55 protein-coding genes (2 of these 55 running past the window's edge) are annotated in these 57,098 nt (G+C 59.1%); 29 read left to right on the forward strand and 26 right to left on the reverse strand.

Going from position 1 to position 57,098, the window contains the following annotated elements; translation table 11 throughout:
• The 13 genes from rfbF to N1030_RS14210 all read right to left on the reverse strand — a co-directional run.
• Positions 1–47 carry the start of a glucose-1-phosphate cytidylyltransferase gene (rfbF, locus tag N1030_RS14150; protein WP_265826130.1) on the reverse strand. 721 nt of this gene lie to the left of the window's left edge, so only the first 47 of its 768 coding nucleotides appear in the window; its start codon is at positions 45–47; its stop codon lies off the left edge, out of view.
• A 29-nt stretch (positions 48–76) separates the two neighbouring features.
• Positions 77–2,026: a hypothetical protein gene (locus tag N1030_RS14155; RefSeq protein WP_265826132.1), complete on the reverse strand. Its 1,950-nt coding sequence runs from the start codon at positions 2,024–2,026 to the stop codon at positions 77–79.
• 2 nt (positions 2,027–2,028) lie between these two features.
• Positions 2,029–2,766: a 3-deoxy-manno-octulosonate cytidylyltransferase gene (gene kdsB / locus N1030_RS14160; protein WP_265826133.1), complete on the reverse strand. Its 738-nt coding sequence runs from the start codon at positions 2,764–2,766 to the stop codon at positions 2,029–2,031.
• A gap of 22 nt (positions 2,767–2,788) precedes the next feature.
• On the reverse strand, positions 2,789–3,568 hold the full coding sequence (locus N1030_RS14165; protein ID WP_265826134.1) for an HpcH/HpaI aldolase family protein: 780 nt from the start codon (positions 3,566–3,568) through the stop codon (positions 2,789–2,791).
• 5 nt (positions 3,569–3,573) lie between these two features.
• Positions 3,574–4,332 carry an HAD family hydrolase gene (locus N1030_RS14170; RefSeq protein WP_265826135.1) on the reverse strand — a complete coding sequence of 253 codons (759 nt, stop codon included), beginning with the start codon at positions 4,330–4,332 and terminating at the stop codon, positions 3,574–3,576.
• A gap of 2 nt (positions 4,333–4,334) precedes the next feature.
• The gene (locus tag N1030_RS14175; protein WP_265826136.1) at positions 4,335–5,345 is read right to left on the reverse strand and encodes a 4Fe-4S binding protein; all 1,011 of its coding nucleotides are present in this window, start codon (positions 5,343–5,345) and stop codon (positions 4,335–4,337) included.
• A gap of 4 nt (positions 5,346–5,349) precedes the next feature.
• Positions 5,350–7,059: an aldolase catalytic domain-containing protein gene (locus tag N1030_RS14180; RefSeq protein WP_265826137.1), complete on the reverse strand. Its 1,710-nt coding sequence runs from the start codon at positions 7,057–7,059 to the stop codon at positions 5,350–5,352.
• Between the two features lie 75 nt (positions 7,060–7,134).
• Positions 7,135–7,656, reverse strand: coding sequence for a winged helix-turn-helix domain-containing protein (locus N1030_RS14185; protein ID WP_265826138.1), 522 nt, complete (start codon positions 7,654–7,656; stop codon positions 7,135–7,137).
• A gap of 126 nt (positions 7,657–7,782) precedes the next feature.
• Complete coding sequence (locus N1030_RS14190) at positions 7,783–8,496, reverse strand: acylneuraminate cytidylyltransferase family protein (RefSeq protein ID WP_265826139.1); 714 nt, start codon at positions 8,494–8,496, stop codon at positions 7,783–7,785.
• A 142-nt stretch (positions 8,497–8,638) separates the two neighbouring features.
• Complete coding sequence (locus tag N1030_RS14195) at positions 8,639–9,811, reverse strand: hypothetical protein (protein ID WP_265826140.1); 1,173 nt, start codon at positions 9,809–9,811, stop codon at positions 8,639–8,641.
• Positions 9,812–9,853: 42 nt separating this feature from the next.
• Positions 9,854–10,927 carry an N-acetylneuraminate synthase gene (gene neuB / locus N1030_RS14200; protein ID WP_265826141.1) on the reverse strand — a complete coding sequence of 358 codons (1,074 nt, stop codon included), beginning with the start codon at positions 10,925–10,927 and terminating at the stop codon, positions 9,854–9,856.
• Positions 10,928–10,929: 2 nt separating this feature from the next.
• The gene (gene neuC / locus N1030_RS14205) at positions 10,930–12,093 is read right to left on the reverse strand and encodes a UDP-N-acetylglucosamine 2-epimerase (RefSeq protein ID WP_265826142.1); all 1,164 of its coding nucleotides are present in this window, start codon (positions 12,091–12,093) and stop codon (positions 10,930–10,932) included.
• A 69-nt stretch (positions 12,094–12,162) separates the two neighbouring features.
• Complete coding sequence (locus tag N1030_RS14210) at positions 12,163–13,974, reverse strand: ABC transporter ATP-binding protein (RefSeq protein WP_265826144.1); 1,812 nt, start codon at positions 13,972–13,974, stop codon at positions 12,163–12,165.
• A gap of 234 nt (positions 13,975–14,208) precedes the next feature.
• On the opposite strand from N1030_RS14210, the gene N1030_RS14215 reads away from it, so the two are divergent.
• Positions 14,209–14,598, forward strand: a complete 390-nt coding sequence (locus N1030_RS14215; protein WP_265826145.1) for a Fur family transcriptional regulator — start codon at positions 14,209–14,211, stop codon at positions 14,596–14,598.
• Between the two features lie 141 nt (positions 14,599–14,739).
• On the opposite strand, the gene N1030_RS14220 is transcribed toward N1030_RS14215, so the two are convergent.
• The gene (locus N1030_RS14220) at positions 14,740–14,934 is read right to left on the reverse strand and encodes a hypothetical protein (RefSeq protein WP_265826147.1); all 195 of its coding nucleotides are present in this window, start codon (positions 14,932–14,934) and stop codon (positions 14,740–14,742) included.
• A 299-nt stretch (positions 14,935–15,233) separates the two neighbouring features.
• Between N1030_RS14220 and N1030_RS14225 the strand changes: the two genes are divergently transcribed.
• Positions 15,234–18,452, forward strand: coding sequence for an AfsR/SARP family transcriptional regulator (locus N1030_RS14225; RefSeq protein WP_265826149.1), 3,219 nt, complete (start codon positions 15,234–15,236; stop codon positions 18,450–18,452).
• A 161-nt stretch (positions 18,453–18,613) separates the two neighbouring features.
• On the opposite strand, the gene N1030_RS14230 is transcribed toward N1030_RS14225, so the two are convergent.
• Both N1030_RS14230 and N1030_RS14235 read right to left on the reverse strand, forming a co-directional pair.
• A complete protein-coding gene (locus tag N1030_RS14230) occupies positions 18,614–20,401 on the reverse strand; it encodes an asparagine synthetase B family protein (RefSeq protein WP_265826150.1) in 1,788 nt (595 codons plus the stop codon).
• A gap of 50 nt (positions 20,402–20,451) precedes the next feature.
• Positions 20,452–21,549 (reverse strand): acetyltransferase domain-containing protein, encoded by a 1,098-nt coding sequence (locus N1030_RS14235; RefSeq protein WP_265826151.1) that lies wholly within the window; start codon positions 21,547–21,549, stop codon positions 20,452–20,454.
• Between the two features lie 504 nt (positions 21,550–22,053).
• Here N1030_RS14235 and N1030_RS14240 point away from each other — a divergent pair.
• The 3 genes from N1030_RS14240 (at position 22,054) to N1030_RS14250 (ending at position 24,159) form a co-directional block, all read left to right on the forward strand.
• Positions 22,054–22,401, forward strand: a complete 348-nt coding sequence (locus N1030_RS14240) for a PilZ domain-containing protein (protein WP_265826152.1) — start codon at positions 22,054–22,056, stop codon at positions 22,399–22,401.
• A gap of 182 nt (positions 22,402–22,583) precedes the next feature.
• Complete coding sequence (locus tag N1030_RS14245) at positions 22,584–23,396, forward strand: DODA-type extradiol aromatic ring-opening family dioxygenase (protein WP_265826153.1); 813 nt, start codon at positions 22,584–22,586, stop codon at positions 23,394–23,396.
• Between the two features lie 4 nt (positions 23,397–23,400).
• Positions 23,401–24,159, forward strand: a complete 759-nt coding sequence (locus N1030_RS14250; RefSeq protein WP_265826154.1) for a GNAT family N-acetyltransferase — start codon at positions 23,401–23,403, stop codon at positions 24,157–24,159.
• A 93-nt stretch (positions 24,160–24,252) separates the two neighbouring features.
• Here N1030_RS14250 and N1030_RS14255 read toward each other — a convergent pair whose 3' ends face one another.
• The 4 genes from N1030_RS14255 to N1030_RS14270 all read right to left on the reverse strand — a co-directional run bounded on the left by N1030_RS14255 (position 24,253) and on the right by N1030_RS14270 (position 28,317).
• Positions 24,253–25,401 (reverse strand): M20 metallopeptidase family protein, encoded by a 1,149-nt coding sequence (locus N1030_RS14255; protein WP_265826156.1) that lies wholly within the window; start codon positions 25,399–25,401, stop codon positions 24,253–24,255.
• Entirely contained in the window at positions 25,402–25,848 is a 447-nt protein-coding gene (locus tag N1030_RS14260) for a hypothetical protein (RefSeq protein WP_265826158.1), read from the reverse strand. It lies immediately after the preceding gene.
• Between the two features lie 3 nt (positions 25,849–25,851).
• Complete coding sequence (locus tag N1030_RS14265) at positions 25,852–26,649, reverse strand: DUF3100 domain-containing protein (RefSeq protein ID WP_265826160.1); 798 nt, start codon at positions 26,647–26,649, stop codon at positions 25,852–25,854.
• Positions 26,650–26,883: 234 nt separating this feature from the next.
• On the reverse strand, positions 26,884–28,317 hold the full coding sequence (locus N1030_RS14270) for a COG3415 family protein (protein ID WP_265826161.1): 1,434 nt from the start codon (positions 28,315–28,317) through the stop codon (positions 26,884–26,886).
• Between the two features lie 77 nt (positions 28,318–28,394).
• Between N1030_RS14270 and N1030_RS14275 the strand changes: the two genes are divergently transcribed.
• Together N1030_RS14275 and N1030_RS14280 are read left to right on the forward strand one after the other, a co-directional pair.
• Positions 28,395–28,877, forward strand: coding sequence for a MarR family winged helix-turn-helix transcriptional regulator (locus N1030_RS14275; RefSeq protein ID WP_265826162.1), 483 nt, complete (start codon positions 28,395–28,397; stop codon positions 28,875–28,877).
• Positions 28,878–28,902: 25 nt separating this feature from the next.
• Complete coding sequence (locus tag N1030_RS14280) at positions 28,903–29,451, forward strand: LOG family protein (RefSeq protein ID WP_265826163.1); 549 nt, start codon at positions 28,903–28,905, stop codon at positions 29,449–29,451.
• A gap of 87 nt (positions 29,452–29,538) precedes the next feature.
• Here the strand turns inward: N1030_RS14280 and N1030_RS14285 are convergent, their stop codons facing one another.
• From N1030_RS14285 to N1030_RS14295, 3 genes are all read right to left on the reverse strand, one after another.
• Entirely contained in the window at positions 29,539–30,390 is an 852-nt protein-coding gene (locus tag N1030_RS14285) for a choline utilization transcriptional activator (RefSeq protein ID WP_265826164.1), read from the reverse strand.
• 271 nt (positions 30,391–30,661) lie between these two features.
• Entirely contained in the window at positions 30,662–30,928 is a 267-nt protein-coding gene (locus N1030_RS14290) for a hypothetical protein (RefSeq protein ID WP_265826166.1), read from the reverse strand.
• 8 nt (positions 30,929–30,936) lie between these two features.
• Positions 30,937–32,010 carry a DMT family transporter gene (locus tag N1030_RS14295; RefSeq protein WP_265826167.1) on the reverse strand — a complete coding sequence of 358 codons (1,074 nt, stop codon included), beginning with the start codon at positions 32,008–32,010 and terminating at the stop codon, positions 30,937–30,939.
• A gap of 584 nt (positions 32,011–32,594) precedes the next feature.
• Between N1030_RS14295 and N1030_RS17745 the strand changes: the two genes are divergently transcribed.
• The 22 genes from N1030_RS17745 (at position 32,595) to N1030_RS14410 (ending at position 53,169) form a co-directional block, all read left to right on the forward strand.
• A complete protein-coding gene (locus N1030_RS17745; RefSeq protein WP_338033310.1) occupies positions 32,595–33,221 on the forward strand; it encodes a BMC domain-containing protein in 627 nt (208 codons plus the stop codon).
• Positions 33,222–33,325: 104 nt separating this feature from the next.
• On the forward strand, positions 33,326–34,828 hold the full coding sequence (locus N1030_RS14310) for an aldehyde dehydrogenase family protein (RefSeq protein ID WP_265826168.1): 1,503 nt from the start codon (positions 33,326–33,328) through the stop codon (positions 34,826–34,828).
• A 14-nt stretch (positions 34,829–34,842) separates the two neighbouring features.
• Positions 34,843–37,383, forward strand: coding sequence for a choline trimethylamine-lyase (gene cutC / locus N1030_RS14315; protein WP_265826169.1), 2,541 nt, complete (start codon positions 34,843–34,845; stop codon positions 37,381–37,383).
• Positions 37,384–37,460: 77 nt separating this feature from the next.
• On the forward strand, positions 37,461–38,390 hold the full coding sequence (gene cutD, locus N1030_RS14320) for a choline TMA-lyase-activating enzyme (protein WP_265826170.1): 930 nt from the start codon (positions 37,461–37,463) through the stop codon (positions 38,388–38,390).
• 35 nt (positions 38,391–38,425) lie between these two features.
• On the forward strand, positions 38,426–39,196 hold the full coding sequence (locus tag N1030_RS14325; RefSeq protein WP_265826171.1) for a BMC domain-containing protein: 771 nt from the start codon (positions 38,426–38,428) through the stop codon (positions 39,194–39,196).
• Between the two features lie 4 nt (positions 39,197–39,200).
• Positions 39,201–40,643 carry an acetaldehyde dehydrogenase (acetylating) gene (locus N1030_RS14330; RefSeq protein WP_265826172.1) on the forward strand — a complete coding sequence of 481 codons (1,443 nt, stop codon included), beginning with the start codon at positions 39,201–39,203 and terminating at the stop codon, positions 40,641–40,643.
• 59 nt (positions 40,644–40,702) lie between these two features.
• Positions 40,703–40,984, forward strand: coding sequence for an ethanolamine utilization microcompartment protein EutM (eutM, locus tag N1030_RS14335; RefSeq protein ID WP_265826173.1), 282 nt, complete (start codon positions 40,703–40,705; stop codon positions 40,982–40,984).
• Positions 40,985–41,183: 199 nt separating this feature from the next.
• Positions 41,184–42,029 (forward strand): phosphate propanoyltransferase, encoded by an 846-nt coding sequence (locus tag N1030_RS14340; RefSeq protein WP_265826175.1) that lies wholly within the window; start codon positions 41,184–41,186, stop codon positions 42,027–42,029.
• Positions 42,010–42,843 carry an ethanolamine utilization protein EutJ gene (gene eutJ, locus N1030_RS14345; RefSeq protein ID WP_265826177.1) on the forward strand — a complete coding sequence of 278 codons (834 nt, stop codon included), beginning with the start codon at positions 42,010–42,012 and terminating at the stop codon, positions 42,841–42,843. Before N1030_RS14340 ends, eutJ begins: the two co-directional genes overlap by 20 nt.
• A gap of 21 nt (positions 42,844–42,864) precedes the next feature.
• The gene (locus N1030_RS14350; RefSeq protein ID WP_265826178.1) at positions 42,865–43,455 is read left to right on the forward strand and encodes a hypothetical protein; all 591 of its coding nucleotides are present in this window, start codon (positions 42,865–42,867) and stop codon (positions 43,453–43,455) included.
• 14 nt (positions 43,456–43,469) lie between these two features.
• Entirely contained in the window at positions 43,470–43,733 is a 264-nt protein-coding gene (locus N1030_RS14355; protein WP_265826179.1) for a EutN/CcmL family microcompartment protein, read from the forward strand.
• A 9-nt stretch (positions 43,734–43,742) separates the two neighbouring features.
• Positions 43,743–44,300, forward strand: coding sequence for a BMC domain-containing protein (locus N1030_RS14360; protein WP_265826180.1), 558 nt, complete (start codon positions 43,743–43,745; stop codon positions 44,298–44,300).
• A 2-nt stretch (positions 44,301–44,302) separates the two neighbouring features.
• Complete coding sequence (locus N1030_RS14365; protein ID WP_265826181.1) at positions 44,303–44,686, forward strand: hypothetical protein; 384 nt, start codon at positions 44,303–44,305, stop codon at positions 44,684–44,686.
• Positions 44,687–44,728: 42 nt separating this feature from the next.
• Positions 44,729–45,007 carry an ethanolamine utilization microcompartment protein EutM gene (gene eutM, locus N1030_RS14370; RefSeq protein ID WP_265826182.1) on the forward strand — a complete coding sequence of 93 codons (279 nt, stop codon included), beginning with the start codon at positions 44,729–44,731 and terminating at the stop codon, positions 45,005–45,007.
• A 113-nt stretch (positions 45,008–45,120) separates the two neighbouring features.
• A complete protein-coding gene (locus N1030_RS14375) occupies positions 45,121–46,230 on the forward strand; it encodes a 1-propanol dehydrogenase PduQ (RefSeq protein WP_265826183.1) in 1,110 nt (369 codons plus the stop codon).
• 52 nt (positions 46,231–46,282) lie between these two features.
• Positions 46,283–47,671 carry an SLBB domain-containing protein gene (locus N1030_RS14380; protein WP_265826184.1) on the forward strand — a complete coding sequence of 463 codons (1,389 nt, stop codon included), beginning with the start codon at positions 46,283–46,285 and terminating at the stop codon, positions 47,669–47,671.
• A gap of 16 nt (positions 47,672–47,687) precedes the next feature.
• On the forward strand, positions 47,688–48,239 hold the full coding sequence (locus tag N1030_RS14385) for a BMC domain-containing protein (protein ID WP_265826185.1): 552 nt from the start codon (positions 47,688–47,690) through the stop codon (positions 48,237–48,239).
• A gap of 273 nt (positions 48,240–48,512) precedes the next feature.
• Entirely contained in the window at positions 48,513–48,872 is a 360-nt protein-coding gene (locus N1030_RS14390; protein ID WP_276038035.1) for a BMC domain-containing protein, read from the forward strand.
• 39 nt (positions 48,873–48,911) lie between these two features.
• Positions 48,912–49,334, forward strand: a complete 423-nt coding sequence (locus tag N1030_RS14395; RefSeq protein WP_265826186.1) for a EutP/PduV family microcompartment system protein — start codon at positions 48,912–48,914, stop codon at positions 49,332–49,334.
• A gap of 183 nt (positions 49,335–49,517) precedes the next feature.
• Positions 49,518–50,168: a Crp/Fnr family transcriptional regulator gene (locus tag N1030_RS14400; protein WP_265826187.1), complete on the forward strand. Its 651-nt coding sequence runs from the start codon at positions 49,518–49,520 to the stop codon at positions 50,166–50,168.
• A gap of 204 nt (positions 50,169–50,372) precedes the next feature.
• Positions 50,373–52,250: an anaerobic carbon-monoxide dehydrogenase catalytic subunit gene (cooS, locus tag N1030_RS14405; RefSeq protein ID WP_265826188.1), complete on the forward strand. Its 1,878-nt coding sequence runs from the start codon at positions 50,373–50,375 to the stop codon at positions 52,248–52,250.
• A gap of 142 nt (positions 52,251–52,392) precedes the next feature.
• Positions 52,393–53,169: an ATP-binding protein gene (locus N1030_RS14410; protein ID WP_265826189.1), complete on the forward strand. Its 777-nt coding sequence runs from the start codon at positions 52,393–52,395 to the stop codon at positions 53,167–53,169.
• Between the two features lie 230 nt (positions 53,170–53,399).
• Here N1030_RS14410 and hypD read toward each other — a convergent pair whose 3' ends face one another.
• The 3 genes from hypD to N1030_RS14425 form a co-directional block, all read right to left on the reverse strand.
• Positions 53,400–55,760, reverse strand: a complete 2,361-nt coding sequence (gene hypD / locus N1030_RS14415; protein ID WP_265826191.1) for a trans-4-hydroxy-L-proline dehydratase — start codon at positions 55,758–55,760, stop codon at positions 53,400–53,402.
• A gap of 1 nt (position 55,761) precedes the next feature.
• The gene (locus N1030_RS14420) at positions 55,762–56,688 is read right to left on the reverse strand and encodes a glycyl-radical enzyme activating protein (protein WP_265826192.1); all 927 of its coding nucleotides are present in this window, start codon (positions 56,686–56,688) and stop codon (positions 55,762–55,764) included.
• Positions 56,689–56,774: 86 nt separating this feature from the next.
• On the reverse strand, positions 56,775–57,098 hold the 3' portion of the coding sequence (locus tag N1030_RS14425) for a DMT family protein (RefSeq protein WP_265826193.1). It continues 21 nt past the right edge of the window; only the last 324 of its 345 coding nucleotides appear in the window; its start codon lies off the right edge, out of view — the gene reads right to left on this strand; it ends in the stop codon at positions 56,775–56,777.

Below are 57,098 nucleotides of genomic sequence, written 5' to 3' on the forward strand. Positions count from 1 at the left end.
TCGCGCATGCGGGTGCCTTTGCCCCCGCACAGAATGATGGTTTTCATATTGTGCACTCTCTGCGCAGTATATGATTCTACACGTTCAATAAGGCTCCCCACTTGGGGAGGGTGCTTTCCAGATTCCAGTAAGCGCGGATGAACGCCTCGCTTGCGCGGGCGGCATCCTGCCGCTGTTCGGGCGTCATGCGCGTTTGCATGCCTGCGAGCAGTTCCTGCCCGCTTGACGCCGTTGTGTATTTTTCAGGGAAATCTATCACCGGATTCATGAGAATGCCATCCGGTACGAGCGGCAGCACGACCTTGCAGCCGAAGGCGAGAGCCTCGATGGATGCCGTGCTGGTGGGAACGAACACGAAAACAGCCCGTTGCAGCGCATCCGGCAGCGTGCCGGTGCACTCTTCCGTTTCCGGCATGGGGGCGCCGCCGGTGAAGCGGCTCAGGATATCCTTGAACGGACAGAGTGGATGCCCCTTGAGCAGAAGCTTCATGGTGCCGTAAGCCCGGGCCGCCTCAAGGGCGATGCCGAGCATGGTGGTGTTTTCCTTCCTGTCTATGGAGCCTGCCAGCAGAATGGCATTTGCCTCGCCTGCGCCAAGCCCTTCGGTCTTGGAGAACAGCCCGTTCACATAGAGGGTGCGGATGGATTCCACTTCTTCCACCCGCGGATATCCGCAGCTTCGGAATTCGGTGGCGCTGTGGCTGCCCGATGCGGCAATGATGTCCGGCAGGGGAAGTTGCAGCGGCAGACGGGCCGCATGGACGGATTCCTCGGCATGGTAGAAGTGGAAGTAGTTGTGCGAGAACGCGGCGTGCTGGAAGCCGATGACGCCGGAAACACCGTTGTCTTGCGCGGCACTGCACAGGGCCTTTTCCCATGCATGCATCTCAAGGCAATAGATGGTGTGCTCCGGTGCCGGAATGCTGCCGAACAGCGCGTTGTAAGCCGCATGGAAGAGAATGCCTTCTGCGCCGGTCTTGCCTGCGGTGGAGGCAATCCAGTCGCGTCGCAGATAGGCGCGGCATGCGGGGCTGAAGGGAGCCGTGGCTGCGGCATCGCAGACCTGTCCCGACAGCCTGATGCCCTTGCAGGCCAACAGGAACCAGCGGCCCAGCACGGAAAGCAGCGTCAGCGGCGACAGATGCTCCTGCAGCAGAGTGATGCGCGTGCCGTTGGCAAGCTGACTGGCCGCTTCGTCCATAGACTGGCTGAAGCGCTTGCCGCCCAGATTCACGTGCATGCAGAGCCACGCGAGGGATCTGCCCTTTTCGGTGAGCAGTCCCTGCAGGGGGCCGTAGAAGCGGTTCTTGTAGGTATTCGCGTCACCGGCGTTGGCGGGCGAATAGCTCACCATGAGGGTGTCGCCCGTGCGGGGCAGACGTTCCGCCATGGCGGGAAGCTTGCGGCGGGCAATGCAGCCCTGTACGAAAAAGCGCAGAATCACGGCCAGCGCCATGAGCATCTGCCCTGCGACGCTGTTCATGATGAAGGTGGGCAGGGCCCGTGCCCTATCAAGGAGATTGCGTTTCCGCACATGGGCGAACACACCGCATTCCGCCGCCACCTGCCGGATGGCGATATTCAGTTCGTGGTCCGCACAGCAGGCATGGCAGGCACCGTATTCGCCGGATGCGAGCAGACTGCGTATGACAGCAAGCTGGGCCGCGCGCAGTATCAGGTCGCTCTTGAAGGGGTTGCGTTCCGCCAGCAGGGAGAACCACCATGCGCTGGCATCGGTATCGCCGATGCGCAGCCATGCCCGGACGGAGCGCGAACCGATGCGTGCCTCGCCGAGGTTGTGGCACCAGTCCGCCAGCGCAGGACGCAAGGCGTCCACCTGCTCGTTCACCAGCCGGGCGGAAGCGAGCAGGGTGGCCTCGTCGCACTTGTGCGTGAAGACCTCGGCACAGTCCGCTGCGACGACGGGATCGCCCGAAAGGCAGAACCCGTGAGCGGTGCCACTGAGTGCGGGCAGCAGGGCCAGAGGCTGCCTGCTGTCGAATATGACCAGAGCGGGTTTTGTCATGGCTACATGTAACGCTGTCTGATGGTGTCTGCCTTCATGTATTCCCGAATGATATCAAGATCTTCAGGGGTGTCCACGCTGATCTTGGCGGAAGACAGGTGCACGGCGCGGATGCGCTCGCCGTGTTCGAGAATTCTGAGATATTCGTTGTACTCGATGGTTTCCAGCGGGGTGGGGGCCCAGGCCGCGTACTGGCGCAGGAATTCCGTGCGGAAGGCCACGAGGAACACCATTTTGAACATGGTGTCCACTGTGGTGCGGGCTTCGCTGGGCAGGTCGGTGCGCGAGCAGTACATGACGTTGTTGTTCAGGTCGAGCACGGCCTTGATGTCCGAGCCGCGATTCTTTTCCTTGTAGGGGGTGACGCCAAGGGCGCACTTGACCGTGGTGTCGCCCTTGATCTCGTCCACGATGCGTTCGAGGTGTTCGGGGTTCAGCAGCGGTTCGTCGCCCTGCACGTTCACCACGATGTCGGACTCCACCTTGTTGATGGCTTCGGCGATTCTGTCGGAGCCGGTCGGGTGCGCGGTGCTGGTCATGATGACCTGAATGCCGTGCTTTTCCGCCTCTTCCCTGATCTTTTCGCTGTCGGTGGCAAGATAGACAGCGTCGATATTGCGGGCGAGCATGGCGCGCTTGCAGGTATGGATGACCATGGGCAGGCCTTCGATGTCGATGAGTGCCTTGCCGGGCAGGCGGCTGGATTCGAGGCGTGCGGGGATCATGGCAATGACTTTCATGGGAGATTCCTCGTGTGTTCCGTTATTCACCGATGACGTTCTTGAAGGTACCCACCGCGCCGGTGAATGCCTGATGGATGGCGGCGCAATCGGGCAGGTAGGTGATGAACTGCATGCCGATATCCACCATCCAGCGCATGTCGGCCTCGGTTCTGGCCACATAGCCGCCTGCGGCGACGCCTGCGTCGCGGATCTTGCGAATGCAGGATTCCATGTAGGCGCGCACTTCGGGGTGGTTCACCTGCCCCGGCATGCCCAGCGCCTGCGACAGGTCGTACGCGCCGATGTAGATGAGATCGAGGTGCTCGGTCTGCAGCACGTCATCAAGGGCCTCAATGCCCTTCTTGCCTTCCAGAATGACGCCCACGAGGGTCTTATCGTTCTGGATTTCGGCATGGCGTGCGATCTCGCCGCCGGAGTAGTTGCCCGCCCGCGTGAAGGGGGAGAAGCCACGGGTGCCGAGGGGATGGTACTTGCAGCAGCGCACGGCGTTGCAAGCGTCTGCGCCGGATTCCACATGGGCGGTGATCACGCCTTCCACGCCGATGTCCAGCGACTTGAGGATGCTTTCCTCATGCACGCTGCCGAGACGAATGATGGGGTGGCAGCCTGCGGAAGCCGCGGCGCGGGCCATGTCTTCTGCGGTCTGGAAGCTGGTGGGACCGTGTTCCAGATCGATGATGGCGAAGTCGAATCCGGCGGCGGCGGTGACGTTCATGACCGCTGCGGAGGGGATGACGCACCAGGGGCCGAAGACCACTTTACCGGCGCGGAGTTTTTCCTTGAGGGTACCGTTGAGCATAATTCTTACCTCACATGCATATGTGAAATGTCGTCGATGACGTAGGGGGTCAGCCCTGCGAGTGTTTCCGTTGTGGTCAGGCCGCTGCCCACGCCGATGGAAGCGGCGCAGCGGGCCGCAAGCCCTGCCTGCACGTCCGATCTGGCGTCGCCCACCATGATGCTGCGGGATTCGGGAACGCCCAGCTCCCTGCAGCACAGAAGGATGGTGTCCGGTGCGGGTTTGGCTTCCGCCACGGAATCCGCACCCGCGATGTAGCTCACGTGGTCGCCGAGGCCGAGATGGCGCATGCACAGCCACGCGCGTTCGGTCTTGTCCGTGGTGGCCAGCGCAATGGCCACGCCGTGTTCGCGCAGGGCGTCGAACAGGGCAAAGAGGCCGGGCAGCGGACGGATGAAGGTATCCAGCAGATCCAGCGACACTCTGTCCACCTCGGCGAACACGTCCACGAACAGCTGGTGCGTGTCCGTGATGCCTTTGGCGGCGAGGTAGTCCACGCCGGCCTGGAGGACGATTTCCCGCTTTTTCAGGCCCACGGGGCCTTCGGGCTTGATGCGCATGGCGCGGACATCCACGCCCATGGCTTCCATGATGCCGGTGGCGTCCTCGGCGGACAGGCCGAGAGCGGCCCGCACGCGTTCGGCGCGCAGCTTGACCATGTTGGCCCAGTACGTGTGGATGTCGATGAGCGTGCCGTCCTTGTCAAAGACGGCCAGCCCCACATCGGGGATTTCGCTCTGCGGCAGAATGATGGTCGCGGCCATGGCTACCTTGCGATGTACTTGAGGTTGTCCTGCACCAGCTTGACGCCCTTGGCCACACTGGAGCGGATGGCGTCGAGATTGGTGTCGAAGTCGTCCAGCGCCAGTTCTTCGCGCACAAGGTTGCGGGCGAAGGTGCCGATGGAAACGCCGTGCACGGTCAGGCCGCACATGGCGGAGAGTTCGCCGGTCTTGCTGTTGGTGCCGCCGGAGAGCAGAATCTTGCAGGGGATGCCGGTCTTCTCGGTCAGTTCCGCGCAGGCCACGGCCTGCAGGGTGGTGCGGAAGGTGTCCGGTCCGCCGCTCATGGGCGCACCGTCGGCCTGAATCATCAGGCGATCGCCCGCCACTTCCTTTGCCTGCCGCATGCGGTTGGTGAAATGCTTGTTGGAAAGCTCGGATCTGTCGATACACATGCTGATGAACTGGTCGGGCACGAGGGCGGCAATGGTCTTCCAGTCACGCATCACGGCCTCGTCATCGGGGATGATGGCGTGCAGTTCCACGTTCTCCGCGCCTGCGGCGAGGCAGCGGGGAATGATGTCGTTGAAGTCCACCTTGCGGGTGAAGAACTCGATGGCCTCGTTGGGGCATACGTCTGCACAGTTGCCGCAGCCGATGCAGCGCGCGGTGATGACGGAATAGGGTTCGCCCTCCTGAATGGCCAGCTGGTCGCACACGGGCAGGCAGTTGCCGCAGGCGATGCAGTCGTCGGCGCGGATGAGCGCCTTGCGCACGTGCGGGTCGCCTTTCAGGCCCACGCTCACATTGATGAAGGGGCGCACGGTCAGCTCGATGCCCAGTTCCGGAGCCAGTTCGAAGGCGCGGTCGATGCCGCGCATGCCTGCGCGGACCACTTCCTCGTTGGCGGAAAGGTCAATGCCGTGGGCACCGGCAAGGGTGTAAATGATGCACAGCTTGTAGACCTCTACGGGGTCTTCGTTGCCTGCGCCGCACACGACCTTGAAGTAGCGGCCGCTGTCGAGAATGGATTTGAGTTCTTCGTATCTGTTCATGGTCTTACATGTACTCGCTTATGGGGGTGTAGAATGCAGAATGGCCCGTGGGAGTGATGATGTGCAGTCCCTCGTGCCCCCTTCTGGTAAGCCACGCGTCAATCTGATGCAGGAACCGTTCGTTCCAGCGGTGGCGTTCCAGATTGAGCGCGTGCTCGTGGGGATCAAATTTTTCGTCGTAGTGCAACGTTCTGTGGCTGTTCAGGTAACCGTCCATGCCCGCGATGAAGACGCGCTTGGCACCCATGACGATGGCAATGCCCGCCAGCAGCACGGAGATCGTGCGGCAGTTGCAGGTGACCATGCCGTTGGCGATGTCAAAGTCGGCATCGAGAATGTCGTTGAACACGAGCGGCTCGTAGGGGCGGTCGAGGTAATCGTCGATCAGGTCGCCGGGCAGGTTGATGCCGAGCAGCAGGTTCGCATCCTGATGCACGGACTCGATGTGCGAGACAAAGCGCTTGGCGTTGTTGAACGCATGGTAGTCCGGCACGAACAGGCCGCCGAGGTTGTTTGCGCCGAGCACGATGGGCTTGTGGCGCTTGATGAACTGGCGGATTTCGTCCTGCTTCTCCTTCAGGCTGGGGCCGTTGGCGAGAATGAGGAAGTCCTTGCCTGCATGGCGGTTCTGATAGGGCGGATGCGGTGCGGGGATGCAGGATTCCTTCTCTTCACCGGGCACGCAGAAATGCTTGGCGCCCATGTAGCCCACAACGCCCTGCCCGATGAGTTCGTCCACCAGACGCGGATTGAAGCCCGTGGGATTCAGCTTGCGGATGTACGACATGGCGTTCCAGATCTCGTCCATGCGGTATTCCTGACGCTTCATGAGCTCCTTGGGATAATTGGGGTGCACGTTGAAGATGCCGGAGATCATGTACGGCAGCTGGTAGCCCCACGGCGTCTTGCGCATGATGTCGAGGAAGTAACGCTCAATCACGTTCAGTACGGGCGAGGGATTGTAGCGGTCCATGCCCTGCACCTTCAGGTAGCCGAGCAGGATTTCCGTGGGCAGGTTGCCTGCGCCGCGGCCGATGCCGAAGATGGTGGAATCCACAATGTCCACGCCTGCGGCCAGCGCCTCGATGGTGCTTGCAAAGGCCATCTGGGTGTTGTTGTGGGGATGGAAGCCGATCTTCAGGTGCTTCAGCTCCAGCAGCGGCTCGAATATGGGCCGGACATGGAAGGGGAAGATGGAGCCGTAGCTGTCGCCCACATAGGCATAGTCGATGTCGGCATCGGCAAGGCGCGTGATCAGTTCCTTGCGCTCGCTTTCGGTAAAGCATATGTAGCCCATGCACTGCAGGGAGGAGATGTAGCCCTTCTGCTTGACCTTCTCGCAGAACGCCAGCGCACCGGGAATGTCGCCCTTGTTCGCGGCAATGCGGATCATGCGCGCCACGGATTCTTCGGCGGGCGGCAGGTCTTCAAGGTCTATCTTGCCGTAGTCGCCCATGAGGGCGATGGGCGGCCCCTGAATGTTGCCCACGGTTTCGCGGAGCAGCTCTTCGGGCGTGATGCGCCAGATGCCGGTGTTGGCCTTGGAAAAATACTTCTCCGAGCTGCGGAAGCCGAGCTCGACGAAATCCACGCCGGTTTTGGACAGGGCCTTGTAGGACTCGCGCACCAAGAGCTGCGAGAAGTCCCAGTTGTTTACGTAGCCGCCGTCCCGGATGGAGCAATCCAATATTTCAAAAGGCTTTTGAATCGTCATGGGAACCTCGTTCCGCAAGGATACCGCTCAGATGACTGCCGGGATGTGCCGGCGGGCAGATGTCTGTCGGGCTGATCAGTGAACTTTCCAGTGGGGGCGCTTTTCCAGAAGGTCGCTTTGCTCGAATTCGCGGAGGGACATGACCATGGTCCGAATCTTGCGCCCGAGTTTCTTTTCAATGGGCAGGGCAACGTTTTGCAGTTTCACGGGGTCCACGTTGCCGATGACCAGAACGTCTATGAGGCCTGAATCCACGCCTCTGGCGTAATCATCGAGAATGAATACCTGCTGTACGTCGCCGAGGTGGGTGAGAATCTGATCGATAACTCTGTCTATTCCCAGATGCTTGCGCACGATGGAGCTGATTTCGGGGAAGAAAGGGTGCTTGGCGTTGGCCTTGTAGAAGATGTTTCTCCCTTTCTTTTCCTTGTCCAGATAGCCGGCCTGGCTCAGACCGTCGAGTTCCTCCTTCAGCGCGTTGGGCGAAAGTTCGAACTCGGCGGAAAGCTCTCTAAGGTACGAAGATACCTCAGGATTGAGAAAGAGCTTCAGCAGCAGCTTGATGCGTGTCTTGGATGTGAAGAGTTTGTCGAGCATGGTTTTATGTTAAGGAAAACTGTACAAAATGTCAAAGGGCGGGGCTGTTCCCCTTTGCGCAGGAGACAGTTGCCTCCGGCGGCCTTCATCGCTTTTCCGCAGTGGAAAGTGCCCGTTCATGCGGTGTTACTCCCCGTCGTTCCTGTGCAGGTCGTTGTAGATGAGTTCGACGAGATGGAAGTCCCACGGGGTATCAATGTCAAAGGCCCGTTCCACCGGAACCTCCACGGCTTTGACCACGCCTCCGAAGAGCGTCTCATGACGCAGCACGGCGTCCGGTCTTGAGGCATAGCACACGGGGGTGATGTCAAAGCAGGCGGGGGCATCCTGCCGTCTGGTGAAGACGGATTCCACGGGCACCACGATGCGTGCGTTGGCTTCCGCATCAAGGGTCACCATGTTGAAGAAGGGGCTGCGCGTGGTCTTGGCAACGGTGAATACGGTGTCCGCATCGGTGCTGATGAGCTTTTCCACGCAGGCGTCAATGTCTTCCGGCTTGCGCAGGGGGGCCACGGTGGGCACGGAAACGAAGACGTCAAAGTCGCTGTCCCTGTCATTGGCGCGCACGTATTCGATGGCGTGCCGCCATGCCAGACGTTCAGGCGCGGTGTCCGAGGCCAGTTCCGCAGGACGCATGAAGGGAACTTCCGCTCCGTGCTTCTGTGCGATGCGGGCAATGACCTCGCAGTCCGTGGATACGATGACGCGCTTGATGTAGCTGCTCGCAAGCGCCTGTTCAATGGCGTGGACGATGAGCGGCTTTCCGCCGAGCAGTTTGACGCTCTTGCGAGGCAGGCCCTTGGAACCGCCCCGTGCAAAGATGAACCCTATGGCTTTCATGTTTGTTTCTCTTGCTGTGCTGCGCTGTAACGCTTTGGCTGTCTGCGTGTTCCGCCTTGTGAGCTGTGCGGGGCAACGCTTCCTTCCGGTTGTCTCATTTTTACGGACACTGTCGCATGATTTTGTATGCTATGCCATCAGCCTATTGCCGTCGGGCAAGGGCTTCACGGATGGCGGGGTGCGCGGTCAGCAGGTCCGCCGCCGCATCCCAGAAAGGTTTTTCCGCAGTGCCCGGCACCTTGATGTAGTCCTCGATGAATTCGCGGTACCGGACATCGGGCGTGGTGACGAAGTCGGCAAAGCTGTCCGGTGCATGTACATCCATGTTCAGGGCTCTGGCCCTGAATGCGTCGAGCAGCTTGTGGAAATATCTGATGCCCACGTATCCGTTCTCAAGCTGGCTGGTGGTGGCAAAGAGCATGGGTTTGCCGAACAACGCCGCAAAGGAGACGGACGTGGAGTTGTGCAGAATGACCAGCTTGCAGCGGCTGATCATCTCCGCACTCATGCCCTTGATGATTTCGCGGTCGCCAAACACGCCGGGATGCTTTTCGTATTCCGAGCGCGGATGCGCGGCGATGGTGACCCGCAGGCCGGTCTGCTTTTCCACGGCATCGAACAGGCGGCACATCTTGGGGTAGTAGTCGTCAGGAGTTGCCCCCATCTTCGAGCCGTGAGTCATGGCCTCGGGATGGTAGGGAAAATACTGGTCGAGGAAAACGGCGGTTTTTGTCTCCGGCTGCGGTGCGGCCATGCATTTCAGGTACTGGTCGTAGTCCAGCGCGTGAATGAAGGCGATGCGCGCATTGGGGCCGAACCATGTCTGGGTGAATTTGCCTGCGCCCAGAATCAGCACCGGCCTGTCGATCTCCGGCTTGGGATAGAAGGGGAGGCGCTGGATTGCCTGAACCGCCTTTTTCCATGTGAACGATTTGAGCGAACGCAGAATGCGCTCGCGCAGCGTGAAGTTCGGAACAGGAATGGCCATGAGGCCTGCCGTGACATAGGGCAGGCGGTGTTCCTTCAGGATGCCCAGCACCTTGCGGTCCGTGGGAGTGGCTCCCAGATAGCTGATGGCGACGGATTCCTTCGGGGCGGTGGCAATGGCGGCGCGCACATCCCCCATGGTCTGCGCCTTGATGAAGGACGCGGCTCCCTCGGGGACGAAGTCCGTATGGGCCACGTTCCGGCTGTAGAACAGACGGGACATGACCAGCACATGTACGCGGAATCCCTTGCGGATCATCGCGTCGATGCCGAAGCGCTCACAGTCCCGCTGCGAAATGTTGAAGGGGAAGAGGTAGTATATGTCCATGGTCTGCCGGATTGTTCCTGTTTGTTCCCTGTGCCGGTCAGCCTAGCTGTCCAGTTCTATGAGCGAATCTGCGGCGAAGTCGGCGCAGGCCGCCGTGCCGAGCAGTTCCCAGTAGCGCATGGGCGAGATGCCCGTTCCGGGACGCTTTACGGTCATGTTCCGCTCCGTGAGCAGCTCGCCTTTCCTGATGTCGCAGGCGGCGACAAGGCTCTTGCGGGCTATGGCCATGTTGCCCAGTTCGCTCGGCTGGGGCTTCTTTTCACCGCTGCCGAGGGCCGGCTCGACACTGCGGATGGCGCGTACCATCTCCGCCAGTTCCTGCGGTTCAAGGGATGCCTTGTGGTCGGGGCCGGGAAGGTTTCTGTCCAGCGTGAAATGCTTTTCTATCATCACCGCGCCGCGCGCCACGGCGGCAACGGGTATGGTGATGCCCTCGGTGTGGTCGGAATAGCCCACGGGCAGCTTGAACAGGCTGGACAGCGTGTCCATGCCCCGCAGGTTCACGTCCTCGTAGGGGGTGGGATACTGCGTGGTGCAGTGCAGCAGGGTCAGGCGTTCTGCCAGCAGCGCTCCCGCCTTTTCCGTGGCGGCTTGCAGTTCTCCGGGGGTGGGGGTGCGTTCCGGTTCCGTCATGCCGAAGGCCAGCACGGTGATGGCATTGCGGATTTCCTCCGGCGTGGACATGCCCGTGGAAAGGATGAGGGGCAGCCCTGTGCGCGCAATGGCGAGCAGCAGGGGGCCGTTGGTCAGTTCGCCGGACGGGATTTTCATTCTCTGCACGCCAAGGTCCATGAGCAGTTGCAGGCTCTCCAGATCAAAGGGCGTGGACATGAATTCAATGCCCAGTTCGCAGCAGCGGGCCTTGAGTATCTCGTGGTCCTCTGCGCTGAGTTCCAGCTTCTTGAGCATCTCCAGCTGGGATTCGTTCGCGCCGGTGGTCTTTTTCTGATACTCGGCCTTGCCTGCCTTGGCAGAGGCGATGCTGGACGCCTTGAAAGTCTGGAACTTCACGGCATCCGCACCGGCGGCATGGGCCGCTTCGACGAGTTGCAGGGCCATGTCGAGAGAACCGTTGTGATTCACGCCTGCTTCGGCAATGACATATACGTGCTGCATGATCAGGCTCCTGCCACCATGTGAAAGGGCTTTCGGATAAGGGCGGAAAAGTCCGGAATGGAGGCCAGCGATTCCACGATGAGCCGTGCCGTGTTTCCGCTGCCGTACGGGTTGACGACACTGGAGCAGTCCATGCTCAGGGCCTTGCGGATGGCCGTCAGAATGGCGTCGCCGGATGCCTCGCAGTCGATGACGGATGCCGCACGCAGTCTGCCCTTCTGGCGGTCCCCGATGTTGACCGAGGGTACGCGCAGGCTCGGCGCTTCATAGAGGCCGCTGGAGGAATTCCCCACCACGACGGCGGCGGCTTTCATGGCGCTGACATAGAGCCTGTGGTCCAGCGAGGTGTGCGCGCTGACGTGGTCACGCTCCATGGCATATTCCCCGATAAGGCGCATGAGCTGGCGGCCGCCGGTGTCGGCATTGGGCATGGAGAACAGGATGCTGCAGTCGGCGTCGGTAGCGTAGTAGGCGTCCAGTGCTGCAAGCAGTTCGGCAAGCTGGTCCGCGCAGGAAATGTGTCCAAGCGTCTCAGGATGGTAGGTGGCAAGAATCAGGCGTTTGCGCAGCACCATGCCGAGTTGCTCTTCCAGTTCGTTGCGGGTGTAGAAAGGTTTTTCGAACATGGCGTCGATTCCGGAACTGCCCACGTTGAATATCCGCTCCGGGTTTTCGCCCATCTGGCGTACCCGCGCTGCGGCTTCCGCATTGCTGACGAAGTGAATGTGCGACATCTTGGTGATGGCATGGCGGATGGATTCGTCAAACGCGCCTTCCGTGATGTCGCCGCCGCACAGGTGTGCCACGGGAATGCGGGCGATGAGCGCGGCCTGCGTTGCGGCAAGAATCTCGAAACGGTCGCCGAGAAGGATGATCAGGTCCGGCGCAAGACGGGCAAAGGCGTCCGCGAATCCGATGACCCCAAGACCCATGGACTTGGTGATACCCACGGCGGTGTCGCTGGAAAGCAGCATCTCCACCCGCTCGTCAATGCGGAACCCGTCATCAAGGATGCGCTGGGCCGTGTTGCCGAACTCGTGAGACAGGTGCATGCCGGTGGCAATGATCTGCAGCGAGAAGGCCCCGTGCTCCTCCACGTGTCGCATGACAGGGCGCAGCAGACCGTAATCGGCTCGTGTTCCGGTAACAATGCATATCTTTCGCATCGATTTATACCATCAGTCCATGTGTGTTCGGGATAGACATCAACCCTTCCTCAGTCTGTGCGCGTGCCCTCATTGTTGTTCTCCGGCGGCCTCAAGGCTGGCGCGGTAATGGGGGAGCACCTCGTCCGGCGTGCCGTCCATGATGATTTTTCCGTCCTCAAGCCAGACAATGCGGTCGCAGTGCTCCACCGTGGTCAGGCGGTGAGCGATGATGAGCATGGTGAGCGAGCCGGCCAGATTGCGCACGGTCCGCTGAATGGCGTTTTCGCTCTGCTGGTCCAGTGCGCTGGTGGCTTCGTCAAGCACCAGCAGTCTGGGAGAGCGGTACAGGGCACGGGCAATGGCGATGCGCTGACGCTGGCCGCCGGAAAGCTTGGCGGCGCGTTCGCCGAGAGGCTGGTCGTAGCCTTCCGGCAATTGGGCGATAAGCGTCTCCAGTGCTGCCATGGTGCAGCAGCGGGCCACCTTGTCGCGGTCAACCTCGGCTTCAGGAATGCCGAAGGCCACGTTTTCCGTGATAGTGCCGTCCGTGAAGAAGGGAGCCTGCCCCACATAGCCGACATTGGCCCGCCAGCGGTGCAGGTGGGCTGCGTCAAGCGGGCTGTCGTCGATGGCGATGTCGCCTCCGGTCGGGGTGAGCAGGCCGATGATCAGGTCGGCAAGGGTGCTTTTGCCGGAGCCGGAACGCCCCACCAGGCCGACGGTTTCTCCGGTTCTGATCGTCATGGAGACGTCCGACAGGGCCTTCTTCTCCGCATCGGCGTAGTTGAAGGTGACGTTGCGCACGGCAATGCCCTGCTCAAAGGCCAGAGGCTGGACGGCACTCTTGTCCTGCGGCTGGGCGGGCATGTCGTTGATGGCGTTGATGACGGCTTCTGCGCGGGGCAGATAATCGCGAACAGAGGAAAGGCTGTTCACAATGCGGTTGAATGCCGGAATGGAACGCCATGCCACCACAGCCAGCAGGGCCACGGGGCCGGTTATGGCGGCGGGGGATGATTCGTTCGAGAAGGTGATGGAAACCAGTATGACGCCGCACAGGGTGATGAAACCTGCAGTCTCGAACGCCCACGAAGGGATGCGCGAGAGTAGGTGCACCTTGGACTGCGAACGGGAGGCGCACTCCACATCTTTCTGGTAAAGATCGAAAAAGTACGGCTGGTTGGATGAGATGATGATTTCCTTGATGCCCTGCGCAATGTTGGAGATGCGCTTGTTGATCTCCATTTCGAAGCGGGCGCAGGTTTTCGCATGCCGGTCGATGCGGGGGCGCAGGGCTCTGTATATGAACATGCCGATGAGCCCCAGCGGGATGATCGAACCGATGGAAACAAGGGGAGCGGTGATCAGCAGAACCAGCCCCATCATGCTGACGAGCACGATGTCATTGAGGGCGAGCATGCCCATGTACCACACCATGATCACGTTCTTGCGCCACGAACCGGCGGTGACAAGGTCTGCGGAATGCCTGCCCACGTGCCATTCGTAATCGTGCCCGAGATAATTCTGCAGAAGCAGCCCGCCGAAGTGGGCGTCTATCTTGGCGGCAAGACGGGAATAGGCATAGGTGACGCTGCCCGCAACGCCGTTCTTGGCGAGCATGAGGAACGAGGCGAAGAGTCCCAGCGCGATGATGAAGTTCTTGTCAGAGGCCAGAATCTGCGGCGGGATGAAGTCCCGTATCGCATTGAAGTAAGGGGAGCCAAGGACAATGGCAGGATCGTTGATGGAGGAGATGAACAGCGCGATGACGGCCACCGCACCTGTTTCCACTATGGAGGAAAGGAGGATGCCCAGAGTGATGAGCACCAGTCGTCTCCGCCATGCTGCCGGTATGATGGAGATGGTTTTGACGAAGAAGTTGTTTGATGCCAGAGACATGTGTCTGTTTGCCTCGTATATTGTTCTAGTGTTTATTGTTAAGAAAAACTGAACAAAAGTCAAGAGGCGCTCTGTCTGGTGCAGCGTGCAACAGGAAACATGAATCAATTCTGTTTACAAGAATTTCCAAGAAAATCGAGAGACTGCTGTTGAGGAATATGGAGCTTGCTATCTTTATGAAAAATGATTACTGATAACAAGTAGGATCAACTCTGGCATATTAATGAGGTGGATATGGCTCCCCAGACTCGCATGACGAAACAGCGTAAAGTAATTTTGGAAGAGTTGCGCAAAGTGACTTCGCATCCCACGGCGGATGAGGTCTATGATATGGTGCGGCAGCGTCTGCCGCGTATCAGCCTTGGAACGATCTATCGCAATCTCGACGTTCTTGCCGAGAGCGGCGAAATTCTCAAGCTGGAGAGTGCGGGCAGCCAGAAGCGTTTTGACGGCAACCCCATGCCCCATGCGCATATCCGTTGCACCCGTTGCGGCAGAGTGGGAGATGTCATGCATCTCGACGTGCAGGTGTCCATTGACGGCATGGACGTCAACGGGTTCACCGTGACCGCTGCCCGTGTGGAGTTTGACGGCGTTTGTGACGCCTGCCAGAGTACGAACTGATTTTTGCCTCTGTCATCGACTATCTGCTGAATACATAAAGGCCGGATCATGTGATCCGGCCTTTTGCATGTCTGGCGGTTGGGGCATGGCTTTCTGACATCCTGAAAGGCCACGCCCCATGTCCCCCCTCTGTCCGGATGCCTATTCAGGCTCCTTGGCCATAAACGTATGGTCGCCTTGCGGTCTGCCGCTCCACTGCCGGGAAGGTAGTGGTGCATGAAAGCAGACCTTTTCCCTGCCGCGCAGAAAGTCGTCCGCGCGGTACAGCCGGAATCTGGCTACGCAAAACAGAAAGATTACCGCCAGCAGGCTCAGGATTCCAAGATACCAGGACACATGGCGCTCCTTGCGCTGCCTCTGCATTTTCTGCCGCTCCGCTCGGACGCATGGTTCGGGCGCATGGTTCGGGAGGATGGGCGATGCTTCGAATTTGAATCGTCTTGCCACAGGATCTCTCACTTTTTTCTTACCCGTGACGCAGGTTCCGGATAACCAGTAGAAATCTTACAGGAACAAGAAGAGGAGGGCACAGGGTTTCATTGACGCCCGCGAGGGATTCCTATTAGTCAACGAGGAGGGGGGGAATCCCTCCTTGTCGTGAACGGGACACGAAGAACTGTAGAAGGGGACAGATAGTGAGCGCTTTAGTCGGGTTTCATGCGAAGACTGTTCAGCCAGCCGTGGACATGGAGTTGTTGCTTCCGCGTCACGCGTTGCTGGAAAGCGTCATGCCCACAAGGGGCAAGGGCGGACGCCTGCTTGTGGAAGCCAGGGCGGGACAGGGTAAAACCACGTTCGCCCTCCAGTACCTGCAGGCAGTTGGCGGTCGCTCTCTGTGGTATCAATGCGGAACGGAGGATGCTGACCTTGTCTGCATGGTTGCCGCCTTGGTTGAGGGCCTGCGGCGTACTCTGCCGGGATTTGCCTGTCCTGACGTGGAGGGTGGGCTCAAGGAAGGCGGCGCGGGATTTGACGATCTGTCCTGGGTAGCTCGGGCGCTGGTTGCCGGGGTAGAGCGGACTCGCGCCGGTCTGCTGCATTTCGTGTTCGACGATGTGCATCTGCTTGAGGGAGCGCCTCAGGCGCTCGTCTTGCTGAGGGAGCTGCTTTTCGCCGCAGGGCAGTCCATCGGTATCGTATTTCTTTCCAGACGCCCTTGCATGCTTGATGGAGTTCCTCTGTTTCCGCAGGGGGTTGTGGAGCATGTGCGCAATGCCAGACTGGCGTTCACCCTGCCGGAAACGGCGGAATTGCTGACCGGTATTCTTGCCGCCCCCGCAACCGCAAGCACCCTGAGCCGGCTGCATGCCATGACGGAAGGTTGGCCCATGGGCATTGTCATGTCCCGGGAAATGCTGTCAGCAGGTGGAGAACTGGCTGAAGATATTCCCCACGGCATGGAGGATGATCTGGCATGCCATCTTCATGAGGCGTACCTCGAATCCCTTTCCGTTCAGGAACGCGAGGTGTTGCTGCGCCTAGCCCTGCTGAACAGCGTTACGGAAGGAAAGGCGGACATAGCGGCCCCGGGAATGCATGCCATGCAGACATTGGGGAAATTGACGCAGTTTGGCGGCTTCGTCCGCAAATCCGGTGACAGGTACGGTTTTCATCACCTCTTCAGAAGTTGTCTTTCCTCCATGGCATGGAATGTCTTGGGCGAGAATGTCTGCAAGGGGGTATTGGTTCGCGTTGCCGAGTGGTGTGCAGCCAACGGTGAAGAGGAAGAGGCCTTCGAGTACCTCGTTGAGGCGGGAGATGTTCGCGGGGCTGCGAAGCTGCTGGGCCGATACGGCCTTTCCCTCGTGGAGAACAACCGGCTGGCTACGCTTGGCAAGGCGCTGGAACGGCTCTCGCCCGACGTGGTGGAGGCGGATCCGTGGCTGTCATGCTATCAGGGAATCACTCTGCTCAATGTCGCGCCGGACACGGCCATGGAGATTCTCGGCAGGGCGCTCGCCATGTTTGAAGCCCGCAATGACCATGTCGGCGAGTTACATGTCATTGTCCACCAGATCCTCTATCAGCTGGTCGTAAGCGGCTACGACTCCAGAGCGCCGGAATACGTCAGGCACGCCGAAGAGATTCTCGCTTCAATGTCTGATTTGCCCGCGCACTTCGTGTTTCATATCGAAAAGGCGCTTGTTACATGGCGTATCTTCTATCTGGAGGAGCAGGAATCCGTTCGGGAGAAGCTGGATCATATATTCCAATATGCCCGGATGAACGATTTGCATAACGCTATCACGGAAACGGCCATGATGAACTGCATCAGGCTGTCTCTGTGCTCTAAGTTCAGCACTGCCTGCGATGTTCTGGAAACCGCTTATGACATGCTGCCCAGTCCTCGGCTTTCCGTGTTCCTCCGTGCAGCTGTCCATCTGACACTGATCAATCTGCATGCCATGACGGGCGACCGTTTCAACTATGCCAGAACCCGCTGCTATCTGGATGCCCCGGGTATCAGGGAAGTAGCGGAAAAAACATCGCTCGGGGCTTTCAGGGAGCTGTTTGACATTGATTCCGCCCTTGCCGAAGGCAACCTCTCTTTGGCAGCGGAGCGTGTTTCCAGACTGGAAGGGGGGCTCGCCAATGGCAACGCGCATCTTTTGAGTCAGTGCCTGCACTACAAGGCGTTGGTGCTGTCTCTGGCCGGGGATCGGGAGGGCGTTGCAACCGCTGCGGAAGCCTGCCTGCTGCAGCGTTCGCTCGTGCCGCGTCCCTATTTCGTCAGGCTGTCGAGGATGTTCCTTGGTGGCGCGTTTGCGCAGGTCGGGGATGTGCAACAGGCGGAAGAGCTGCTTTGCGGGGTGATAGAGGAATATGTCCGTATCGGGGAGACCCATTGCCGTTCCGCCGCCTTGTTCCATCTGGCTGCTCTGCGTTTGCGGATCGGGAGCGGGGACGCTCTGGAAACTGTGAGGCAGGCTGTCGTCTGTCTCAAGGACGCGGGACACGAACATTTCTTCAGTTGGTTGCCGCAGGTGGACGAGGCGGTTCTGTCAGCTGCCGTGGTAAATGGCATAGAGCCCGACTTCTGCTACAAATTGGGGGTGCGTAGGCTGGATAAGGCTCTGCTGGCGGACGGAAGGGTGTTGCCTGTCCTCTGTGTGCAGAGTTTTGGCGGCTTCCGTATCCGTTGCGGAGAGAAGGTGCTGGAAGATGGCGATTTCACGTCGGCGCAACGGGAACTGCTTGCCCTGCTTGTTGTGTCGGGCGGTTCCGTTTCGCAGGAGCGGGTACAGGAATTTCTTTGGCCGGACCGCTCCAGAGAGATGGCGCGAAGCGCGTTCGATACCCTTCTGTCGCGGACGAGAAAGGCGCTTGCCGATGGCTTTGGCAAGGATCTGAGCAGAGAATATCTTGTGTTGCAAAAAGGCGTGCTGGCATTGCGGCATGCCCGTCTCGACACGGTTGCCTATGATGAGGCCCTGTTGCAGGGGGATCGCCTGTATGTGGAAGGGCGGCGTTGGCAGGCGGGTTGCGCTTACGCGCTGGCTGAGCATCTGTGGGCGGGAGAGCTTTTTCCTGCGGTGCAGGGGCCGGATGTGCTGCACGAGCAGCGGGAGCTTGGCACGGCACGGTTTGTGGCCATGGCGCCGCGCCTTTCTGAGCTGTTGGTGCACGAAGGGGCGCATGTCGAGGGGGTGCGGGTGTTGGAAAAGGCCCGCAGGAGCGATATGACCAATACTGCCGTGGTCCGTTCGCTGCACGATCTGTATTGCAAGGCGGCCGAGCCGGTTCGGGCGGCAAGGGTCGTCCGGGAGATGCGGCAGGCCCTGACCGACGAGGGGTACTCCAGAACCGAGATAGACGAAATCATGGATGCGTTCTGGAGCGTTCAAAAGCCCTAGGTAGCGGGGCGTCCGCCCCGAATTTCCAGAGTCAGCCGAAAGCTCTGTGCTCCCCGGAATCGGGGCGGGAGCTGCTTGTGGGCGTAATGCATCCGTCATGCCCCCGTTGAGCACGTCGACGGCGGGCAGCTGACATGGAGCCCAAGGCAATGTGGGCGAACTCATGCCCCCAGTATGCCCTCCGGAGTGTCTCCATATTTCCACAGCCAGTTCTCTATCTTCACTAGGTGCTGGTCGGCCATTGGCGGGACCATTTTTTGGAAACGCCAGTGGTTCCTGATGTATGCAGGCAAAATGCGTTCGCCGCCTGCGTGCATGATGCATCTTGCGTTCGCCTGTCTCAGCCATTTTCCGGAGTAGATTTCCCTCTTGGCAGCCCTGCCGGATCGCAGGCTTTCTTTGAGCATGCCCGTCCAGAAGGGCGTGCGCGCTGCCTGATAATCGGTCCCCATCCCCGCTTTTACCGGCGGTGTCGAGAGCTGCTGTGTGACCTCGGGAGGGAAGGGGGCTGAGGTGAAGGGTAATGAGAACATGCGAGGGTCGAGCAGCTCCATGACCTTGAGAAAGAGCAGGCCGCCGCGTCGGTACCGGGCCGGAATGCGCAGGAGCTGCCTGTGCAGGGAGGCAACTCCAAAGGGCGCTCGAAGCGGTTGCCAGAAGAATGTTATGGGGTTCAGCCATTTCCCGCCGCCAAGGTGGTCGTGGTTCAAGAAGCAGCGGATGTTGTTGAGCAGGTAGTATTTGAGTGCCCTGTTCTCGTCCTCGCCATAGTCCCTGTTGTCGGTGATGGCGGAAAAGCTGCTTGCCGCACGTTCGCATATGTCAGGCGAGAAGAATGTGCGGAATGTGGATAGCCTGTCCCTTTCAATGGCCGCGAAGTCGGGGAGCAGCCCCCTGAGATAGCCGGAGAAGTGGCCGTGGATGCCGTACTCCAGGCGGAGTGGCCGCAAGGATTCGTAGAGGTCCGTCTGTTCTTCGGGCAGGGTCTTCAGTGCAGAGGGGGACTGCGGTACCGAGTGCTTCAGGCCGAAGGTGTCGGCGATCTGCGTTGCTATGAGGACGTCACGATCCTTATTTGCCGTAAGGTGTGGACTGCATATGGTCACCCAATCCATGGATTGCCTGACGGAGTCCGGCAGGCACGCCATGATGAGGCGGCTGTCGTACCCCCCGGTAATGGGCATGGCTGGCACCTTATTGTCCAGCAGAAACGCGGCCAGCGTCTTCTGCATCAGCGAGCCGACAGCCTCTGCGGCGGCCTCAAGAGACAGGGAATGGTCAATGGCATAATTCCAGTCGTCATAGCAGGCGTATGAAATCTCCGGGGCATCGTTTCCGGCGTAGATTGTCACATCGGCGGCAGGCGGCAGACTCCTGAGGTCAAGCAAGGGGGTTCGGCCCTCGCAACCGAATCCGTACAGGGCCCACTCCGCAAGGAACTGGATGTCGAGCGTGCGGGGAAACCCGAGCTCAAGGAGTACCTGATACTCTGTGGCAAAGGCTGTCCACCCGGGGGCCTTCATCATGTAGAGCGGGTATAGTCCGAGAGCATCATTGATAATGCGCATGGTGCGGGATTGGTGGCAGTAGCGAACTATGCAGAAGTGCCCGTCCAGAGAACGTAGCCGCACATTGCCGTCGTCAGCAAACAGGCTGTGCAGAAAATTCTTTCCCCGTGCTGAGTCCAGACGGTCAGGAACCGGCTCTGAGAAGGGGGCAGCAAAGAATTCTCCGCCAACAAGATAGGTGTATCCGTTCTGCTCATCCGTTATCAGGCAGCGAACGTCTTCCGGAGAAAAGCCCCCCAGAAGGGCGTGGTGTGGCGTGCATATCTGCAGCTCCCGCGCGCCGTTCAGGGAGGCTGCGCGGAGCATGTCCGGGATAGGGGGGCGAGACGCTGTTTCCCTTTCTTGCTGCCCGGTAAAGAGTATGCCGAAAATCATGGTCATCGCGTTCCGTACCTGTCTGCACTTGTCTGTCGGGCAAGACTCGAAAGCACTTAGCGTATTCCTTTCACACGGATGAACAGCAGGGCTGCGGGGAACATGCAGGCTGTCGTGAACGCGGCGAGAATGTAGACCGTATACAAGGGAAAGAAGCCCTCAGGCGTTGTCGATAGAAACGGCATGGCAGAGAATACGGAAGGGTACCAGTTGATGGCATTCCTCAACAGTTGCAGGAAGATGAGGTGAGCCATGTAAATGACAAGGGGAGCTTTGCCGAGGCAGGTAAAAAGCCGGAGTGCCGTGTCGGCTGCACTGCCGCTGTGTTCATGTATCCGTTCAACAGTGATGTACAGAAGGAGATTCATGCCGGTTGTGAGAAGCAGAAAATCCGGATGCGGGGGGTACTTGTGAACATTGAGAAAGCCCATCCATGAATTATCGGCTGCCGATGCCCAGCGAATTGCGGCGAACAGGATAAGGAAAAGCAGTCCGGTCGTCCCCATGATCTTTTTCCGGAAACCGGGAGGGGCGTTGAGAAGCGCAGGGGCCGCAATATAGCCTGTCCACATGATCCCGAACCACGGCAGGATGGGGTAGGTGGTGTGAAATTGCATGCCGTTGGGCAAACTGAAGGTGCCGGGGGTGCACAGAAGGGCGTTCAGCAGTTCGATAGGGGTGTCCACCATTCCCGTTATGGGAGGGAGAGCGTAGGGGGAAAGGATGCAGCACAAGGCCGCCGGGAGCGCAATCCTTCGCGGAACGGCAAGACAGCCGGCGAGCAGTATCATGGACCACCCGATAGCCCAGATGACCTGCAGATACGTCATGGAAAAGTCCATGTGGTAGTTCCAGCAGAACTTCACCAGTGTCAGTTCCAGAAGGGCGATCATGATTCCCCGGCGCAGCAGGAAGGGCCGGGTCCGCTGTTCTCCATGGCGCTGCCCGTACAGGTGGATGCTGACACCGGCCAGAAGGATAAAGGCCACTGCCGCAATATGGGTAATCCAGCGCGTGGCGAACAGGGCGGGCGTAGTATGCTGCAGGTCGGTTGGAGAGAACGCCGAGGTGCTGAAAAAGAAACGCGTATGATCCAGAATCATCAGGGTGATGGCGATGCCTCTGACGGTATCAATGGCTGGAAGACGTTTCATGGTTGTTTCGTGGGGTTTGCGGTTTTGCTTTTGTGTAACGGGTTGCGGGCGATATCGGTATTACCGGGGGCAGTCCTGCGGGTGGGCGTAAGATCTGGAAGATTTGCACCCGGAATCGGTACAGGCGGTAGGTGAGCTGTCCTTAGTTTTTTATTGCATCTGCACCGGCAGGACTTGTCTTGGCGATTTCTGGTGCTACTATTTTATAGATAGGATTCAGGATGATTTTACAACAGCAGTGTCATCCTCATGTAGTGTGTCGAATGAAAAAACCTTTTGATATTGGTGTGTTTCGTTTTTGAGCATGTGGCGCGTAATGTACAGGCGGTTGTACTTCGGTCCGGTACCAGCATTTCATCCTCGTTCTGCGTTCACCCTATTGGAATATGGCAGGAAGCAACGTGCCATTATAATTCCCTCCCGGGCGTATCCTTACCTTGGGGAGTGTAGTACTCTCATGGTGTCAATGTATGCGGTGAGGGGGGGACCACAGGAGGTCGCGCCATGGAAGAAAGAAGATCGTATCCGCGTTATGATCTCGGGCAGCAATACTATTGTGAGCTGATAAATGCTCAGGGCGATAGTTATTACGGGCGGTTGGACGACATAAGCCAGTACGGAGCCCGAATCGTATTCTCAAAGGATTTCTATCCGAATGAGGTGAAGGCCGGCGACAAGGTTTACATCTACGGGTACAAATCCGACGCCTCGCCGGATGGAGGCAAAATGGCTGCTACAGCAGTATGGACCGACAAGCAGTGTTATGGCATTCAGTTCTACACCTCGGTGTATGGTTCTGCAGAAAGCTTGATGTCCATGTATCCCGATGCCGTTCCCCAATTCTATTCCTAGATGAGACTGGCTACACGCCCCCTGCCGCAAGGCCAGGGGCGTTTTGTTTTGGTTCACTGCAGGGGTGCTTAACCTTGCATGCGGGCCGTGGATAGCCTTGCTGCTTGCGTTGCAGGTGGTGTAGGCTCGGGCCTGAACAGGATGTGTTACGGGCTGTTGCGGTGCCATGAAAGGAGGTTGCAATGCATGTGTTGAACTCACAGACAAGCCACAGGGTGCTCTACCTTTCACACGGTGCGGGCCCCATGCCCCTGCTCGGCGATGAAGGGCATGCCGGTATGATAGATACCCTGCAGGGCATCGCCCGTTCCATGCCGCGTCCGGAAGCTATTGTGCTGATAAGTGCCCACTGGGAAGAGGCTCGGCCCACGGTCACGTCCGGCGTGGACCTGCCGCTTATCTACGATTATTACGGGTTTCCTGAAGAAGCCTACAATATCGCCTACCCCGCCCCTGCGGCCCCGGATGTGGCGCAGGAGGCGTTTGACTGCCTGCATGCAGAGGGCGTCGCGCCTGTGTCGGATGCGGAGCGCGGCTACGACCACGGCATGTTTGTGCCGTTGAAGATCATGTATCCCGAGGCGGATATTCCCTGCATCCAGATTTCGCTGGTGAAGGGGCTGAACCCCGACGTGCATCTCCGCATGGGCAAGGCTCTGGCGGGGATGAAGCGGCCGGGGCTGCTGTTTATCGGTTCCGGCTTTTCCTTCCATAACATGCGTGCCTTCTTCATGCCGGATACGCCGGAAAGGCGGGGCATGAACGAAGGCTTTGATAGCTGGCTGGCCGAAACCTGCTCGGGAGAGGTTCTGACGGCGGAAGAGCGCCTCGGCTGTCTGTCCGCATGGGAAACAGCGCCTCATGCCCGCTACTGTCATCCCAGAGAGGAGCACCTGCTGCCTTTGCATGTCTGCTGCGGCATTGCACAGGGGGCCTGCGCCAAGTCATTCAGTCTGGAGCTGCTGGGTAAGAAGACCAGCATGTTCTTGTGGTGATTGCATGAGCGCATTGATGCAGAGCGGAGGACCACCATCCCGGCGTTTGAAGCAGGCGTATCTGGCATCGCTGGAGGAGACGCAGGAGCTGCTGCTGGAGGAACTGGGGCGGGGTGGTCAGGTCTGGACCATGGGGGACTGGGCCTACGCGGTCGTCAGCGGTGGGACGTTGGTAGAATTCTACGTGTCCGATGAAAGGCAGCAGGATGCCGGATTGTTCTTCCGCAGGGTTATTGAGGCTGGTGGCGTCACAGAGGTGCTGTGTAAATCGTTCAACGCTCTTTTGCTGCAGACCTTGGGGAGCGCTGTTGCCCGGGCAGAAACCGTTGGCCTGCTGTTCCGACGCATTGCCGACGCGGCCTTTGTGTCCATGCGGAATCATGCCTTCCGGCAGGGGGCCGCGGCGGATGTTGATGCCATTTTCGTCTTCAACGACGGCTTTTTCGCCGGATGTGAAGAAATAGCCAGATATGTCGAAGCGGGGCGTCTGTATGTGCTGGAGTCGCCGGAAGGAATGCTGGGGTGCGGCATCGTGACCCCTGTGCTGCCGGACAGTCTCTGCATGGATATTGGCATGGTTGTGGCTCCGGTGCATCGCCGCAAGGGCTACGGAACACATATCGTTTCCTACCTCAAGGCCATGCTGCTGGAGCAGGGCTATCGTCCCCAGTGCGGATGCGATGCGGCCAATACGGCCTCGGCGCGGACGCTTGCCCGCGCCGGATTCGTCTGCGAGCATAGCTTGCTGCGCATTGCCTTGTAGCCCGTCTTGCCTGCATGAAACGTTGAAGGCTGTCCGGTTCTTCCCTGTTGCGGGAGAACCGGACAGCCTTTCTTGTCCCATGGGCGGAACGTTCTATTTCATGACTTCTTCGAGCAGCTCGGCAAAGAGCGAGGCGCCGGTCAGAATGACCTGATCGTTGAAGTCATACTTGCTGTTGTGGATTACCGGAGAGTCAACCCCGTTGCCTATCCAGACAAAACATCCCTTGGTGTTCTGCATGAAGAAGGCGTAATCCTCGCTGCCCATGGCAGGCAGCTCTTCTGTCAGCACGTTTTCGCGGCCTACGACGCGGGTAGCCGCAGCCACGGCCAGTTCCGGCATGGAATTGACCAGCGGGGGGTGCTTGCGATGGTAGGCGAACGTTGCCGTTACGCCGTAGATGGCCTCCAGTCCCGCGGCCAGCTGGCCGAGGGATTCTTCTATGCGGTCCTGCACGGCGGCGCAGGTGGTACGCACGTTGCCGCGTACAACCACTTCATCGGGGATGATGTTGTAGGCGCTGCCGCCGTGCACCTGCGTGATGCTGATAACCGCCTTGTCGTGGGCGGAAATCCTGCGGGCGATGACGGACTGGGCCCCCTTGATGAAGTCGGCCACGGCGGCAAAGGGTTCCACGCAGGCGTGGGGAACGGACGCGTGTCCGCTTCTGCCGCGAATGACCAGATCAAAGCGGTCTTCGGAAGCCATGGCGGTTCCGTGGTGCACCACGATCTGGTTCTCTGCGTATCCGGGCCAGTTGTGCATGCCGAACATGCAGTCGATGCGGTACTTATCGAACAGTCCGTCCTTGACCACTTCCAGCGCGCCGCCGAAGCCTTCTTCGCCGGACTGGAACAGCAGCAGAACGGTGCCGTCAAGGTCCCTGTGATCCGCAAGATAGCGGGCAAATGCCAGCATGGTGGCGGTGTGTCCGTCGTGTCCGCAGGCGTGCATGCGCCCCTTGGTGGCGGACTGGTAGGGCAGGCCGGTTTCTTCCGTGGTCTCCAGCGCGTCCATGTCGGCGCGGAAGGCCACTGTCTTACCGGGGCCACGCCCTTCCACCTTCGCCAGCAGGGAGTTCACCCCTATATCTTCATAACCGATGCCGTAGCGGTCGAGCTGTTCTTTCACGAAGGCAACGGTTCTTACGGTCTCAAGGCCTATTTCGGGACAGGAATGAAGGTGCTGACGCATACTCTTCAGTTCGTCGAAGCAGGCCGCAATCTCTGGCTTAACGGGCATCTAGATCTCTCCGAGGGACTTCAGCACCACATGGGCGATGGCGGCGGAACCTACATAGGTGCCCGCCATGACGAACAGGCTGACCACCACGATGCGCCAGCCGGTCTGCTTCAGCGCGGGCAGGTCCTTGCCGATGCCGACACCGGCGTAGGCCAGAATGGGGGTGGTGAGCGCAAGGAAGTTCACCTTGGAGACCCATGCGGCAAAGGTTTCACTGCCGGGAACGCCGGGCATGGTCACGACCATGCCGAAGGTGATGACATACAGAACGGTGGGCAGCTTGTAGACATAGGTGTTGGCAAGGATGCCCAGAATGCAGATGCCGAGCAGCACGGCCATGCCGGGCAGGGCCTCGGCGATGCCGAATCCCCAGCCGATGCGGTTGCCCACGAGGGTGATGGCGGCCACGATGAGAAGAACGATGGTGGATTCCAGTATCTTGTTCATGTGTTACGCCTCCACGGGCTTGCCGAACTTGAGTCGGTACAGGAAGTTGTAGAGCTTGTTGGACAGGGGCAGGGCGATGAGCATGGACATGTACACGCCGTCCAGACCGGAAAGGGTGTTGCTGGCCACGCCGAAGGCCTGAATCTTGTCGGCCATCTCAGGATAAATGGCGGAAAGGCTGCCCACGGTGGCGGTCATCATGCTGGCGGAACCCACGCCGGAAGCCATGGCCAGCGCATAGGGGTGGAACACGTTCAGGATGCTCAGGAAAGAGGCAGCCAGACCGAAGAAAATGGTGCCGAACACGGTGCCGCAGATGTACACGCCCATGACCCCGCGACCTTCAGCGGAATCAAGGCCGTAGATGTCGCCGATGAGGGCCACGTTGGGCTCGCGGGCAATGGAATGCGCCGCGCCCACGGCTTCACGCTTGAGGCCGAGGAACATGGCAATGGGAATGCCTATGAGCAGGGTGCCGAGGTTGCCGAATTCCTGCAGCACGAGGGCGGGACCCGCCTTGAGGATTTCAAAGAACTTGGGGCCCACAAGGGTGCCGTAACGGGCCATGAGCAGCATCAGGGTCAGACTGACCAGCGCGCTGGCGTGGCCCATGTCCTTGTCCTTGACGACCTTAAGAAACTTGGGACCGAGAAAGGTGCCGATGAATACGGCGTAGAGCATGGGCAGCAGTACCAGCATGCCCGGGCCGACCTTGAATTTGAGAATGCCGATCGCTTCGGATGCGGCCACCAGAATCAGAACGATAAGGTGGATCTTCACATTCTTGATTGCGTCTAACATGATAAAATCCTGTTGTTTCGAATTGTGGCTGTTATTCTGCCCCGGCAGCGTTGCCTTTCGTCGCCCACGAAAGACAGGCTTCCTCGTACCGAAGCATCCTCCTCATAATAACGCTCACACATGGGATGTTCTTTCCCCTTTGTTGGTTTCCGCCCCCTCCTTGTTTAAAGGATTTCGTCTCGGTTTTCGGTCTTGTCAAAAATATGTCCGAAATTGACCAAAAAATATTGTGTACTAAATTTCGATCTTTATGAGCATTTTTGGCCTGCCGACCTGATGTGCGGTTTCCTTTCCGGCCAGTGAAGCGTAGCCGCTGTCCAGAAAGCGCTTCAGAATCCTGCGGGCGCTGCGTTCACTTATGCCGAGGCAGGCGGCAAGGTCTGTGGAGTCGAAAACGCTCTTGCCGGTCTTGTCCATGACCGCGCGTATGCGGTCCACATGGCTGGGGCTGATGCCTATCTCCTCGGCTATGCGCAACTGGGCGGGGTCTTCAACGCGGGTCCGGTAGCGCAGTTCGTCTTCTTCGGCCAGCGGGCCGCGGATGAAGTCGCCGTGTACGAGAAAGAAGCCACCCTGCGGCAAGCGGCGGCCGCGTCCCAGCGCTTGGCGTGCGGATTTTTCTGCCTCGAAGGCTGTGGAGCCTATGCCGATGCCGGAGGAGAGCACGATGCCGTTGTCGCGTCCCCACGACATGAGGTGTGAGAACATGTCCAGATGCACGGGGCTTTCCATGACGCCGCGGGTGGAGAAAATGGCAAACTCCCCTTTGCCTACGTTGAACAGGCTGCCCTGCACTGCGCGCACGTAGTTGAGCAGTTCGGGGAATATGCGCCCTTCATCCCGCATGTATTCATACTCGTTTTTGTTCTGTTCATCGCTGCGGTGCAGGCTGACGATCTGGATGGCAATGCCTGCGGAACGCAGGTCGCGGGCGGCGATGTCAGCAAGGAGGCGCTCCATGGTTTCCCGTACCTGCAGGGCGCTGGGCAGCATGCGGAACGCAGGCAGGCCGAGGGCCGACAGTTCGCTGTATACGGAGCCGAAACCGGAGATGGCCAGATCGGCCTGTCCGGATTCCAGCAGTTCACGGTGTCGCTGCAGATACGCTTCTTCCCTGTGCTGCACGGCAAAGGGCATGGAGTGCACCTTGTGGAAGGAGATGCCGTACTCGCGAATAACCTCGCGAAGAATGGCGTTGGTTACCACGTCTATGCTGATGCGTTCAAAGGGAATGCCGCTGCGCTGGATTTCGGAAAAGACGCGCAGCAGGGAATATGCGCCTCGTTCGATCTGGGCATAAGGCTTGGTCACCACGCCGCGGGCCTTGGCCGCCTCCTGCACGCCGATGCCGGAAAAGAGCAGGCCGTCACATTCGCGCTGACTTTGCTCCAGCACTTCATAGGTGTCTTCTATGTGCTCGCGAATGTAGCTCCGGAAGTTCAGGTCGGGAAAGAAGCGCGTGGCAGCTTCAAGCATGACCTGTACGGAGTCTGATGGACCTATGAGGGCGATTGTTTCACTCATCTCTTGCAAGGGAGTCCGGTTGCCGGTGGTTCGCATGTATTCGGTGCGCATGTCTGATGTCATGGCCGGAATAGGACCGTAATTCTCGGTACAGTGCCGCGAAATGACAATGATGTCAAGAATGTGGCGGGTGATACCTTGCAAATTGTGAGTGTTTGCTTTATCTTTACGTCAAGATAATTCACGTGAAGAATAATTGACGGCAAGCAAGGAGACTGCACATGGATATGATAGACCGCCTGCAGGAGCAGTGGGCAGCGGAGCGGCCCGACCTGGATGCCTCGTTCATGGGGGTGTGCGGGCGTCTCATGTTGGTGAACAAGCTGCTGGATCAGCGCGCGGAGAGTTTTCTCAAGCCCTATTGTCTGACCCAGCCGGAGTTTGATGTGCTGGCGGTGCTGCGGCGGTTCGGAGAACCCTACAGGCTTTCTGCCGGGGAGCTGTGCGAGCATGCCCTGCTTTCTAGCGGTGCCATGACCAACCGTATAGACAGGTTGGAATCGAAAGGGCTTGTGCGGCGCGAGCCAAATCCTCAGGACCGGCGGGGCGTGTTCGTCTCGCTTACCGCGAGCGGACTGGCGCTTATTGACGGTCTGATGCCGGAACGGCTGGAAAGCCTGCGCGATGCAGTGTCCGTGTTGTCCGATGACGACAGGAACCAGTTGGATGCCATTCTCAAACGGTTGGTGACGGCGCTTGCCTGAGCGCGTCTGAACAGGAGGAAAAGCAGTGCAGTCCATTTGCATTTTTCTGGGGGCCAGCTGCGGCAATGACCCTATTTATATGGATGCGGCGTCCGCCATGGGGCGCGAGCTTGCCGCACGTGGCATAACCTGTGTGTATGGCGGTTCCTGCACGGGACTCATGAACCGTCTTGCAGACAGCGCGCTGGAGGCAGGGGGCCGGGTCGTGGGAGTGACCGTGCAGGCCCTCAAGGATAAGGAAGAGTTCCACAGGGGGCTCAGCGAACTGCATGTGATGCCGACCATGCACGCACGCAAGAAGCTCATGTTTGATCTTTCCGAAGCGTTCATTGCCCTGCCGGGCGGCATAGGAACCTATGAAGAGTTCTTCGAGGTCTACACGCACAGGCAGATGGGGCTTCATTCCAAGCCCTGCGCCCTGCTGAACGTGAACGGATTCTATTCTCCCATGGAGCTCATGATGCGCAAGGCCGCGCAGGAAGGCTTCATGAAGACGCCGCACGAAGAGTCCATCCTCATTGCCGAGACTCCCGCAGAGATGTTGGACAGGCTGCTGGGGTTGCCGCGCGGTTGATAGGGCACAACACGTCTGCAGCCCTGAAACAAGAAGCGGGAGGCCGGATCTGATCCGGTCTCCCGCTTTTCATGCATGGAATGGCGGTTAGGCCACTGCGCCCTGACGGGTTGCCTTGATGAGGATTTCCGTCACGAACTGGCTGTCGTTGCGCGTGGTCCAGTAGTCAGTGACATAGCGCTCGTAAGTCTCTTCGCCGAGAGCGTATCCGAACTTGTTGGCCCAGCGGCATATCTTGCTGTAGGTCTCGTGAAGGGTGTCGTGCGTGCCGATGTGGTAGCACGATGCCATCAGGTATCCTCCCAGCTTGACGCGGGTTGTTTCAGGCGCAGGCATCAGCGTTTTCTGCAGAATGCGGATATGCTGCGGTTTGTTCTGCATTCTGCTCTTGAGAGAGGAAAAGTTCAGGATGACGGGGCCGGTAATTTCGTTGTTCTGGCTTTCGACATAGTTGGTCCATTCAATATTGATGATGGCCCCCTTGATGTCGTTGTCGAATTCCTGCTCCTGAAACATGTATTCGCTGGACTCGACGAACTTGATGGAAACTTCGCGGATATCGTTCTCGAGCACCATCTCCGCTTCGGAGATGAGGTCGTACCAATCCTTGACGGAGACATACTGCCTGCGAATGTCTTCTTGCAGCTTCTCGAGTTCTTCGATCTTGGATGTGAAGGAACTTTTGATGGCTTTGTACACGTTGGATGTCGTCTTCCCTTCGATGAAGTCGCGCATCTCTTCGAGCTTGAAGCCCATCTGCTTGTAATATTTGATAACCGGAACAGCCAGCAGGGATTCGTAGGTGTAGTATCGGTAGTTGTTATAGTCCTGCCGCTGTGAGGTGATAAGATCTATGTTGTCGTAATATCGCAACGCCTTTTTGGATATGTTGCAGATTCGACTCACATCTCCGATGGAGTATTTGATCTTACTCTTCATGGTGTCTACCTCGTCTTGTTGCGCTCGCCTGATTTCGCCCGCCCGCTTCCCTCGCCGGAATTCTTGCCGCTAACGTTTGTGCCGCTGCAAAAAAAGTCCGATGCGGTGTCATGAACGAAAATCAGCTGCAATAACCCTTGGCGTCCCTCAAGAAATAATGATGCCGCACTGTTAAGGGACGTCTTGCCCTGACACGCAATGCCCAATTTAATAAAAAAGAGGGCCCCCCTGCAGCAGGACAGCCCTCTTATACAGTCATTCAACCTTACAATCAATCCTTGATGTAGCGGTTGATGGTGGCGGCACCTTCGTCGTGTGCCCGGTAGTAGACCCGCAGTTCGTTGGCGTGGTCCATGTCGAAGCGGGCCTCTTCAAGCAGGCCGTTGGCTTCGGCGGTCATCAGTGCGTTGATGACAGCGGGCTTCTTGAAGGCCTGGAAGTGACCGTAGCTGTCCTTCAGGGCAGCCATCACGTCGTCTGCGCAGGCTTCTTCAACCTTGGTGAAATGCTTCAGAATTGCATAGTTAAGCGGTTGCATGTGTCCTCCTACTTCTTCTTGAGCAGATCAAAGGGGTTCATGGCGATGATGAAGATACCGGCAACCATGACAACAGCTGCTGCCCATGCGACGGGAGGCATGGACCAGCCGTCCATACCGAATGCGAGACCGAGAACGATCCAGCAGCAGAAGGGGCCCCAGAAGGAGAAGGTGCCGTTGCAGGACATGCCCAGTGCGGCGCCGCACATGGCGTTGCCCTTGTACCAGAACATGAAGGTCAGGTAGGCGCTCAGACCGGCCAGAACGAACCATACCATGGCTTCGCCGTCGGTGAAGGAACGCATGACCATGCCCACGGTGTCAACTTCGGAGATCATGCCGAAGAGGGGCACCAGAATGATCAGGTTGGAAAGACCGGAAGTAACCTGACGGATGGTGATGCCGATTTCGGGGTCGATCATGGAGGTGCCGTAACCGCACACGCAGCCTTCAATACCCCAGCACAGAGCAGCGATGAAGCCGAAGAACATGCCCATGACAAGGCCGTCCGGCACTTCGTCGCCCAGACCGGTGCTGCCGATCATGAAGCTGGCGAGGAAGCAGATGGCGATACCGAGCAGCATGCGGCTGGTCAGTTCCTGCTTGAAGAGGAAACGGCCGAGAATGGCGCCGATGGCGGGGCACAGAGCGCTGATCGGAACAACGATGGAACCGGCTTTCTGCAGACCTACAACGTAGGCGGTGCTGGCGAGGGGGCCGCCGATGATGGCAGCGGCAACCATGACCAGACCGGGCTTGGTCTTGATGCAGCGTACAAAGTCACCGAAGCGGCCGCGGGCCTTGGCAATGCCCATGGCCCAGAAGGCGCTGCAGGTGTCAGTGGTTGCGGCACCGAGTGCGCTCAGCAGGTAGGTTACGGCAAATACGGAAAGGCCGGAATTTTCGCCGTACCATTCAATCCATACACCCTTGGACATGCCGAGGGTCATGAATGCGGTATAGAAACCGTACAGCAGGCCGGAAAGCAGGGCGATGATGATGCCCTTACGCTTGAAGTCAGCCGCCAGTCTGGTTTTGGCAGCAATGGCTGCCGGGTTAGGTAAAACTAAGGTTTGCCCCATGTTCATCTCCTTGCACCTATTGGTAGTTTCGGGTTCTACCATTTTGTGTGTGTAATGTAGCCCACTTGTGCACGTAGGGTTTTCCAATTGTTGTCATAGCATTCCCCTTAAGGGGAAGGTCAATGGCAAATTGTAAGAATGCACAAAAGTGGCGCTCTAAAAAATCAAAGGGCGCACCTGCAAAATAGTCTTTTTGCTTCAATGTCGCGCTATTGAGGGCGCGTGTGCTTTTTTTCACCGCTTGAAAATATTTTTTCAGGAAAGCCGCTGTTTGTACGCACAATTCGTAAAATCAGGCCCTTAAGGGCACCTTTCTTCCCTCCAAGGGGCATTTTTTGGCCCGAATCTCATCCCTTTTCTGCCCATTTCCGATGCCTGCGATTTTTTTCTCAAGGCAAAATCAAATAAAATCTCCTGCGATAACAGGGTGTAAAAGCCCTATCCCCGTTTTTTTTTGAAAGGGTGTTGACTTTCCCCTTTGGGGGAAGGGCTAGGGTTTACGCACGCTGGGCAAAAGTAGGCCCGAAGGAGACGCCTCATCCCGAGGCATAAATGAAATAGCTAAGCACTGAGGTGGTAGCGGAATGGGTGAATTTAAGAGGTACTACGGCGAAGAGGCTCTGGGACTCATCGAGACCCTCGGAATGGTTCCGGCAATCAACGGCGCGGACAAGATGCTCAAGGCCGCCAATGTTGAACTGATTTCTTACGAAAACGTGGGCTCCACGCTGGTAACCGTTATGGTGAAGGGCGACGTGGCTGCCGTTCAGGCCGCTGTGGACGCAGGCAAGGTTGCCGCCGGCGAAATCGGCAAGCTGACCGCATACAATGTTATGCCCCGTCCCATCCGCCCCGTGGGCGAAATCGTTTCCGTGCACGGCATTGAAGACGAAGAACTGGAAGGCAGCAGCGAACGCCCCCGTGCCATGGGCCTGATCGAAACCTTCGGCATCGTATACGTGCTTGAAGCTGCTGACGCAATGCTCAAGACCGCCGACGTGGAACTGATCGGCTACGAAAACGTGGCTTCCGGCTACATCTCCGTTCTGGTTCAGGGCGACGTTGCAGCATGCAAGGCTGCTGTTGAAGCCGGTGTGAAGGCTGTGGAAGCCATGGGCACCAACGTATACAGCTCCCTCGTCATTCCCACCCCCCATCCTGACGTAGCCCGCATTACCAAGCGTTACAGACTGGAAAACCTGCTTCCCTAACGGAACACCGAGGCAGTGAGGACTGCCGGACGTGAAGTCGGTCCCTCCGGACTGCCGCTTCCGCTCCGGCCACAAGGAATACGAAGGCCAAGGGGTACACGATAATGATAGTCGACAACGACCTGCTCTCCATTCAGCAAGCCAGAATTCTGGCTGAAAACGCCAGCATGGCGCAGCGCAAGCTTGCGACATTCTCTCAGGAACAGCTGGATGAGATAGTTGAACGCGTGGCGGACGCCGTGGAACAGCACGCGGACGCACTCGCTGTCATGTCCCGCGAGGAGACCGATTACGGAAGATGGCAGGACAAGCAGCTCAAGAACCGCTTTGTCTGCCGCCATGTTCGTGAGCAGTTGCGGGGTATGCGTTGTGTCGGCGTTATCGGCGAAGACCGTGAGAAGCACATCATGGATATTGGTGTGCCGGTCGGCGTGGTCGTGGCTCTGTGTCCCTCCACCAGTCCCGTCTCCACTGCCGTGTATACAACGCTCATTGCCATCAAGTCCGGCAACGCCGTGATCTTCTCGCCCCATCCGCGGGCTGCGAAGAGCATGGGCAAGGTGCTGGACATCATGATCGAGGCGGCACAGTCGCACGGATTGCCGGAAGGTTGTCTTTCCTATCTCGGAACGGTGACCAAGAGCGGCACTGAGGAGCTGATGCGCCATGCGGCCACCTCCCTCATCATGATTTCCGGTGTACCGGGCATGCTCAAGGCGGCACACGCCGCGGGCAAGCCGGTCATCTTTGGCGGCACGGGCAATGGTCCGGCTTTCATCGAGCGTACGGCAGACATCCGTCAGGCCGTGTGCGACATCATCCGGAGCAAGACATTTGACAACGGGATAGCCCCCAGTGCGGAGCAGTCCATTGTTGTCGACTCCTGCATCGCACAGCAAGTGCGGAGCGTACTGCAGGAGAGCGGCGCCTACTTCATGACGGAAGAAGAATCGCTCAGACTCGGCGAGTTGCTCTTCTGTCAGAACGGACGCCGCAGAACGGGCATGGTCGGTGTTTCTGCCGCCACCCTTGCCCGCAAGGCCGGTATTTCCGCTCCGCAGAATGTCACTGTTCTGATCGCGGAACGCAAATACGTTTCCGACGCAGACCCCTATTCCAGGGAGCTGCTTTCCCCCGTCCTTGCCTTCTACGTGGAGGATGACTGGATGCACGCCTGTGAAAAGTGCATCGAACTGCTCCTGCACGAACGTAACGCCCACACCCTTGTTATCCATTCGGGCGACGAAGAGGTCATCCGCCAGTTCGCGCTGAAGAAGCCCGTCGGCAGAATGCTGGTCAACACCCCCGCCACCCTCGGCGGTATGGGCGCGACCACGAATCTCTTCCCTTCAATGATTCTGGGCAGCGGCTCCGCCGGATTCGGCATCACCTCTGACAATGTGTCGCCGCTCAATTTCATCTACACGCGCAAGGTCGGTTACGGCGAAGGTTCCAGGGACGGCATGCACGGCGCATCTCCGGTTGCGGAGAAAGCCTGCGCGGAAAGCGGCATGTCCAATGACTACAGCACTACAAGCACGATGCAGACTGTTCAGCAGATCTTGGTAGAGGCGATCAAGGCCATGAACAGTTCTGCAGACAGATAAATGGAGGAAGCATAGTGGATCTTCACGATTTCTCAACCAAACTCGCCGAAGCGACCAAGAACCTCTCCCCTGAGGAGCGGGCTTCGCTGAAGAAGATTTTCGAAGGCGTTTCCGCGGAACTGATGGGTAAGGCTCCTGCCGCCAAGGCCGATGATTGCCACGAAGGCTGCGGCATTCCGGACGGTCCCACCGACCGTCACCTCAAGCTGAAGGAAAAGTTCCTGACGCATGTGCCCAGCGTTACCATTCACCGTGCCCGTGCAATCACCAAGATTGCTCAGGAAAACCCCGGTATTCCCGCAGCTCTGCTGCGTGCAAAGACTTTCCGCTACTGCTGCGAAACCGCTCCGCTGGTGATTCAGGACCACGAACTCATCGTCGGTTCCCCCAACGGCGCTCCGCGTGCGGGCGCATTCGCTCCCGACGTTGCATGGCGCTGGCTGCGCGACGAAATGGACAGCATCGGCACCCGTGCACAGGACCCCTTCTACATTTCCGAGGAAGACAAGAAGATCCTGCGCGACGAAATCTTCCCCTTCTGGGAAACCAAGTCCGTTGACGAACTGTGCGAAGGCCAGTACCGCGAAGCAGGCCTGTGGCAGATGTCCGCAGAGTCCTACGTTTCCGACTGCTCCTACCATGCTGTGAACGGCGGCGGCGACTCCAACCCCGGCTACGACGTTATCCTGATGAAGAAGGGCATGCTGGACATCCAGCACGAAGCCCAGGAACATCTGGATCATCTGGACTACGCCAACCCCGACGACATCGACAAGATCTACTTCTACAAGTCCATCATCGAGACTGCAGAAGGCGTGATGATCTACGCCAAGCGCCTGTCCCAGTACGCTTACGAACTGGCAGCCAAGGAAACCGATCCCAAGCGCAAGGCCGAACTGCTGAAGATCTCCGAAGTCAACGCCCGCGTGCCTGCCCATGCCCCCAGCAATTTCTGGGAAGCCATTCAGGCTGTCTGGACCGTCGAGTCTCTGCTCGTGGTCGAAGAAAACCAGACCGGCATGTCCATCGGCCGCGTTGACCAGTACATGTATCCCTTCTACCGCGCCGACATCGACTCCGGTCGCATGACCGACTACGAAGCCTTCGACCTCGCCGGTTGTATGCTCGTGAAGATGTCCGAAATGATGTGGCTCACCAGCGAAGGCGCTTCCAAGTTCTTTGCCGGTTACCAGCCCTTCGTGAACATGTGCGTGGGCGGTGTGACCCGTGAGGGCCACGACGCAACTAACGACCTGACCTACCTGCTCATGGACGCTGTCCGCCACGTGCGTATCTACCAGCCCACGCTGGCAACCCGCGTGCACATCAAGTCCCCGCAGAAGTATCTGAAGCGCATCGTGGACGTTATCCGTTCCGGCATGGGCTTCCCCGCCGTGCACTTTGACGATGCCCACATCAAGATGATGCTTGCCAAGGGCGTGAGCATTGAAGACGCACGCGACTACTGCCTCATGGGCTGCGTTGAGCCCCAGAAGTCCGGCCGTCTGTACCAGTGGACCTCCACCGGCTACACCCAGTGGCCCATCTGCATCGAGCTGGTACTCAACCACGGCGTGCCGCTGTGGTTCGGCAAGCAGGTTACCCCCGACGCGGGCGACCTGAGCTACTTCGACACCTACGAGAAGTTCGAAGCTGCCGTTAAGGAACAGATCAAGTGGATCACCAAGAAGACCAGCATCGCTACGGTCATCTCCCAGCGTGTTCACCGTGAACTGGCTCCCAAGCCGCTCATGTCCCTCATGTACGAAGGCTGCATGGAATCCGGTCGTGACGTTTCTGCCGGCGGTGCCATGTACAACTTCGGCCCCGGCGTTGTCTGGAGCGGTCTGGCCACCTACGTGGACTCCATGGCTGCCATCAAGAAGCTGGTTTACGAAGAGAAGAAGTACACCCTGCAGCAGCTGAACGAAGCGCTGAAGGCTGACTTCGTGGGTTACGACCAGATCAAGGCCGACTGCCTTGCCGCTCCCAAGTACGGCAACGACGACGACTACGCCGACATGATCGCTGCGGATCTCGTGCACTTCACCGAAGTGGAGCACCGCAAGTTCAAGACCCTGTACTCCGTGCTCAGCCACGGTACGCTGTCCATCTCCAACAACACCCCCTTCGGCCAGCTGCTTGGCGCTTCCGCCAACGGCCGCCAGGCATGGGCGCCGCTTTCCGACGGCATCAGCCCCACGCAGGGTGCGGACTACAAGGGCCCCACGGCCATCATCAAGTCCGTTTCCAAGATGGCCAACGACAACATGAACATCGGCATGGTTCACAACTTCAAGCTCATGTCCGGCCTGCTGGACAACCCTGAAGGTGAGAACGGCCTGATCACCCTGATCCGTACTGCCTGCATGCTCGGCAACGGCGAAATGCAGTTCAACTACCTGGACAACGAAACGCTGCTTGATGCCCAGAAGCATCCTGAAAAGTACCGTGACCTCGTTGTGCGCGTGGCTGGCTACAGCGCCTTCTTCGTCGAACTCTGCAAGGACGTTCAGGACGAAATCATCAGCCGTACCATGCTGCACTCGATCTAACTGATCGACATACTGATTGAATAAACCCTTCGGGATTCGAACTACCGCAAGCAACCGGAAACACCAGAGGCAAGACCGTGATCGAAAGAAAAGCTCTCATTTTCAACATACAGAAATACAACATGTATGATGGTCCCGGCGTGCGCACACTGGTGTTCTTCAAGGGATGCCCCCTGCGTTGCAAGTGGTGTTCGAATCCTGAAGGGCAGCTCAGGCAGTATCAGGTGCTTTTCAAGAAGAACAGCTGCGTCAACTGCGGCGCGTGCGTGCAGGTCTGCCCCGCAGGCGTGCACCGCATGACCGCCGACAATCTGCACGAGATCGTCGAATCCGCCGAATGCATCGGCTGCCGCAAGTGCGAGCAGGCATGCCCTGCCACCGCGCTAGCCATTGCCGGTGAGAGCAAGACCATCTCCGAGCTGCTGGACATCATCGAGGAAGACCGTCCCTTCTACGAAGTCTCGGGCGGCGGCGTTACCCTTGGCGGCGGCGAAGTGCTCATGCAGCCGGAAGCGGCCACCAGCCTGCTCATGGCCTGCAAGCAGCGCGGCATCAACACCGCCATGGAGACCTGCGGCTATGCGCGTCCCGAGGTGATCATGAAGGTGGCCGAATTCACCGACCTCTTCCTCTTCGACATCAAGCACATGGACTCCGACAAGCATTACGAGCTTACCGGCGTGCGCAACGAGTGGATTCTCAACAACCTCAAGTGCCTGCTGGAAAACAGGAACAACGTGAAGATCAGAGTGCCCCTGATGCGGGGCGTGAATGACGCCGAGCACGAGATCGTTCAGATGATCGAGTTCCTGAAGCCGTATCAGGATATGAAGAATTTCAAGGGAATAGATCTGTTGCCTTACCACAAGATGGGCGTGAACAAGTACAACCAGCTGCGCTGGGAATACCCCATGGAAGGCAAGCCGGACCTGAACGAGGAAGACCTCGCCCGTATCGAGGCAGTGATCCGGAAGTACGATTTTCCGGTGGCCGTGGTCCGGCATTAACCGCACGCAACGTCTGTGAGTGAGGAGAAAACGCCATGAAAGCACTTGGACTCATCGAAACAAAGGGGCTTCTCGCCGCCGTTGAAGGCGCGGATGCCATGCTCAAGACCGCTGACGTGCGTCTGCTTGAGAAGAATCTCGCGGGCGGCGGGCTGGTCACCATCACCATCGCCGGAGAGGTTTCCGCCGTGCGCGCTTCCGTGGACGCAGCCGTGTCCGCCATCAGCCGCATCAACGGCGCTGTGCTGGTTTCCGAGCATGTGATTGCCCGTCCCGATGAGGAACTGACCCGGATTCTTTCCTTTGCCGAAATGGCTGCTGCGCCCGAGGCTCCGGTAGCGCCTGTCGCCCCCGTCGCGCCTGTCGCTCCTGCTGCTCCGGCAGCGCCCGCCGCACAGGAAGCCCTTGCCGCACCCGAAGTGCCTGCGGTGCCGGAAGAAGCCGGTGTAGCTGAAAGCGCCGATGAACAAATTTACTCTGATGATGCCGGTAACACCGCAAACCCCGACCCCGCAGCGGGTTCACCGGCGACTGCGAGGGGCTTGACTGAAGAGATCGTGGCAGAAGGGGCTTCTATGCCTGCCCATCCTTCCCCGCAGCCCGAGGCAACAGCTTCGGTCAAGCCCTCGAAATCAGAGCCCGTACGACACGAAGTTTCACAGTTGAAGAAAATGAGCGTGAACAGGTTGCGACAGATCGCCGCATCCCTGAGCGGCATCTCCCTGAGTAAGGAAGAGGTCCGCAAGGCGGTCAAGAAGGACCTGGTCGAAGCAATCATCAATGCATACAGGCAGATAGAGGAGTAGTCCCATGGTAGACAAGGATTTATTGTCCATTCAGGAAGCCCGTGCCCTGGTGCGAGCAGCACGTAAGGCACAGGCAGAATTTGCCCTGATGGATCAGGAGCATGTTGACGCCATTGTGAAGGCTATTGCCGACGCAGCCGCTGCGCACGCAGAGACGCTGGCAGCCATGGCTGTGGAAGAAACCGGCTTCGGTAAGGTTCAGGACAAGAAGACCAAGAACCTGCTGGCCAGCGAAAAGCTGTACGAAGCCATCAAGTACATGAAGACCATCGGCGTCATCAATGATGACAAGGACCACAAGATTGTGGAAATCGCCGTGCCCATGGGTGTTATCGCGGGTATCATTCCCTCCACCAACCCCACGTCCACGACCATCTACAAGTCCATCATCGCTCTGAAGTCCGGTAACGCCATCGTCTTCACCCCGCACCCCAGCGCCAAGAAGTGCATCGCCAAGACCGTGGAAATGATCCGCGGCGTGCTGCATGACTGCGGCGTGTGCGAAGATCTCGTCAGCTGCATGAGCGTGCCCACCATCGAAGGCAGCGGCGAGCTGATGAAGGTTGTTGACCTGATTCTGGCCACCGGTGGCCCCGGCATGGTCAAGGCTGCATACAGCTCCGGTACCCCCGCCCTCGGCGTTGGGGCCGGTAACGTACCCGCCTACATCGAGCGTTCCGCGAACATCGAAGACGCCGTCACCAAGATCTTCGCCAGCAAGACCTTCGACAACGGTACCGTGTGCGCCTCCGAGCAGGCCATCGTGACCGACGCCGTCATCGCCGACAAGGTGAAGGCAACCCTGATCGCACAGGGCGCGTACTTCCTCGAAGGTGACAAGCTGGAGAAGGTGAAGCGCGTTATGGAACGCGGCAACGGTTCCATGAACCCCGACATCGTTGGCCGCGACGCCAGCTACATCGCCAAGCTGGCTGGCATCGAAGTGCCCGCCGGAACCCGTCTGCTGGTTTCCGACGAAAAGGGCGTAGGTCCCAAGTATCCCTTCTCCAAGGAAAAGCTCACCGCTCTGCTGGGCTTCTACGTGGTGGAAGACTGGAAGGAAGCCTGCGAGATGTGCCACGCGCTGCTGAAGAACGGCGGCATCGGCCACTCCCTGTCCATCCATTCCATGAATGAGGAAGTAATCCGCGAGTTCGGTCTGAAGAAGCCCGTATCCCGCCTGCTGGTGAACACCCCCTCCACCCATGGTGCCGTGGGTATCACCACCGGTCTGTTCCCCTCGTTCACCCTCGGTTGCGGCGCTGTCGGCGGCAGCTCCACTTCCGACAACGTAACCCCCCTGAACCTGATGAACGTTCGCCGTGTTGCGTACGATCTGGGCGCTCCCTGCTGCGCTCCGCAGGCTCCGGCAAAGACTGACGCTCAGAATCTCGACATCAACGCCATCACCGCGATGATCATCGAGCAGCTCAAGCAAATGGCCTAATCCCTCAGTGGATTCGGTTTCTCATATAGAAGAAAAACAAACTGTATAAGGAGATAGACATGTCATCTTCCAACGCACTCGGTATGATTGAGACCAAGGGTCTCGTAGGCGCCATCGAAGCAGCAGACGCAATGGTCAAGGCTGCAAACGTAACCCTCATCGGCCGCACTCAGGTTGGCGGCGGTCTCGTGACCGTTATGGTTCGCGGCGACGTGGGCGCAGTTAAGGCTGCTACCGACGCTGGCGCAGCTGCTGCCAAGCACGTGGGTGAACTGGTTAGCGTTCACGTTATCCCCCGCCCCCACGGCGAAGTGGAAATCATCCTGCCCAAGATCGGCTAACCCTGCCGGTATGGTCCGGTTCCGACGGAATCCGGATTCCGGCGGAACGGGAACCGGTCAGGCGACCTTTCCTGACCCCTCGCGGCTCTGCTGAGGCGGCACCCGCAGGAGGCAGGAGCAACGAAAACGGCGTTTTCGCAGCACGAGGAGGGGGACTCCCGTCCCCCTCCGCTGCCCGCTCCCGAAAGGGGCGGACGGCATGATGACAACAGTCCCGGACCATGCAGCAGGCATACGGGGCGATACCATGAACGGACGCGTCGATATCGGCAGCACGTCCGGACTAACCAAGCCGGCATATTTTTCAAGCGGAGCGAACATGGACGAGAGAGCCATTAAAAATATTGTTGAAGGGGTACTCAAGAACGTGCTGAGCCAGATGGAAGCCCAGAAGGGCAGCCATACTGCTGGCCAGGCTTACGAAGCCCCCTGCTGTGAGGGCGGCGATGCCCCCATTCCGGTAGAACTTTCCGCGCGCCACGTGCACCTGAGCGAAAAGGACGCAATCGCCCTGTTCGGCGCGCCTCTCACCCACGCACGCGATCTTTCCCAGCCCGGGCAGTTCCTTGCCAAGGAGCGCGTCCGTCTCATCGGTCCCAAGGGCGTCATGGACAACGTGGCCGTTCTTGGTCCCTCCCGCGGCAGCTCGCAGGTGGAAATCTCCAAGACTGACGCCCGTATCCTCGGCATTGAGGCTCCGGTTCGTCAGTCCGGCGACACCAAGGGAACCCCCGGCATCATCCTCGCCTCCCTGACCGGCATTGTGGGGCTTGAGGAAGGCGTCATCGTCGCTTCCCGTCATATTCACATGTCTCCCGAAGACGCAAAGAAGCACTGCGTGGCTGACAATGATCTGGTCAGCGTGCGCATCGACGGCGACCGCCCCCTGGTTCTTGAAGATGTGCTGATCCGCGTGAACGAGCAGTTCAGCCTGGCCATGCACATCGACCCCGACGAAGGCAACAGCTCCGGCTGGAACTCCAAGGTAACCGGCAGAATCATCTGCAGGAAGAATGGTGCCTCTCATGGACTTTGTAAGCATTGATCAACAAATCAGCGCCCTTGAGCACTGCATTGAGCACACCGTTCCGGTCACTGCCAATGAGAAGCTTCATGTGGGCGTTGACCTCGGCACGGCCTACATCGTGGTCGTGGTGCTGAACAGCGCCAAGGAACCCGTGGCCTGTGCCATGGAGTTTGCGCAGGTCATCAAGGACGGGCTGGTGGTGGACTACATCGGCGCCTCCCGCATCGTGCGCAAGCTGGTGAACGAGCTTGAAGAGCGGCTGGGTCGTAAACTGACCCACGCCGCCATCGCCGTTCCCCCCGGTACCGGTGAGAAGGACTGCGGCACCCACCGCCACGTGGTGGAAGGCGCAGGACTGGAAGTGACCACCATTCTGGACGAGCCCACCGCCGCCAACGCCGTGCTCGGTGTTGAAAACGGCGTGATCGTGGACATCGGCGGCGGCACCACGGGCCTTTCCGTTCTCGAAGACGGCAAGGTGACCTACGTGGCCGACGAACCCACCGGCGGAACCCATGTGAGCCTCGTACTCGCAGGCAACATGGACGTGTCCTTCGAAGAAGCGGAAAAGCTGAAGAAGGAACCCGAGCGCCAGACCGAAGTGCTGGTGGTGGTCCGCCCGGTGGTGCAGAAGATGGCTTCCATCATCAACAAGCATATTCAGGGGCGCGATATTGCCGCCATCTATCTTGTGGGCGGCACCTGCTGCCTGAAGAACATGGAAGCGGTCATCGCCAAGGACACCGGAAAGCCGGTCTGCAAGCCAGCCAACCCGTTCCTTGTCACCCCTCTGGGCATTGCCCTGAACTGCTACGCGCAGAACAACGCCTAACGGTCTGTGCAGGAGAACGTAATGGACGTGAATGAACTGGTCAGCGCCATCGCGCGGGAAGTGCTCAAGCAACTGAACGGCAAGCCGGAAAAGCCGTGCGTCATGATTCTTGGCGCGCGGGACGGCAAGGTAGCCGCCAAGGTGCAGGCGCATCTCGATGAAGAAGCGGACTTTGTCTACTTCATGGAGCCCACCAACGGCCGTACGCCTTCCCGCTATATCCTGCCGCATCTGTGCTGCGCTTCCATGGCCGATCTCGCATTGGGCAGGGCCTCCGGTTCGCTGATGACCGAAGTGCTGCGCCTGCTGCTTTCCGGCGTGACCATAGAGACGCTGGAGTTCGGCTACAAGGCTTACACTCAGACGGCTCCCGACAGCCTCTACAAGCTGTACGAGTCTTATGAGAAGACGCTGGCGGGCTTCGGCCTGAAGGAATTCAGCAAGAAGCGGCCGGAAGCCATCTGGTTCCGCGAGAGCCTCGTGACGGAAAAAGACGTTGCCGGGGCCGGTGAACAGGGCGCAACCACGCTCATGGTGCCTGCGGCAGCCGTGGTGACGCCTCTTGCAGTGGAAGCGGCGAAGAACCTGAATATCAACATTGTCAAAGGGTAATAGGCGGTACGCGTATGATGATCGGCAGGGTGATCGGTAATGTGTGGGCCACGCGGAAGGAAGATTCCCTTAACGGCCTCAAGCTCATGATCGTGCAGCGGATGGATTCCGTGAGCGGTGAAAGCCTTGAGAATTTTGTGGCCGTGGACTGTGTCGGCTCCGGTATCGGCGACAAGGTGCTGGTAACCACCGGCAGCTCCGCCCGCAAGGCGCTGCGCAATCCCGAGTCCCCTGTGGACGCATCCATCGTCGGCATCATCGACGAAGCCAAGGATTAACCCGGGGGCATGACTGGAATGGATACTCTGGGCGTAGTGGAAAGTCGCGGCATTGCCGCAGGTGCGGTACTCGCGGACAGCATGGTGAAGGCTGCGGACGTGGAACTCGTTCGCGCATCGACCATCTGCTCCGGCCGGTATCTCATCTTCGTTTCCGGTGACCGTCAGGCCGTGCAGACGGCTGTGGATGTGGCGCGGAATTCCGAGCGTTCCCTCTCCGGAAGCTTTGTCATCTCCAACGTGTCCCGACAGGTGCTGGACGTGCTGAAGAAAAGCGGCACGGCCAACGAGGGCGATGCGCTCGGCGTCATCGAATGCCGCAACGTCTCGTCCGGCATCAATGCGGCGGACTGCGCCGTGAAACAGTCTGCTGTAACTCTTGCCCGCCTCGTTACGGGGCAGGGCATCAACGGCAAGTCATATTTCGTGCTCAGCGGAGACGTAGCCTCCGTTGAGGAGGCCGCAGAGGCGGCTAAATCGGCTCTCGGCCAGAACCTTGTCGATGCGGTGGTGATTCCCCGTCCCTCCGCCTCGGTCGTCAGGGCCTTAACAAGCGGTGTGAGGTAACCATGAAAAAGAAACTGGTGGAAAAAGACGGAATCGATGCCTGCATCTGCAAGGCAACGGGAAAGGTCTATGCCGACGGCTCCATCATCCTGACGGCAGGCGCCAAGGATGAACTGAGCAAGCGCGGCATCACCATTGTCTACGGACCCAAGCCCGAAACGGCTGCGTGTCCTCCCGGCTGCACTTGCGAAGCATGCACCGCCAAGGCGCATGCCTGTCCGCCTGACTGCACCTGTCCGGCCTGCACTGCCGCAGCTGAAGCCGACCTTGAGCGGCTCATGCTCGGTGTGGCCGCAATGCTGAAGACGGAATACGGGGTGGAAGACCTGGAACAGCTGCAGGCCATCAGCTGGCAGGTTGCAAAGACCATCCGCGAAAACATCTGATTGTAGAGAAATTTCCGAGAAAAGGATCGAAGGAGAAAAATTATGCTTAACGCACTGGGTATGATTGAAACCAAGGGCCTTGTCGGCGCCATTGAAGCCGCAGATGCCATGGTAAAGGCTGCCAACGTTGAACTCGTGGGCCGGGAACAGGTTGGCAGCGGTCTCGTGACCGTTATGGTCCGCGGCGACGTGGGTGCCGTGAAGGCCGCTACCGATGCAGGCGCAGCAGCAGCTTCCCGCGTGGGTGAACTGGTTAGCGTGCACGTAATTCCCCGCCCGCACGGCGAAGTGGAAGTTATTCTGCCCAAGTGCAGCAAGTAGCAGTTTTGCGAGGCACAGGCCGGAGCCTGCTCCGGCCTGCCTTGTTCTTTGTGCTCTTCCTGCAGTGACCTTATTTTGATTCAAACGCATTTTATCAGTTGGAGAATTCGAGGGTGACACAGTTCTACGGAAAAACCAAAATCTGCTATGGCGAAGATGCCCTTGAGACCCTCGAGCATTTGCCGGCAAAGCAGGCCTTCATCGTGACGGACCCGTTCATGGTGAAGACCGGCTTCATTGACCGCATCAAGAGCCATCTTGACCGCAGCGGTATTGCCCACCGCACGTTCGACGGTGTTGAACCCGATCCGTCGCTGGAAACCGTGACCAAGGGCACCAGGCTCTTCATGCAGGATCAGGCGGATGCGGTTATCGCCCTTGGCGGCGGCTCTGCCATCGATGCGGCCAAGGCCATCATGTATTTCGCCTACAAGGCGGGCGGCGAAGTGAAAAAGCCGTTGCTGGTAGCCATTCCCACCACCAGCGGCACCGGTTCCGAAGTGACGGCCATCTCCGTGGTGACGGACAAGGTCAATGAGGTGAAGATTCCCCTCAACGACGAGCTCCTGATTCCCGACATGGCCATTCTGGACGCGCGCTTCACCCGTACCGTTCCGCCCCACGTGACTGCAGCCACCGGCATGGACGTGCTGACGCACGCCATCGAGGCTTACACGTCGCGCAAGGCAAACGCGTTTACGACGATCTATGCGGAACACGCCATCCGTTACGTGTTCAAGTACCTGCTTCGCGCCTACCGCCACGGCGACGACATGGAAGCACGCGAAATGATGCTTCTTGCGTCCTGCATGGCCGGTCTGGCCTTCAACAACAGCGGGCTCGGCATTACGCACAGCATCGCCCACAGCCTTGGCGGCATCTTCCATGTGCCCCACGGCCTTGCCAACTCCGTGGTGCTGCCCTTCGTCATCCGCTTCAACAGCTTTGACGTGGGTGTGAAGTACCGCGAAATCGCGGATATCCTCGGCCTTCCCTGTTCCTCTGTGGAGGAAGGCACCACCAGCCTTATCAAGGCTGTGCGTGACCTGAACGAGGCCATGGGCATTCCCGGCAGAATCGGCGCGCTGAAGATCGACGAAACCATCTTCCGTGAGCATCTGGATACCATGTCCAAGAATGTGCTCGAAGACATCTGCACGGCTGGCAACCCCAGAAGACCGTCAGAGGACAATATCAGGCAGCTCCTTGAGCAGGCCTGGTAGGAGTTTGATTACAATCCCCAATGCATGAATAGCCGCCGCATCTGTTAGCGCCATGGGTCGGACAGATGGATGCGGCGGCGAAACGGGCCGGTTTGCCGCCGGCGAGGGCAGTTCCGTGGGAGAACAGATAGTAGATATAATCAGGAATGCAGGCGTTGTCGGTGCTGGCGGCGCGGGGCTTCCGACACATGTAAAGGCTGCCGCCACGGTTGATACCGTGCTGGTGAACGGGGCCTCCTGTGAGCCGTTGCTCATGAGCGACCCCTACCTTCTGGAAGCCGAGATCGAGACCGTCATCCGCGGCCTGAAGGCCGTGATGGAATGTACCAAGGCCACCAGAGGCATCATCTGTCTCAAGGGCAAGCACGGCAAGGCCATGGCCGCCGTTCGCGAGGCCGTTGCGCGTCATGCCGGTGAAGGTCTTGAAGCCTTCGAACTCAGAGATTTCTACCCCGCAGGGGACGAGCATGTGCTCGTGCATGAAGTGCTGGGCAAGACCGTGCCTGAGCGCGGCATTCCCCTGCAGATCGGCGCGGTTGTGAGCAACGTGGAGTCGCTCTACAACATTGCGCTGGCCATGGACGGCAAGCCCGTCACCCATCGCTACCTCACCATCACCGGCGAAATCGCCCACCCCATGGTGGTGAAGGTGCCCGTGGGCACGCTCGTTTCCGACGTGATTGCGTTTGCAGGCGGTGCGACCATTGCCGATTACCGCGTAGTGGACGGCGGTCCCATGATGGGACGCGTGCTGCCGGACGTGAACCAGCCCGTGACCAAGACCACCAGCGGCCTCATTCTGCTGCCGCCAGACCACACCGTTGTGGCTGGCAAGGTCATGGATCCCGTGCGTATGCGTCGCATCACCAACTCCGTGTGCTGCCAGTGTACCCGCTGTACGGACCTGTGCCCCAGAAACCTGCTCGGGCACTCCCTGCATCCCCACAAGCTCATGCGTATTCCGGACAGCCTTGTGGCCTCCAGCCCCGTTGCCCGTGAAGCGCTGCTTTGTTCCGAATGCGGCATCTGCGAAAAGTTCGCCTGCCCCATGATGGTTTCCCCCCGCGAAGTGAACGCCCAGATCAAGAAGGTACTCATGCGCGAGGGCGCAAAGTGGGAATCCTCCGGCAAGGAACTGGTGACCAATCCCTTCCGCGCCAGCCGTCAGATTCCTACCATGCGGCTTATTCAGCGCCTCAATATTGAAAAGTACTACTCGCACACCGAGTTCGGCGGCGAGTTCACCCCCTCCGTGGTGCAGATCCGTCTTGGTCAGCACATCGGAGCCCCCGCCGCATGCGTTGTTGCCGTTGGCGACAAGGTGCTGCAGGGCGACCTCATCGGCGAGATTCCGGAAAAGGCCATGGGCGCGCGCATTCACGCGAGCATCAGCGGCACGGTAGAAGCCATCGCGGATGGCGTGGTAACCATCAGGGCTTAGGATCTAGGTGAATACTATGAATTTGCGCACTATAGGTTGTGTTGAGCTGAACAGCGTGGCGCTGGGCATGCAGGCCGCAGACGCCATGGTCAAGGCTGCGGAAGTGGAAATCGTCATGGCCCGTCCCACCTGTCCGGGACGCTACCTTATCATCGTCACCGGCGATACCGGTGCCGTGAAAAGCTCTGTTGAAGCCGGACGCGCCATCAGCAAGGACATGCTCGTGGACTGGTTCACCATTCCCAGCGTGCACCGCGACGTTATTCCCGCACTCAGCGGTACCGCCCAGACCTCCGAGATCAACGCGCTGGGCATCATTGAAACCTGCACCGCAGCCTCCTGTATTCTGGCAGCGGATGCCGCCGCCAAGTCCGGTCAGGTCTGGCTGCTGGAAATCCGCATCGCAGCCGGTCTCGCAGGCAAGGCCTTCGTGGTCATGACCGGTGACGTTTCCTCCGTGCAGGCTTCCGTGGAAGCCGGTGTGGCAGGCGTTGCCGAAGCTGGCCCCGTGCTCAGCCATGTAGTTATTCCTTCCCCCAGCGAAAGCCTGAAGGCTCAGCTGGTATAAGAGTAGATTGTTTGAATTGCGCCTCCGGCGGGCAGGGGGATAATCCCCCTGCACCCCGTGGGTGCGATTTCAGGCAGTCTATAGTTTCCAGCTTCGGCTTATTCCCACTCCGGCCTTGATTAAGCCGGAATTGTGGGTATACCCGCTCAGGCGGTGTCGCCAGTCGGGGGTGCAGGGGGCCGTGGTCCCTGCCGGGTGCGGTCAGAGCCCGCCCCTCTTGCCCATCTGTTGGCGGATTAAACAGTTACCTGCTCTTCCAGACGGAGAACGGACGTGACCATACTTGCAGACGAACCCAAGCAGCGAGTCATACAGGAATATGTGCCGGGTAAGCAGATTACTCTGGCGCATGTGATCGCCAGCCCCCAGAAGAGCATCTACCTGAAGCTCGGTCTGGATAACGAGACCTGCGATGCCATCGGCCTTTTGACCATCACCCCCAGCGAGGGCGTGATCATTGCTGCGGACATCGCCACCAAGGCCGCCGGTGTGGACATCGGCTTTCTGGACCGTTTCGGCGGCTCCCTGCTGATCACGGGCGACGTTGGTAGTGTGGAAGCGGCTCTGCGCGGCGTTCTGGATTATTTCGACGGCGTGCTGCACTACGCGTCCGTTCCCATGACCCGTTCCTAGTCTGTTTCGGACCGGACGCGGCTTTTACAGGCTCCATACATGAAGAAGACCATGCTCATCGGCGAGACCGGCGCGGGCAAAAGCTCGCTCATCAGCGCGCTTTCCGGTGAGCATTTTGTTTCCCGCAGACCCATGGCGCTGGAGTTCTGCGGCCCCTTCATCAACACTCCCGGCGAGTTCCTCGAAAACCGCCGATTCTACCACGCCCTCATCACCACCTCCGCCGACTGCGAAATCCTGCTCATGGTGCAGGATGCCACCCGCAGAACCAGCGTATTCCCCCCGCAGTTTGCCCCCATTTTCAACCGAACCGTCATTGGTGTCATTACCAATACCGACGCCCCCGACGCCAATCCCGACCGTGCCGAACGCTTCCTGCACACCGCAGGAGCCCGTGAGATGTTCCGCGTGAGCACCGCCACCGGCGAAGGCCTTGCCCCTCTCTGGAAACGGTTGGGGTAAGCGCATAAGGGGATTCCGCCCCTGAGACTGCGATAGACCGTCATGCATCCTTTCTGAGTTCTTTCTCCTGATGGAGGGCAAGGCAGCCTTTAGTCCGTTTTTTCTGTACTTTTTTCTTCGGATGTAGAACTGTTCAATCTGCGCGTACCGCACTGAGCATATGCATACATACTGGAGGCGGGTATGAAGTTTTCCGGCGTCAACCTATTGGATGAACTGGAAAAAGAAGAGCTTGCGGGGCTTCGGGCCGTGTTTCATGAACGGTCCTTTCCCAAGTCGCAGGTCATCTATGCGGCGGACGACGAAGAGGATGCGGTCTTCATCATCGCACGCGGCAGGGTTCGGGTTTACCTTGCGTATGAAGACAAGGAGTTCACGCTCGGCATTCTGTCTCGCGGCGACATCTATTCCACCCACGCGGGCTGCTACATTCAGGCCATGGACGATACCGTGCTGCTGACAACGGACGTGCAGTCCGTGAAGCGGGTCATGATTGAGGTGCCTCTCTTCAACCGTACCATGGTCAGGGTGCTCGGCAACATTCTGAATAATGCCTTTTCCATCATCGGCGGCCTTGCCTTCAAGGATATCTACAAGCGTCTCATCAGCTATATTCTGCAGGAAGCGGAGGAGCACGGTGTGCCTGAGGCCGACGGCGTGGAACTGACGCTGAATCTGACTATCGAGCAGCTTGCTCAGCTCATGGGAGCGACCCGCCAGACCGTTTCCACCCTGCTGAACGACATGGTGCGTGCCGAGCTGATGCAGAAGCGCGGCAGGGGGCGTTATCTCATTCCCGATCTGGCCGCGCTGGAGCGAGCGGCAGGTGCCTGAGCGTTAGAACTATGGAGTCCTGTTATGCAGGACTCTTTTTTTCATGGTATGATCCCGAATGTCGGGTAGCCGACATACCCAGGATTTCTTCTGCGCTAGAGTATGCCGAAAGAGTAGGCAATTTCTCACTTTCACCTTTCCGAAGGGGCATGTTGCCCCCCGCATGCGGGGATGCCCCTGACGAACCGAGACAAGGAGGCGTGTATGGCGAAGGAACCGAGACCGGTGGACGATCTGACCATATGGGATGACGCCAAGGCGATGATCCTGAAGGGCAGAGCAGAGGGTATTGAAACCGTGCATGAGCGGCTTGCCCAGCAGACCCCGCATTGCAAATTCTGCGAACTGGGCACAACCTGCCGTAACTGTACCATGGGTCCGTGCCGCATCAGCGAAAAGATGCCGCGAGGCGTGTGCGGCGCAGACGCAGACGTGGTGGTGGCCCGTAACTTCGGCCGGTTTGTTGCCGGCGGCGCTGCAGGGCATTCCGACCACGGGCGTGACCTCATTGAGGTGCTGGAAGCCATTGTGGAAGGCGAAACCAGTGACTACCGCATTACGGACGAAGCCAAGCTGCGCGCCATTGCCGCCGAAGTGGGCGTGGCAACGGAAGCACATGGCATCATGGATATTGCGCGGGATCTGCTGGAAGTGTTTTTCGGTGACTTCGGCAGCCGCAAGAAGGAGGTTGCCTTCCTTTCCCGCGTGCCGCAGAAGCGCAAGGATATCTGGAAGAAGCTGGGCATGACCCCCCGCGGTGTGGACCGCGAGATTGCGGAAATGATGCACCGCACGCACATGGGCTGCGACAACGATGCGCCCAACACCCTCATCCATGCGGCCCGTACAGCCCTTGCCGACGGCTGGGCCGGTTCCATGATCGGCACCGAATTGTCCGACGTCATCTTCGGCACGCCCACGCCCAAGATGTCCACCGCCAACCTTGGCGTCATCAAGCAGGATCAGGTCAATATTCTGGTGCACGGGCATAATCCGGTGGTTTCGGAAATGATTCTGGCCGCCGCCCGCGATCCCGAACTGGTCGCCAAGGCCAAGGCGCTCGGCGCAAGCGGCATCAATGTGGCCGGTCTGTGCTGCACCGGCAACGAGCTGCTCATGCGGCAGGGCATTCCCATGGCGGGCAACCACCTCATGACGGAACTGGCCATCATCACCGGTGCGGTGGAGGCCGTAGTGGTGGACTATCAGTGCATCATGCCGAGCCTCGTGCAGATTTCCGGCTGCTACCACACCAAGTTCATCGATACCGCCCAGAAGGCCCGTTTCACCGGCGGCATCCACTTCGACATTCACCCGCACAATGCACTGGAACAGGCGAAGAAGATCGTGGAAATCGCGGTGAACGGCTTTGCAGAGCGCGACGCCTCTCGTGTGGACATTCCCTGCCAGCCTGTGGATATTATGACCGGCTTCTCCAACGAGGCCGTTATCAAGGCGCTGGGCGGCTCGCTCGATCCGCTGGTGCAGGCCATCGCCGGTGGCGACATCCGCGGCGCGGTCGCCATTGTGGGCTGCAACAACCCCAAGTTCAAACAGGACTCCATGAACGTGGGCCTCGCCAAGGAACTCATCAAACGCGACATTCTGGTCATTGCCACGGGCTGTGTCACCACGGCGGCAGGCAAGGCCGGACTGCTGGTGCCCAAGGGCATAGAGATGGCCGGTCCCGGCCTGAAGAAGGTCTGCGGCGCGTTGGGCATTCCACCCGTGCTGCATTACGGCTCCTGCGTGGACAACTCGCGCATCATGCAGCTGTGCGCGGCGCTGGCGAATACCTTGGGCGTGGACATCTCCGACCTGCCTGTGGGCGCATCCTCGCCGGAATGGTATTCGGAGAAGGCCGCCGCCATCGGGCTGTATGCCGTTGCCAGCGGCATCTACACGCATCTCGGCCATCCGCCGCACATCCTCGGCTCCAAGACCGTGACGGACCTTGCCGTTTCCGGCCTTGAAGGGCTTGTGGGCGCAACCTTCTTCATCGAACCCGATCCGGTGAAGGCTGCGGAGATGTTTGATGTGCGCATCAAGGCCAAGCGCAAGGCGCTGGGGCTGAGCGAATAGAACAGCATGCTGCGGGGCGGAGTGAGGCTTCGCCCCGCATTCTTGACGCGGGTTCGCGAAGGACGCGGAGACAGACAGGTGTGCCGGATGTTCGTTCCATACAGGGCGCGGACGCGTTGGTTTGAAGCAGGCGGGAAGGATTATGAAGATTGCTTTTGCAGGAAAGGGCGGGGTGGGCAAGACCTCGCTGGCGGCATGGACGGCTGACTGGCTGGCGCGGTCGGGCCGTAACGTCTGGATGGTGGATGCGGATACGGCCCTGTCGCTTGGGCAGGCTTCCGGCGTTTCAGCGGATGCCCTGCCGGAACCGCTCATCAGACGGGCTGATCTGGTGCGCGAACGCATCCATGCGGACGGTTTTCTCAAGCTGAATCCCGAGGTGGGCGACCTGCCGGAATCGCTGGCCGTGGACGTGCCGCTTGGTGGCCCTGTGCCTGATGGCGTGACTGCCGGACGTAAGCGGCTGTTGGTGATGGGAGCCGTGACCAACGCAGGCGGCGGCTGTGCCTGTGATGCCAACGCCCTGCTCAAGGCGGTGCTGGCGAATCTGATTGTGGATCGTGACGACTGGGTCATTGTCGATCTTGAAGCAGGAGTGGAGCATCTGGGACGCGGTACGGTGGCCCATGTGGACGGGCTGATCGTGGTCAGCGAACCTTCCATGCGCAGCCTGCAGACCGGTGCCGAAGTGGGCCGCATGGCTTCCGATTTGGGGTTGCATCGTCAGGTGCTGGCACTGAACCGCTTTCGCGGCGGGCAGGTGCCGGAGCTTGCGGGCCTGCCGACATCCTGCGTGACCATTCCCCAGCTGGACGGCCTGCTGGACAGACAGATGCAGAACGCCTCCGTTCTCGGCCTGCCGGAGTCCGAGGCCATTGACGCGCTGGTGCAGGATTGCCTCGGAAAACTGGCAGAATAATGATTCCCTGCTGCTCAGGGTAACGACAAATTCTGATTTGTCGGATTTCCCAATTCCATTAAGCCGAGATTGAGTTCAGAAACGGATTTCGATCGCTTACACGGGTGCAGGGGGATTATCCCCCTGCGAAGAAAAATATTCAAATGGCTTTGTCAGCAAGCTGAAAAGGGCCAGAACGCACGTTCTGGCCCTTTTCGTTTCTAAACAATAGCGAACGCTATCGTGTGATACTATCCCAGTTCCTGCTCCGTGCGGCTGATGATCTCTTCCTGATGATCGGCGTCCAGATCGACAAAGTAGTCGCTGTAGCCAGCCACGCGGACGAGCAGGTTGCGGTATTCATCCGGTGTTTCCTGGGCCTTGCGCAGGGTTTCGGTATCCACCACGTTGAACTGGATGTGGTGGCCGTTCATGGCAAAGTAGGTGCGGATGAGTTTGACCAGCTTGTCGAGATCCGCATCCCCCGCGAGCACGCTGGGCAGAAACCGCTGGTTCAGCAGCGTGCCGCCGGACTTGATCTGATCCATTTTGCTCAGGGACTTCACCACGGCGGTGGGGCCGTGGCGGTCTGCGCCGTGCGAGGGCGAGGTGCCGTCGGATTCGGGCAGGTGGGCGTAACGTCCGTTGGGCGTTGCCCCCAGCATCTTGCCGAAATAGACGTGGCAGGTGGTGGAGAGCATGTTCAGGTGGTACACGCTGCCCTTGGTGTTCGGCTTGCCGTCTATTGTGCAAAAGAGTGAATCGTATACGCGGCGCATGATGTTGTCTGCGCGGTCGTCGTCGTTGCCGAAGAAGGGCGTCTTGTTCCACAGGCGCAGGCGCAGGGCCTCGTGCCCCTCGAAGTTGGCGGCAAGGGCTTCCAGCAGGATGCGCATGCTCACCTTCTTCTGCTCGAACACGTGCGTTCTGATGGCGGAAAGACTGTCCGTGACGGTGCCGATGCCGCAGCACTGGATGTAGTTGGTGTTGTAGCGCGGGCCGCCGTCGTAGTAGTCGCGGCCGTTTTCTATGCAGTCGCGGATGACCACGGAGAGGAAGGGCGCGGGCGAATGGGCGGCATACATGCGCTCAATGTAGTTGTTCACGCGGACCTTCAGGTCCACCACGTATTCAAGCTGGCGGGTGAAGGCGGCGTAGAGTTCCTCGAAGTCGCGGAACTCGCGGGCATCGCCGGTTTCCGGCCCCACGCGCTTGCCCGTGAGCGGGTCCACGCCGTTGTTCAGGGCCACTTCCAGCACCTTGGGCACGTTCAGGTAGCCTGTGAGAATGTAGGCTTCCTTGCCGAACGAGCCGGTTTCTATGCAGCCGCTTGTGCCGCCTTCGCGGGCGTCTTCCACGCTCTTGCCCACGCGGATCTGCTGCATGACAACTGTGTCTGTGTTGAACACGCTGGGGTAGCCGTAGCCTTTGCGGATGACCTTGGCCGCAGCCTTGAGGAAGCGGTCCGGCGTCTGGCTGCTGACGTGTACGCTGGGCTGGGGCTGCAGCAGGTGCAGGTCGTCCACCACCTCGAGTATGAGATAGGAAACCTCGCTCACGCCGTCGGTGCCGTTGCGTTTGAGCCCGCCGAGGTTGATCTGGGTAAAATCGTTGTAGGTGCCGCTTTCCTTGGCGGTAACGCCCACCTTGGGCGGTGCGGGATGGTTGTTCACCTTGATCCAGAAACAGCTGAGAAGCTCCTTGGCGGCATCGCGCGTCAGGCTGCCGTCGGCGAGTCCTGCCTCGTAGAAGGGGGCAAGGTGCTGGTCAAGGTGCCCCGGACTCATGGCGTCCCAGCCGTTCAGTTCGGTGATGGTGCCAAGGTGCACGAACCAGTACATCTGTAGCGCTTCATGGAAGGTGCGCGGCGCGTTGGCAGGCACGTGGCGGCAGACGGCGGCGATATGCAGCAGTTCGGCCTTGCGGCTGGTGTCCGTCTCCGCTTCCGCCATGCGCTCGGCAAGCTCTGCGTGACGGTGGGCAAAGAGGATGACGGCGTCGCAGGCGATGTCCATGGCCTTGAGCTGGTCGGCGCGGGCCGAGGCGTGCGGGTCGTTCAGGTAGTCCAGACGGGCGATGCGGTCGGCTATGCGGGCCTTCAGGTCGTTGAGGCCGTTTTCGTAGATCATGCCGTCCAGCGCGGTGTGGCCGGGGGCGCGCTGTTCCATGAACTCGGTGAACAGGCCGGATTCATAGGCGTCGCGCCATTCCTGCGGTACGTGCGCAAACACGCGGTCGCGCATGGAGCGACCCTGCCAGTAGGGAATGACCTCACGTTCGTAGGTGGCGATGTCTTCTTCGGCGACCGTGTAATTGGCCATTTCGCGGCTGTTCAGAATGCGCAGGTCGTCGGCGGAATGGCAGGTCAGCTCGGGAAAGGTGGGCACAACCTTGGGTGCGGGGCCGCGCTCGCCCACGATAAGCTCATCGGGGCCGATATGGATGGTCTTGCGCTCGCACAGAAATTTGAAGAACAGGGCACGCAGCACCGGCAGCGGATGCCTGCCGTATTCGGCCTTGTAGAATTCGGTCTCCAGCAGCGCCCGCTCTATGGAGATGGCGGGCTTTGCCTCGAAGCTTTCCTTGCGCAGATTCCAGATTCGCTGATTCACGCTAGCCTCCTATGCGGACCTTGAGTCCGTATCCTTCGAGCGTGCGCACGGCGCGCTGCACGTCCTCGGGTGCGGATTTGGGAATGTCGGCGCCTTTGTACTCCATGCCCAGCTTGGTGTACTTTGCCTTGGCAATGCCGTGGTAGGGCAGCACGTCGATATGCCTGATGCCGGGCAGACCGGAAACGAATTCGCCCGTGGCTCTCAGGTTCTTCTCATCATCGTTGATGCCCGGAATGAGCGGCATGCGTACCTGCACGGCGTGACCCTGCCGCGCCAGTGAGCGCAGGTTTTCCAGAATGCGTTCGTTGGGCACGCCGGTGTATTGCTCGTGAAGGGCGCTGTCCATGTGCTTGAGGTCGAAGAGGAACAGGTCGGTTTCCTTCGCCACGTGGAGCAGCAGGGAGTTTTCCGCAAAGCCGCTGGTGTCTACCACGCGGTGCAGGCCGCGCTTGCCGCACAGGCGCAGCATCTCCAGCAGAAAACCGGGTTGCGAGAGCGGTTCGCCGCCGGAAAAGGTCACGCCCCCCTGTGAGCCGTTGTAAAAGGCGCTGTCCTTTTCAATGGTCTGCAGCACCGCATCCGCCTGAACCGTATAGCCTGTGGCCTCGTGCGCCAGTGCGGGGCAGGTTTCCGCGCACAGGCCGCATGCCTTGCACAGATCGAGCTTTCTGCGCGGCCCCGATGAAGAAATCTTCAATGCCTTTTGCGGACAGACGTCTATGCATTCGCCGCAGCCCACGCACTTTTCCGCCACGGTGACCATGCCTATGTCGTGCCGCAGCCCTTCCGGATTGTGGCACCACCAGCACGAGAGCGGGCAGCCCTTGAAAAACACCGTGGTGCGGAGGTCCGGCCCGTCATGGATGGCGTAGCGTTTGATGGCGAAAATGGTTCCTTCTGTCTTGGCGGGGCAGATGCCGAGCATGGTTCAGGCTCCTTCTCAATTAGTAATGGCTACCAATAAAAGATAGCTTCGGCAACAGGAATGTGCGAAGGGCGCGTCCGATCTGATCATGAGCGGAAGATGAAATAGACCGCACCCAGCAGGCAGAGGCTGGCCCACAGGTAGTCCAGCTTGAGGGGCTGCCCCATGTACCAGATGGAAAAGGGGGCGAACACGGCAAGCGCAATGACTTCCTGCATGATCTTGAGCTGGGGAAGCGTGAAGGTGCCGTAGCCGATTCGGTTGGCCGGAACCTGGATCATGTATTCGAAAAAGGCGATGCCCCAGCTCGCTATGGCCGCCACATACCATGCCCTGCCGGACAGGTTTTTCAAGTGCGCGTACCATGCAAAGGTCATGAATACATTGGAAAGGAACAGGAGTCCAACAGT

It is taken from the genome of Desulfovibrio mangrovi, assembly GCF_026230175.1.
Classification (GTDB): domain Bacteria; phylum Desulfobacterota; class Desulfovibrionia; order Desulfovibrionales; family Desulfovibrionaceae; genus Halodesulfovibrio; species Halodesulfovibrio mangrovi.

Bases quoted from the DNA above. Each gene is read 5' to 3' on its own strand.
- N1030_RS14155 (WP_265826132.1), bottom strand. From the start codon at position 2,026: ATGACAAAACCCGCTCTGGTCATATTCGACAGCAGGCAGCCTCTGGCC.
- kdsB (WP_265826133.1), bottom strand. From the start codon at position 2,766: ATGAAAGTCATTGCCATGATCCCCGCACGCCTCGAATCCAGCCGCCTG.
- N1030_RS14165 (WP_265826134.1), bottom strand. From the start codon at position 3,568: ATGCTCAACGGTACCCTCAAGGAAAAACTCCGCGCCGGTAAAGTGGTC.
- N1030_RS14170 (WP_265826135.1), bottom strand. From the start codon at position 4,332: ATGGCCGCGACCATCATTCTGCCGCAGAGCGAAATCCCCGATGTGGGG.
- N1030_RS14175 (WP_265826136.1), bottom strand. From the start codon at position 5,345: ATGAACAGATACGAAGAACTCAAATCCATTCTCGACAGCGGCCGCTAC.
- N1030_RS14180 (WP_265826137.1), bottom strand. From the start codon at position 7,059: ATGACGATTCAAAAGCCTTTTGAAATATTGGATTGCTCCATCCGGGAC.
- N1030_RS14185 (WP_265826138.1), bottom strand. From the start codon at position 7,656: ATGCTCGACAAACTCTTCACATCCAAGACACGCATCAAGCTGCTGCTG.
- N1030_RS14190 (WP_265826139.1), bottom strand. From the start codon at position 8,496: ATGAAAGCCATAGGGTTCATCTTTGCACGGGGCGGTTCCAAGGGCCTG.
- N1030_RS14195 (WP_265826140.1), bottom strand. From the start codon at position 9,811: ATGGACATATACTACCTCTTCCCCTTCAACATTTCGCAGCGGGACTGT.
- neuB (WP_265826141.1), bottom strand. From the start codon at position 10,927: ATGCAGCACGTATATGTCATTGCCGAAGCAGGCGTGAATCACAACGGT.
- neuC (WP_265826142.1), bottom strand. From the start codon at position 12,093: ATGCGAAAGATATGCATTGTTACCGGAACACGAGCCGATTACGGTCTG.
- N1030_RS14210 (WP_265826144.1), bottom strand. From the start codon at position 13,974: ATGTCTCTGGCATCAAACAACTTCTTCGTCAAAACCATCTCCATCATA.
- N1030_RS14215 (WP_265826145.1), top strand. From the start codon at position 14,209: ATGGCTCCCCAGACTCGCATGACGAAACAGCGTAAAGTAATTTTGGAA.
- N1030_RS14230 (WP_265826150.1), bottom strand. From the start codon at position 20,401: ATGACCATGATTTTCGGCATACTCTTTACCGGGCAGCAAGAAAGGGAA.
- N1030_RS14235 (WP_265826151.1), bottom strand. From the start codon at position 21,549: ATGAAACGTCTTCCAGCCATTGATACCGTCAGAGGCATCGCCATCACC.
- N1030_RS14240 (WP_265826152.1), top strand. From the start codon at position 22,054: ATGGAAGAAAGAAGATCGTATCCGCGTTATGATCTCGGGCAGCAATAC.
- N1030_RS14245 (WP_265826153.1), top strand. From the start codon at position 22,584: ATGCATGTGTTGAACTCACAGACAAGCCACAGGGTGCTCTACCTTTCA.
- N1030_RS14250 (WP_265826154.1), top strand. From the start codon at position 23,401: ATGAGCGCATTGATGCAGAGCGGAGGACCACCATCCCGGCGTTTGAAG.
- N1030_RS14255 (WP_265826156.1), bottom strand. From the start codon at position 25,401: ATGCCCGTTAAGCCAGAGATTGCGGCCTGCTTCGACGAACTGAAGAGT.
- N1030_RS14260 (WP_265826158.1), bottom strand. From the start codon at position 25,848: ATGAACAAGATACTGGAATCCACCATCGTTCTTCTCATCGTGGCCGCC.
- N1030_RS14265 (WP_265826160.1), bottom strand. From the start codon at position 26,649: ATGTTAGACGCAATCAAGAATGTGAAGATCCACCTTATCGTTCTGATT.
- N1030_RS14275 (WP_265826162.1), top strand. From the start codon at position 28,395: ATGGATATGATAGACCGCCTGCAGGAGCAGTGGGCAGCGGAGCGGCCC.
- N1030_RS14285 (WP_265826164.1), bottom strand. From the start codon at position 30,390: ATGAAGAGTAAGATCAAATACTCCATCGGAGATGTGAGTCGAATCTGC.
- N1030_RS14290 (WP_265826166.1), bottom strand. From the start codon at position 30,928: ATGCAACCGCTTAACTATGCAATTCTGAAGCATTTCACCAAGGTTGAA.
- N1030_RS14295 (WP_265826167.1), bottom strand. From the start codon at position 32,010: ATGGGGCAAACCTTAGTTTTACCTAACCCGGCAGCCATTGCTGCCAAA.
- N1030_RS17745 (WP_338033310.1), top strand. From the start codon at position 32,595: ATGGGTGAATTTAAGAGGTACTACGGCGAAGAGGCTCTGGGACTCATC.
- N1030_RS14310 (WP_265826168.1), top strand. From the start codon at position 33,326: ATGATAGTCGACAACGACCTGCTCTCCATTCAGCAAGCCAGAATTCTG.
- N1030_RS14325 (WP_265826171.1), top strand. From the start codon at position 38,426: ATGAAAGCACTTGGACTCATCGAAACAAAGGGGCTTCTCGCCGCCGTT.
- N1030_RS14330 (WP_265826172.1), top strand. From the start codon at position 39,201: ATGGTAGACAAGGATTTATTGTCCATTCAGGAAGCCCGTGCCCTGGTG.
- eutM (WP_265826173.1), top strand. From the start codon at position 40,703: ATGTCATCTTCCAACGCACTCGGTATGATTGAGACCAAGGGTCTCGTA.
- N1030_RS14340 (WP_265826175.1), top strand. From the start codon at position 41,184: ATGATGACAACAGTCCCGGACCATGCAGCAGGCATACGGGGCGATACC.
- eutJ (WP_265826177.1), top strand. From the start codon at position 42,010: ATGGACTTTGTAAGCATTGATCAACAAATCAGCGCCCTTGAGCACTGC.
- N1030_RS14350 (WP_265826178.1), top strand. From the start codon at position 42,865: ATGGACGTGAATGAACTGGTCAGCGCCATCGCGCGGGAAGTGCTCAAG.
- N1030_RS14355 (WP_265826179.1), top strand. From the start codon at position 43,470: ATGATGATCGGCAGGGTGATCGGTAATGTGTGGGCCACGCGGAAGGAA.
- N1030_RS14360 (WP_265826180.1), top strand. From the start codon at position 43,743: ATGACTGGAATGGATACTCTGGGCGTAGTGGAAAGTCGCGGCATTGCC.
- N1030_RS14365 (WP_265826181.1), top strand. From the start codon at position 44,303: ATGAAAAAGAAACTGGTGGAAAAAGACGGAATCGATGCCTGCATCTGC.
- eutM (WP_265826182.1), top strand. From the start codon at position 44,729: ATGCTTAACGCACTGGGTATGATTGAAACCAAGGGCCTTGTCGGCGCC.
- N1030_RS14380 (WP_265826184.1), top strand. From the start codon at position 46,283: ATGGGTCGGACAGATGGATGCGGCGGCGAAACGGGCCGGTTTGCCGCC.
- N1030_RS14385 (WP_265826185.1), top strand. From the start codon at position 47,688: ATGAATTTGCGCACTATAGGTTGTGTTGAGCTGAACAGCGTGGCGCTG.
- N1030_RS14395 (WP_265826186.1), top strand. From the start codon at position 48,912: ATGAAGAAGACCATGCTCATCGGCGAGACCGGCGCGGGCAAAAGCTCG.
- N1030_RS14400 (WP_265826187.1), top strand. From the start codon at position 49,518: ATGAAGTTTTCCGGCGTCAACCTATTGGATGAACTGGAAAAAGAAGAG.
- cooS (WP_265826188.1), top strand. From the start codon at position 50,373: ATGGCGAAGGAACCGAGACCGGTGGACGATCTGACCATATGGGATGAC.
- N1030_RS14410 (WP_265826189.1), top strand. From the start codon at position 52,393: ATGAAGATTGCTTTTGCAGGAAAGGGCGGGGTGGGCAAGACCTCGCTG.
- N1030_RS14420 (WP_265826192.1), bottom strand. From the start codon at position 56,688: ATGCTCGGCATCTGCCCCGCCAAGACAGAAGGAACCATTTTCGCCATC.